We start from the raw sequence: 57,671 nt of genomic DNA, 5'->3' as shown, positions 1-57,671 counted from the left end.
CAACTCGGAATGTCATAGGAGTGGAGTGTAACAGAATGGAAGTGCTCTGCGGATTTCGGTGGGGCACTGGGCGGCGGAAAACGGCCCATCCCTTTTAAGGATTTGACGAGTGTCAAGCATCCCGGAATCTAGGGGCCGCTGGGCCTCAAACGGTTCTGTTCGACCGTGGACTGTAGTCTGCCATATCGCATCAGGGAGCAGCGCTCTCGAACCGTCTCCTCTGCGGGTGAGAACGCGCCATCCGGAAGCTGGAGAGCACTACGTCCGATCGGAGAAATGAGGATATCATTCTCTGCGAATGCCATTTCCCTCTCGTTTTTGAGCGGCACGCCATCAGCCGGAGTGCCTGAGCTTTCTTTTCACTCCGCATCTGATCGTTCGTTGTCAGCCCGGCTCCGAATGAGTATTGCGCCGTTCGCAATCCACTCGCTGTCCTGGGCGTCCTCAAGTCGAGTTCTGGGAAGTTGTGAATCACTCGTCAAGACCGAGGCCTTCCTAATAGGCCGTTCCGGCATTAGACCCGAAGGCAAGATCGCGCAGGTTTCGACGGCCATCTTGTTCTGATTCCGCCGTGCACCTACTGATGCAATGAGAATCCGGACGGCAGAGCTGCTTCGAGATTGATTTGCTCTCCGGTGATGGGGTGGTGGAATCTCAGATACTGGGCGTGCAGGAAATATCCTCCATCTCCGGGGAGGCCCGGGAGGTTTTCAAGAGGCTGGCCGGTCGAGCCGTACAGAGGATCACCAACCAGAGGATGGCCGATGGATGCCAGATGGATTCTGATCTGATGAGGACGACCCGAGCTGAGGCTTACCTCAAATGTTGTTGTGCTGCTGTTGCGTGAGATCACCTTTGCCAATGACTTTGACGGTTTGCCACTTGGGCTTGCGGCCCACACGGAGCCGATGCGCGGGTGCGGTACGAGGCCGATAGGTGTGAGGATCTCGTAGGCGTCGTGCTGCGCAACGTTTTGCGCTAGCGCCCGGTAGATTTTTTGCATTTTGGGTGTGTTCCAGTTTGCCGATAGATGAGAGGCCACCTGCGGCGTTTTGGCGAAGAGGACGATGCCAGTAGTGGCTCGGCCCAACCGATGGACAGGCTTTGCGTTGGGGCTTTGCTTTTGCACCATGCGCAGGAGAGTGTTTTCCAGGAAGCCCCCGCCGGGGAGGGTGGGCAGCCCGTTAGGCTTGTTAACGGCCAACAGATGGAGGTCTTCAAACAGAACCTCGAAGTGCTGAGGGGCGTCGGGTTCGATCCAGGGTGGACGGTTCCAGACAAGGGTTTGGCCTAAAGTGACCGATTCGCTTCCGGTGGCGGTGACGCCGTTGAGGGTGATTTCGCCGTTACTCAGTTTCTGTTGCCAGGCTTGTGGAGTGGAGTGGGGGTAAAGGCTGGCTAAGTGGGAAAGCAGGGTTTGCCCATGGAACTTGCTGCTGATGATTGTGGTGTAGGCATAGCCCCGGTTGAGCACGTAGTTTAGTGTAGGCTATGGCATCTGCGGCGCGGCAGCCAGAAGTTTTTTGCGATCCAATCGGCGGGAGGGCGCTCAGACTGGTAGAAGATGTGGCGGCGGCATTGCGCAGGAATCACCCGCTGTTGTCAATCCCGTCCCCCAGACTTACCATGCGCCAAGCGGGCGAGAAGCCGGCTTGTGGAAAGTTGTTCGTCAGCGCCCCGCCGGACGGTCGGCGCTGTACAAGCTGGCTGACCGATTTTCGACGGGCAGCCCTGAAACGAGAGCAGACTGTTAACCCTAAGATAGTTCGCGAGTTCGAGAACATCGGATGCGGAGCTGCCAAAACTCTCAATACATCCAGCGTGGAGATGTTGCTTCGGTTTCATTAACTACCTGCACTGGTTGCTGCGAATGTTCATCGTTGCCATAGGATTCGAGCCGACTCGAGCGGAACTGCGACCCCGGCACGCTGCGGGATCACTCGCGCCGTATAGTCGTTTGCTGCGCGTGTGAGGGGTGTGGTTGCGTGATACCGGCAGCCTGTGGATACGTGAGCTGCTGGTCTTTCGCATTTCATTTCGATACGAACGGGTTCGCCTCCGTTGATTCCGTCCGCATAAAGTTCCACGCGCACCCCATTGGGGTCGAGATCGTGCAGGAAGATTTCGACCTCGAACCTGTGCTGATCCGCAGTGGTTTCGACGTGCAAATCTCCGAAGCGTAACGAGCCCCAGCCCCAATCTAACGCCCGCTTCCAATCCACCACTTGCTTGGCGATCGCACCCTGATTCGCCGCGCGCTCCCGGTAGGCAGCCGCAGCAGGGAGATAGTGCTGCTCCGAATACTCGCGCACGGCACGGCCAGCGGAAAAACGCGGAGTCAAGTGCGCCATGCTCTCCCGCATCCGCTTGATCCATGCAGTGGGGACGCCGCTCGCGTCCCGGCGATAGAACTCTGGGATCACCTGATCCTCGAGCAATTCGTAGAGCCCGTTGGCCTCGATCGCGTCCCAGGCCGGATCGTCACCATGCTCCTGACCGTCCCCTAAGGCCCATCCAACTTCAGGTGCGTAAGCCTCTGCCCACCAGCCATCCAACTCGGACAGATTGAGCCCGCCGTTCACCAGCACTTTCATACCGCTTGTCCCACAAGCTTCCCAGGGCCGACTCGGTGTATTGATCCACACATCCACGCCTTGCACCAAATGCTCCGTCAGAAGCATGTCGTAATCGCTCAGAAAGATCACATGAGGACGCGGGACCGGCTGCCGGATGAAATGAATCCATTCCTGAATCAGGGCTTGCCCTGCTTGGTCTGCCGGATGTGCTTTTCCAGCAATGATGAGTTGTACTGGACGCTGTGGATTGGTCAACAAGCGAAGCAGCCGGGGCGGGTCGTGCAGCAATAGATTCGGTCGCTTGTAGGTCGCAAAGCGGCGTGCAAATCCGAGCGTGAGAGTGTTGGGATCAAAAAGATGCTTTGCTTTATCAACCGCCTCCGCCGATGCGCCCGAAGCGGCAAGTTGGCGGGAGAGTCGTTCGCGCGCGTATTCAACAAGCGACATTCTATTGGCGGTGCGAAGTTGCCATATCTTGGCGTCCGGGACGCAGCGAATGTCCTGGTCCAGGGCTTCTGTCGTCCCCAGCCAACGCGCCTTGCTACAGGCATCTGTCCATAGAGAGTCGGCTGGAGCAGAGTCCCAAGTGGGCATGTGGACTCCGTTGGTCACGTGGCCGACGGGGATCTCGTCCTCCGGCCAATGCGGGAAGAGTGGCAGAAAGATGTGCCGGCTCACCTTACCGTGCAGGCGGCTTACGCCATTGACCTGCCCGCTCCCTCGAATTGCCAGATACGCCATATTGAAGGGCTCCGACGAGTCGTCAGGATCTAGGCGGCCAAGAGCCAGCAAATCATGGGAGGTGATCTTGAGCTTTTGCTGGACATAGCCGCCGAGGTATTGCTCAATGAGAGACGGTGCGAAGCGGTCAAAGCCAGCCGCTACGGCAGTGTGCGTGGTGAAGAGATTGCCAACTCGAGTTGCAGCGAGTGCCACTTCGAAGGGTTGCCCAGTCTCTTCCATGAAATCTCGGGCGCGCTCCAACACGGCGAAGGCCGCGTGCCCTTCATTTAAGTGACAGACTTCCGGCTGGACTCCGAGTGCGTGGAGCAGGCGCCATCCGCCAATTCCCAACAGCATTTCTTGTTTGAGGCGCAGTTCCGGCCCGCCGCCATAGAGTTCGCTCGTAATCCCACGATGTACCGGGAAGTTTGCTGCGTCGTTACTGTCCAACAGGTAGAGCTTGACTCTGCCAACCTGCACCTGCCAGGCGCGCAACCAGACCGAGTAGCCAGGCAACGCGATCTCCAACCGCAGCCACTCTCCGTTCGGTTGGCGCAGCGGCGTGATTGGCAACTGTCCAGGATCGTTGTAAGGGAAGAGAGCTTGCTGCGCTCCATCTTTATCGATCACTTGGCGAAAGTAGCCCTGTTGGTAGAGCAACCCCACTCCGACGACCGGAACGCCCAGGTCACTAGCCGCTTTCAGTTGATCGCCGGCCACATTACCAAGCCCACCCGAATAGATCGGCAGCGCTTCACTGAGCATGAATTCCATGCTGAAGTAGGCCGCGCATGTCAGGGGAGAGCCCGCATGATTCTTTTGAAACCAAGCGGGCGTCTTCGCCGCTTGCCGGCTGGCTTCGACCAAGCCATCGACGTTCTTCCGGAAAACAGGATCTGCCAGCACGCGCTCGATCTGGTCGCGCGAAACCGTCTGTAGAACAACCCAGGGGTTATGTGTGATCCTCCACAGTTCAGGATCCAACTGCCGCCACACTTCGTCAGTCGCATGATTCCACGACCAGCGCATGTCCAAGGCGAGTTCCGCCAGGGAGTCGAGCCCCTCAATTTCGATGGGGAGTAGCTTGTAGATGGGGTGACTGGCACGGATTTTTTCGCTCATAATTTGCCATTCCGATCGGGCTTGACGCCCAAAGTTTCGTTAACGATTGCCTGCGCTTCCGTGAGGATGCGATGCAGATGATCGGTTCCCTGGAAGCTCTCCGCGTAAATCTTATAGATATCCTCGGTTCCTGAAGGGCGCGCCGCAAACCATCCGTTCTCTGCCATCACCTTCAATCCACCGATGGGAGCCTTGTTGCCCGGAGCGTGAGTGAGGATCATCTGGATCTTCTCCCCGGCCAGTTCCTTGGAATGGACCTGCTCCGGCGAGAGTTTGCCCAGCATTTCTTTTTGCGCACGAGTCGCTGGAGCCTCCACGCGGTCGTAAGCCGCCTCGCCGAACTCGTGCGTGAGGTCTCCGTAGATCTCACCAGGATCGCGACCCATCCGCGCAGTGATCTCCGCTGCGAGCAAAGCGGGGACAATGCCATCTTTGTCTGTCGTCCAAACGCTGCCATCCCTACGAAGAAAGGATGCGCCCGCGCTTTCCTCTCCACCGAAGCCAAGCGAGCCGTCGAGGAAACCATCCACAAACCACTTAAAACCCACCGGCACTTCATCGAGCTTCCGGCCAAGCTTCGCCGTGACGCGATCGATCATCTGGCTGCTCACCACCGTCTTGCCGATGGCTGCCTCACTACTCCACTGTGGCCGATGTTGGAAGAGGTAGTGGATTGCGACCGAAAGATAGTGATTGGGTGGCAGCAACCCGGAACTCCTGGCGACAATCCCGTGACGGTCGTGGTCCGTGTCGCAGGCAAAAGCAATCTCGAAGCGATCCTTGAGGCCGATGAGCCGCTGCATCGCATACGGTGAAGATGGGTCCATACGAATCTGGCCGTCCCAATCAACAGTCATAAAACGGAAGGTGGGATCGACGGCCTTGTTCACGACTGTGAGCTTCAACCCGTAGCGCTCTGCAATCGGTTCCCAGTAATGGACTCCTGCGCCGCCAAGCGGATCAACTCCCATGCTGATCTTCGCGCCACGAATCGCATCCATGTCGATCACATTGGCCAGATCGGCGACGTAGGCATTCAGATAGTCGTGCCTGTGTGTCGTGGCTGCGTGAAGGGCCTTTTCGAAAGGAACTCGCTGCACCCCACGCAGCCCGTCCTCCAGAAACGCGTTTGCCTTGGCTCCAATCCCGTCGGTAATGGCCGATTCGGCTGGCCCTCCATTCGGCGGATTGTATTTGAATCCTCCGTCATGAGGCGGGTTGTGCGACGGCGTGATGACAATGCCGTCGGCGAATCCGGTCTTGCGCCCGCGGTTGTAAGTGAGAATCGCGTGAGAAACAGCAGGCGTCGGAGTGTATTCATCTCCCTCCGCCAGCAGGACGTCAACTCCGTTGGCTGCCAGCACTTCAAGGGTGCTCGCAAGAGCCGGCACAGAGAGCGCATGCGTATCCATGCCAAGAAACAGAGGCCCCTCGATCTGCTCCCGCTTCCGGTACAGGCAAATGGCCTGACTGATGGCGAGGATATGCCTCTCGTTAAACGCCGTGTCGAATGAGGAACCACGATGACCCGAGGTGCCGAATGCCACGCGTTGCTCTGGCCGGGAAGCGTCGGGAACCTCCGTATAGTAAGCCGACACGAGTCTGGGTACGTTTACCAGCATCGATGCTTCGGCCGGCTTTCCCGCAAGTGGACCTAGGTTCACAACTCCCTCGTCATTTTGAGTCCCTGTGTTCCAGGCTTGCGACTTGACGCCGGTGACGCGGCAACGGCTGGGGCCAGCGGCACAACAAATTCGGGATCGTCGTCACCCTGCTTCCAGTGCGTGTCTCCAAAGGCGGCGGCTTCATCGAGATCTTGCTTCGATTCAAAGCCTTCCTGATTTTTTGGAGAATCAGGCATGGTTCTTTTCCAGCAAGGCCAAGGCTCGCTTGCAGACGTTGTCCACAGTAAAGCCGTATTCGCGCAGCAGCACCGGAGCGGGCGCGGAGGCGCCGAAATGATCAAGACCAATCACTTGACCCAGATCGCCGACGTAGCGATGCCATCCCTGTGTGGCTCCTGCTTCCACGGCCAAACGCGTGCGAATCAGGGGAGGCAATACGGAGCAACGATATTCCTCCGTCTGCGCATCAAACAATTCCCAACTGGGCATGGACACCACACGCGCCTGAACGTTTTGCTTTTCCAAGTCCCGTTGCGCCTCAATGGCCAGACTCACTTCTGAGCCGGTTGCGATCAAAATCATCTGAGGCTGACCGTTCGCTGCTTCGGACAGAATATAGGCTCCGCGTTGGAGGCCCTCGGCGGAAGCGTAGCGGTTACGGTCCAGAGTCGGCACATCCTGGCGCGTCAGGATCAGGGCGACCGGACGGCCTCGCGTCTCGATTGCATGGCGCCAGGCGTACGCGGTCTCGTTGGCATCGCAGGGCCGGATCACCACCAGGTGCGGAATTGCACGCAGATTCGCAAGTTGTTCCACGGGCTGATGCGTTGTCCCGTCTTCGCCGAGCGCAATGCTGTCGTGGGTGAAAACGTAGACCACCCGCTGCTCCATGATGGCCGCCAACCGGATGGCCGGGCGCATGTAATCGGAGAAGATCAGAAACGTCGCCCCGTACGGAATGAAGCCTCCATGTACGGCCATGCCATTCAGAATGACGCCCATCCCGTGTTCCCGAATGCCAAAGTGCAGGTTGCGTCCAGCGTAACTCCAGCCGCCACCGCTCGAACCTTGGGTGTCGCCCCAGGCTCTATCGGGAGATTCAAAATCACCCGCGCCTTCAAGGGCGGTGAACGTCGAAGGATCCAGATCGGCAGAACCGCCCATCAGCGCCGGAAGTTTGGGCGCGATCGCGTTCATCACCTTTCCGGATGCCACTCGGGTCTTCATCCCCTTTGGGTCTGCTGGGAAGACTGGAATATCCGCGTCCCAACCGGCGGGCAATTCACCGCGCATCCTCTGTTCAAATTCCCTAGCCAAGTCGGGGTACGCCGCAGCGTACTGGGAGAATCGTTCCTGCCACGCAGACTCCGCCTGCAGCCCTCGCGGCAGGGCTTCGCGAAAATGGGCGAGCGCTTCCGATGGAACATCGAAGAGAGGAGTGACCGGCCAACCCAGGTTCTCCTTGGTTCGCTTGACCTCTTCCGCCCCTAGCGGCGAACCGTGAGCCTCAAAACTGTCCTGCTTGTCCGGAGAACCAAAGCCCAGATGAGTGCGGACAAGGATCAACGACGGGCGCCGCGTCTCGCTCCGCGCCGCTTGTAGAGCCAGGTCGATCGCCTCCACGTCGTTACCATCCTCCACCGATTGCGTGTGCCAACCATAGGCCTCGAACCGCCGCGCGTGATCGTCATTGCAGGTCATGTTCGTGCCGGCCGAGAGCGTCACATGGTTGTTGTCGAAAAGGTAGATCAGCTTGCCAAGTTCCAATTGCCCTGCCAGGGAAGCGGATTCGGAGGCCACGCCTTCCATCAGGTCGCCGTCGCTGACTAACGCGTAGGTGAAATGATCAACGATCTCGAAACCTGGCCGGTTGTAGCGCGCCGCCAGATGCGCTTCCGCAATCGCCAAGCCAACGCCGTTGCCAAAACCCTGACCAAGCGGGCCAGTGGTAGTTTCGACACCAGGAGTGAGACCGCGCTCAGGATGACCCGGCGTAAGGCTGCGCCATTGGCGGAATTGCTTGATTTGATCGAGAGACAGATCATAGCCGGTGAGATACAAGAGGCTGTAGAGCAGCATTGAGCCGTGGCCGGCCGACAGGACGAAGCGGTCCCGATTTGACCATTGGGGATGAGTGGGATTGTGCCGGAGAAAGCGGGTCCACAATGCGTAGGCCATGGGTGCGGCACCCAACGGCAAGCCTGGGTGCCCGCTGTCAGCCTTTTGCACTGCGTCAACGGACAGGAAACGGATCGTGTTGATCGACAGTTGATCTAATTGCGCCGCATTCAGAGTAGCCATGGTCCCTGTTTTCTTCGAAGCCGCGAGGGCGCGACCTCGGCTCTTTCGTCTTGATCCGATCGCGGTGGCGTCTTTTCGAAAGTAGCGCCGCCTCACCACACAAAGAAAACCGCGCCACTGCCGGACACCTGTATGCGGCCGGCCTGCACCGGACGGTCTCGAATCGGAGTGATATTCTCGCGAACGATACCGGGCATCTGCGGTTCTGAGCCGATGTTTTCTTCTATCCCCACTGCGCCGTGCTGGTTCATGATCTTCGCCGCGGCATCCACCTGCTCGTCGCTCCCCGTCGCGAAAACCAAAGCTCCTCCCCGCCCCAGGCCGTCCAAGTAAACTTGTGATTCGGCGTTGGTCGCTCCAATCCTGGCGAGTGCCCGGCCCACCTCGACTTCGAACTCGATGCGAGGGAAGCTCATCACCCCTGTGACCTCGAAGGTCGCCGGCTCCGTCAGCGTGTGAACCTCTATCCGGGGAAAACCAAGGGCTTCGATCTCGCGGACGACGCCGTCAACCAGATCAGGTTTCTCAAACAATCCGACAACCGTTTTGGGCATATAGTTCTCTCCACTACACAGTGCTGAGCATCTACACGCACAAAGTGTTGCGAATCGGGACGCAGAAACCAACGCTGAGATTCATTTCCCAAGTGCGCTGGGCGCGCCATCTTTGCGTTCTGATTGATCCTCGCCTCAATCTGCATGGGGGCCATCCAGGCGGGCATCCTGAGGTGTCCAGCTTGCCGTTTCCTGGGAACGGCATCAGAATGTCGTGGGAGCTTGTCGCCAAGTGCAGCATCCAAGGCTTCAGATTGGGCATATTTCAAGTCCTGTATTCGAGTTCCAAGTGTCCAAGCTCACACAGCTTGCCAATGCACACCCAACCACTCTCACTCCCTCAATCTTGGTGGCATTGTGCGGGTGCGGCCGCAGGAGTGTGAGGAGGATGCGTCCGATTCCACAGCAATATGCGAATCCGCACAGGCGAGGATTTAACTTGATCGATCGCCGGCCGAACTTAGGGTCTCAGAGCGGCTACCTGAAACAGATGGTGCAGAAAACACTCAGACCTGACGGAAATCCAGAATTGGAAGTGGAGTCAAGCCGAATCCTAGAAGGGAAAACGGCTTGCAGAAATGAGCAGATCAGCGGAGTCCACATGGACAACAACTTGCGGTAAAAACGCCCACAAGGAGACCCAATGCCCATTCAACTGCATGAAGACAACGGCGGGAAGCTGCTCGCGGTTCACCTCAGCGGGAAGTTGGTAAAAGCAGATTACGATCACTTTGTGCCTGAGTTCGAGCGGCTCCTCCGGCAGCATGGAAAACTACGTGTGTTGTTCGATATGACCGGTTTCCATGGCTGGGACGCTGCCGCAATATGGGAAGACATCAAGTTCGACATTCGGCACTTCGCCGACATCGAACGGATCGCCATGGTCGGGGACGCGAAATGGCAACACGGCATGGCGATATTCTGCAAGCCGTTCACGAAAGCGACGATCCGATACTTCGATCACACCGACGCCGGTGAGGCGCGGAGGTGGCTGGAGGAATGGAGCGCCCCCAAATGAATGTAAAAGTACCGCGAGGTGGTTGGTCGCCGACGACAGCGCCTGCTGGCGATGGATGAAGACCCGGCGTGACTGACGGGCGTCAATGAGGGGCGAAATCCTCTACGACCGCGGGAGGGGATTGCCTAGGCCGAAGCCACCCCTTCATCCACCAAGGTTCTTCCCCAGCATCTTCGAGGATGTCGATGAAAAACGCCTTGAGAGGTCCGACGGCAACTGCGGTATTGAACTGGGATATCAATCACAATGACAGCAGGAGTCTCGAGAGCGGATACCTCTCCGATCCCTATGAAGGAGCACCGCCGAAGATGAACTGGTTCTATTTGGGCATCGCCATCGTCGCTGAGACGACCGCCACATCAGCGTTAAAAGCCTCAGAGGGGTTCACGCGACTGCTGCCCTCTATTGTTGTCGGCGTGGGCTACTTAGTATCCTTCTACTGTCTATCGCTCACCCTCCGAACAATTCCAGTGGGCATCGCCTATGCCATCTGGTCCGGCGTCGGGATTGTGCTCATCTCCCTGATCGGATGGTTTGCCTTTGGACAATCGCTTGACCGTCCCACCATCATCGGAATGGGGCTCATCGTTTCCGGAGTAGTAATCATGAACGCGTTTTCGAAGCCGGTTGCTCACTGAGCTTGCCAGCAAAGAGAAACAACCGCAGCCAATCTGCGGGAGGCAGTCTTTGTAGAATCCATGAAGGAAGATGAAGATGATCGATCACGGGCAGTACAGACTTGTCCCCACCAGCGGGGCAAAGCTGCGAAAGGAAGGTGCACCTCCCCTCCTCCCTCACCTCCATGGGCACGCGCCGACGGACCTGTTTCAGCGGTACGCTGCTGTGGGGAGTCTCTATGCCTGAGAAGAAAGCGACGAAGAAGGTCACTGGCGAGGCTGCGGTACTCGCAAAGATCACCGCGATGCCAGCGCCCTACGGCAAGATGGGCGAGTGTCTCCATGCGCTCATCTTACGCAGTGCGCCGGTACTCCAGCCAACCGTATGGTACGGCATGCCGGGATACGCGAAGGAGGGCAAGACCATCTGCTTCTTCCGCGCGGACAAGAAATACATGACGTTCGGATTCACTCAGGAGGCGAACCTCACCCGCGAGGAAGGCGCGTCACATCAGCTCATCGAATCCGCGTGGTACTTCACCGCACTGGATGATGCCACCGAGGCCAAGCTCTCCGCCATTGTGCGCAAGGTCGCGGGCTGAGGGAGTTCCGCCCCCGACGCCCCCGCTGGCGGTCCCCCGCCCTACGACTTCGTAAACACCGGGCTGGTCAGCGTGCTGGTGCTGTCGGAGAAGGACTCCTGCTCGATTCCCATTGACCGGAGAATGCTCAGGTACATGTTCGACATCCGCGCATTGTCCTGACGCCAATACATCCCGTGCTTGAGCCCCATATTGGCCCCACCGGCCAGCAGTGTCGGGAGATTGTGTGAGTTGTGCGTTGTGCTCGCGCCGCTGCCGAACAGCACGATTGTGTTGTCCAGAATCGGGCCGTTCTTATCCTTGTATTGATTCAGGCGATCGAGGAAATGAGCCACCTGCTTCGCCAGGAACAAGTCATACTTGGCGAAGTCGAGCTGCCCTTCCTTGTCCGTCGCGTGCGAGAGATTGTGGTGCGTCTTTGAGAGCCCAAGCTTGAGCGGGAAGGTATCGCTGATGCCCATGCCATCCTCGCGGTTCAGCATGAAGGCGATCGAACGGGTAATGTCCGCGTCAAAAGCTAACGCGATCAGATCGAACATGTTGCGGTAGTACTCCGCCGGATCGCCTGCGTTCGTAGCCTCAAGATTCAGATGCGAGTAATCCTGTTTCTTCAGCGGAATGTCGATCCAGCGCTCGGACGCCACCAGACGCGATTCCATCTCGTTGAGCGTGCTCAGATACTGGTCCATCCGCTCACGGTCCGTCTTGCCGAGACTGGCGTCGAGCGATTTTGCACTGGCCGATACGGCATCCACCAGCTTGATGCGACGCTGCAAATTTTCACGGGCGGACGCTTCGTTCGGATTGTCGCCGCGGAATACACGGTCAAAAATGCGGCGTGGATTGTTCTCTGCGGGGACAGGCCGTCCGTCAACATTGTAAGAGATCGTCCCGGTGCGCGAGAGGAAGCCCGTCCCCGCATCGATGGACAACACGAGTGAGGGTTGACGGCAGTACTGCTTGGTGTTCTGCGCGATCACCTGATCGAGACCAACGGCGTTAAAGGTGCCAGGCTTTGGATTGTGCAGCGGAGCGCCGGTGAGCCACATGTCCGAGCAAATATGCGGATCGGCCTTGGGACCATTCGCATGCTCCAGCCCTCCCATGAAACTCACCTGTTTGCGGAACGGATGAAATGGTTCTGTGGACTTTCCAAATTGGAAATCGGCACCGCTGCCATGGGCCGGAAACCAGCTCCACTCGTCGATGCCGTGCTCCGTTTTCGGCAGCGACATACCATTGGCCGTGTAAATCGCGCAGAAACGGCGAGGAATCCGATCGGCGACTTCCGCGCCCATCGCTTCCAGGACCGGAAGGGCAAGAGCTACCCCTCCAACCCCTCTCAGGAATGCTCGGCGATCCATTTGATTCAGGCGCTTCATCGTAAGACTCCGTCAGTTGATATCAGATTCAGTCCGTTGTTGCTACTTCTGCAGGAAGCTAGGGCTCTTGACAACATACCGGACCATGTCCTTCATCCGGTAGCCGTTTGCTTTCAGATCCTTGACTCCGTTCGTGCGGAGCTCGTGAAGTTCATTGTACGTGAGTGAGCGGCCGACTGCATAGGTCGCCAAGTGCTTCAGAACGCTGAAGGAGACCTGATCCAAGCGCTCTTCGGCAAGATAATGCTTGAGACCATCGACGCCGTCCACTTCGGTCTTGTCCGGCAGCGTGGATTTCGCGTCCACCTTCTCCTTCTTGCGGCGACCACCGGCGTCGTAATCCTCAAAGGGGACACCCCACGGATCGATCTTCAAATGGCACTGCATGCAGGCCGGAACGTTCCGATGCTGCTCCAGGCGCTGGCGCAAGGTCAGGCCAGCCGTGTCTTTCAAGACTGGAACATTCGGTGGCGGGTCCGCTGGCGGCTCCGCTACGATCTTCCGGGCCAGCCAGGCACCGCGCTTGACTGGGTTCGATTCGCGTCCATCAGAAAGACCAGCCAGAATCGCGGCCTGGCTCAGGACGCCTCCAAGATCAGGACGGCCGTGCGGAATCGTGACGTAGTTGAAGCCGCTCTCAGTCTTGTCCGCCAGGTCGTAATAGTTGGCGACAGCTTCGTTGGCGAGGATGAAGTCCGAGGAGATCAGGTTCTTCGCCGGGAGGTTGTTCCGGACTAAGTACTTCACGAACTCGACGGGTTCCTGCTCGAGCGCTTTGCGTGTGTCCCGGGTGAGCTTCGGGAAGCGCTTACGGTCGGCCTCCAGAACCTGAAACTTATCAAGAGTCAGCCACTGGGAGACAAACTCCGAGGCGAAGCGCGCAAAGCGCGCGTCCGCGATCATGCGGTCGATTTCAGTGTCGAGCTGCTTCTCCAGCAGGCCGCTCGCGGCCAACTGCCGGGTACGGGCATCTGGAGGACCGTTCCACAGGAAGTAAGAGAGCTTGGAGGAGAGCTCCCAATTGTCCAGTGGCTCGGCCGCCGGGCTCGCGCTGGTTTCGATCAGGAAGAGAAACTGTGGAGAGGTCAGGACCACTTGCAGGGTGTCCTTGATGGAGTCCTGGAAGTTGCGGCCACTCTGCTGGGCTTTTGTGTAGACGGCCAGCAAGGACTGCTCTTCTGCCGGAGTGATCGGCCGGCGGAAGGCTTTGGCCGCAAAGTTCGTGATCACTTGCTTTGCGTAAGCCTGGTCGCTTGTGCCGGTGCTTCGGCTGAGGAAGATGTCCTTATGCGATTTTGGGGGCCATTGTTCGAGATAGGGTCCTTCAAACTCAACGGAGCGGACCAGCAAACGTGGCATGTCGCGGCCATCGGTGTACTCACTGCGAATTCCGATTTCGTGGATGCCTGCGAGGTAGTTCACATTATCCTTCTCCACCACCGGAGCAGGATAGTTGTCAATCGTGCCTTCAAAGACATGCTTGGTCAGGTTCGTTCCGGGGACAGGCTGTGGCGAGCCGACTGGTGCGAGGGTGCTGCCGCAGTCGCGGCGCAGTCCGAGGTGAACACCCAATCGGGGCTGACGCTTTTCAAAAGTGACAAAGCGTTTGGCTAAAGGATCGCCGGGAGCCAGCGGACTGAGAACGATCCGGTCCAGTTCCTTCACGTTGTCATACTTCGCGCTGATTTTGAGCGTACCGGGTTGCAGACGGACCACCAGGAAGGCTGGCTGATCCAGCGTCCCAGTGAATTCACGCTCACCCAGGTTCAAAGTGAAATCTGGTGTACGGCGGCGGCGAACGGTAGTGCCATCTTCCGGCGCCCCAGCCTTGCGACCCGCAGAAAGAGGCTGCAGGAGACTCTTTCCAGGCTCGATGAGGGCGACGATCTCCGATTGTTCCAGCGGCCGGCGATACAAGCGGACAGCGCCCATCTCGCCCGCGAAAGATTGGGCGATTTTGAGATCGGACTGGTCGGCATCAAACTGGGCGCTGCCCATACTTGCTTTCGCAGCCAGGGAACCGTTGACGTACAGCAGAGTCTCGTTGTGCCCCCGGCGGACCACAACGGCGACGTGGCTCCACTGATTCGGACGGGCAGCGCCGGGACGAGTGGAGACTGTGGCCGTAGCGCCTGCCGCATCGCCTACCGTTTGGAAGCGCAGCGAGGCCTGGTTGTTCGGGATCTCGAGATACCAGCCGCGTGTATGGTCCGCATTGCCGAGGCTGACGAGGGACTGGCGGCCCGGCTGTTTGGGCTTAATCCAGGCAGAGATAGTGAAGTCCCCTTCTCCAACATGATGCTCGTCGTCTGTGGGAAGAGCGCTTCTTGGAATCACCAGCGGAGCGGTGATGGGTTGAGTCGCCGGGGAATCGAGGGCCTGTGTTGGCCACGCACCAGTAAGACTGTCTTTCAGACGAGTGGCATCTGGAGCAACAGGCTTCGGTTCCACCGGGAAGATGTCCACCTGATAGATCCCTGCCTTGGCAATCGTTACGGTCTTGTCGGCAGGCTTCATCACGAGTCCGGCGCCAGCAGCTTGGGCCTTGGTGTCTCCATCAAGGAGGAGACCGTCGTCATACTTCGCCGCCATCACAGTCACGCGGAAGCGGCCGCTATCGGGGAGCTCTCGAAGTGAGATCTTGAAGTTTGCCTTGGGACCGTAGGTTCCATCGTCGTCAAACATCTCTTCGGTCGGAATCGCGGGCCGGAGCAGAAGCCCCTCGGGAACGGTGCTCCAGGCTTCACCTTTTGGATAACCGCCACTACCGCGCATGTCGGCAAAGACGGAGTGGTAAATGCTGTCAAAGTCTCTCCAACCGCGCACCGTGTCATTGCCCCGGTAGCCTTCGATGAAGCGATACTTTGTGCGCATGAAGAACGGCTCAAACGGGAAGGGCTTCTTCGGAGTGAGTTGGGTCACCAGCACGTCCGAGGTTTCAAGCAACGCGCTCCCTGCGCCGAGGATCAGTTTTTCAGCAAGCGGGGTGGGGTTTACGCCGTCGCCGAGGTCCACACGGAAATTCTGGATCTCAGGCTTCTTGGCCGGGTCTACGATGGCGTGGTCGAGAGCTTTTTCAGCGATCTCGAAGTAGGTTTCCATGAGCAGCGGAGAGAGTTGCAGCGTACTCGCGTTATTGAGGAACCCGTCTTTGGATACCCCATCGGCCGGCAAGATAGACGCGAGGTCGTTCTCAATGCCGAGGAGTTCGCGGAGCGTATTGCGGTATTGGGCAACTGTCAAACGGCGGACGGTTCCGTTCTTCGGCGAGGGGCGTAGCTTCGCCACCTCAAGGTTTCTGGCAATCCAGTCCGCCATTGCCTTGCGATCCTCGGGGCTGGGCTGATGCACACCCTTGGGTGGCATTGTGCCGGCAGCGATGCGGTGGTGGACCGCTTCCCATTTCTTGACCGTTTCGTCGCTGAATTTCTCGTCAAGATTATCGACGCGAATGCCAGCGATGCTGTTGTCAGCATTGTGGCAACTGAGACAATTGGACTTCAGGAAGGCACGGTAGTCGGGGTCCGGCGGAGGGGCCTGAGCGGTCAGGAAGTGGGCAGTTGTGGCGATCATGGCCAGGGAAGCCAGCGGGAGCGTCCAAGCGTATGGCAGGCCGAAGCGGCGAACTCTCATCACTCTCAGTATGCTTGGTTTATCGGGCGCACGCAGGGCATGGATCCGCCCGCTCGCTCGCCGCCAACGCAGGCGCTCCTCCTCATGATGCTCGCTCACATACAAAGGAAGCGATTCACTTCGTAGTTTTTCAACACCATATTCTAGATTTAGAGGGAGATCCATAATCGTTCGCCTTTCCAGCCTGGACAGGAAATCTCGCTCGCACCACGTGCTCCTATCAAACAAACGAGCGGGTTGTGAGTGAAACGTGCTCTCCTGAGCCCGCGGTCCGCTTGAGGCTCCGTTCCAGAATTGTCCCCGTGCTCTTCGCGTTGGCGACCGGCATTCTGCTGCGCTTTGTCGTCGGTCTGGAGCCAGTACCGTACCTGGCCTGGGTGGTGCCGGCGCTGCTGCTTTGGGGTGTCCTCCAGGCAGAAGGAATCCCCTGGCGCCTGCTCGTGATCGCAACTTGCCTGATCGGCTACCAAGCAAATGCTGTCTACTACCTCCGCGTCATGCCGATGGCGATTGCCTGCACCGTGGTGGCCGGGCAATCTTTGTTGTGGCTGTTTGTCCTCGCCGAAACCCGGCGAGTCGTTCTGCGGGTACGCCGTCCCTGGACCATGCTGGCCTATCCCGTCTTCTGGGTAGCCGTAGATACGCTCCTGGCCAACTTCGCGCCTGACGGCAATTGGGCCAGCTTGGCCTATACACAGGCGGACTTCCTGCCTCTTATCCAAACGGCATCGCTCTTCGGCGTGTCCGGCGTCTTGTTTCTGCTTTGCCTCGCTTCTTCGGCAATCGCGGTTAGCCTGGTGCTGGGTCTGCGCGGCAGGGAGAATCGCATCATGCTGGCAGGCACGATGGTTCTGATTGCCGCTGCGCTGGTCTTCGGAACCATTCGTCTGCAAAGTCCGCCAGCGGCAAAGCGGATTCCAATCGGTATTGCGTCGATCGACGATGCGATCGGACTCCAGGCGCAGGCTCCCTACATTGCCAGGATTCAGGCGGCCTACGACGCGCAGCTTGCGGCCTTAGCCAGCGCCGGCGCGCGGCTTGTGCTGTTGCCCGAAAAGATTGCAGTCGTCAGCGCAGCGGACGCTCCAGCGTGGCGCGAGCGATTCGCCGCAAGCGCGTTGCGCCATCGCATCTCGATCCTGGTTGGGATCGGCGTGCAGCACAAAGACGGGATCGCAAACGACGCCTGGTTGTTTTCACCAGACGGCAGCCTGGACGCGGTCTATCAGAAGCAGATCCTCGCGCCGCCGGAGCGCGCCGGCTACCTCGCTGGTCACAAGTCCATCGCGCGCGACATCGAAGGCACTCGCTTTGGCATTGCAATCTGCAAAGACATGCACTTCGCTACGCTCGGCCGGACCTATGGCGAACTCCATCCTGCGGCCATGCTTGTGCCGGCCTGGGATTTCTCCCTCGACGGCTGGATGGGCGCCAGGATGACAGCGCTCCGCGGGATCGAGAATGGTTTCACTGTCGTGCGTGCCGCCCGGGAGGGCCTGCTCACGGTGACGGATGCCTATGGCCGCATCGTTGCGGAAGCAGACAGCAAAGCGCTGCCGGGGCAGCGCTTGTGGATGAGCGTTCCTGTGGACCCACAACTGCCGAAACTCTATACGAGGATCGGAAACTGTCTCGGTTGGCTTTGCGTAGCGATCGGGGCGTACCTGATGTGGTTCAGCCGAACGAAGCCAAAAGCGATGGCTGCCTAGCTCTTTTTCTTCTGTAGCTTTTGAGCGGCCTTGTCGATCTCGCCCCAAACGCGAAGCAGATTGCCACTCCACAGCTTGCCGATCTGTTCTTCGGTATAACCCCGGCGGGCGAGTTCCAGCGTGACGTTGAAGGATTCTGCGGCGCTGTTCCAGCCGTCAATGCCGCCACCCCCATCAAAGTCCGAAGAGATTCCAACATGCTCCAGACCGATGAGCTTGACGGCATAGTCGATGTGATTCACCAGGTCCTTCACGTTGGCCCGGCCCGCGGACGGAAACTTGGCATCGATCTCCGCCAGCCGCTTGTCATACTCGCCACGCCGTTCAGCGGAGAGAGTATCAAGACCGAAACTCGCCCGTCCCCGGCTCTGCGGAGCAACGCCGCTGGCACCCTCAACCGGACAGACACGAGCCGTATTTGCTATCGCGCCGCCGCGTCCACCGCCCGGCCGGGCCAGGCCGAACTCTTCACGCAGCTTGGCAAGAGCATCGAGGCGTTCCTTCGAATCGGTTCTGAGATACGAGGAGAAACCCACCACCTGAATGACGCCACCATTCTTCTTCAGCGCCAGCAACTGCTCGTCATCCATGTTCCGGCTGACGTTGGTGAGCGCACGCACTCCCGAATGCGACGCAATCACGGGAGCCTGCGAAATCCGCATCGCTTCCATGTTGGCGCCCTTCGAGGGATGCGACAGATCGACCATCATGCCCAGACGGTTCATCTCGGCAATGACTTGCCGGCCCAGCGGGGACAGTCCATTGTTGTAGAGATAGCCCTGGGTTTCGCCCGTATTCGAATCTGCCAGTTGGCTGTTGCCATTGTGGGCCAGCGACATGTACCGTCCGCCCCGGTCGTAGAACTCCTTCACCTTTTTGAGATCGGTTCCAATCGGATATCCGTTCTCGACACCGATGACGGCAATGCGCAGCTTCTTCTGATGCAATGCGAGAACGTCGGCTGGCGTCAAGGCCAGGCCGATCTTGTCGGGCGCGATCTTTTCCGTCAAGCGATGCACGGCATCGAACTTGTCGACGGCCTGCCGGTAGGCATTGGCGTAACCATCAGGCGTGAGCGGGCCCTGGCCGACATAGGCAATCATGAACGAGACATCCATGCCGCCTTCGATCATCTTCGGCAGATTCACCTGCGTGGTGAGGCGCATGGTGTAGTTGCAGTCCGGCGTGAAGTTCGCCGTGTCAATATCGTTGTGCGTATCGAGCTTCAGCACGCGGCTGTGAATGCCTTTGGCTTTGGTGAGCAGCGCCGCATCGCTTGCTTGCGCGGGACTGGTCCTGGCCGTGATTTGGAACAACAGCCCCATCGAGGAAGCCGTCAGACCGGCAACTATCAGCTTTCGCTTGATGTTTTTCATTGCATCTCCCTGTCCCGATGCCAGGACGAAAGCCCGCACGGAACCGCAAAACTAAAACGTGATTCGAGAAGAGTGAGTTCGTGCAGAAGGAGACCGACGGGGGCCGCGACGGACACACCATGCCCATCATAGCAATGGCAGAACGGACTACACTTGCGTCAGCACTGCGCCGGAGGGCGAGGAAACAGGATACATCCGCTCCATCCAATGATCGAAAGATCCAATCAGAATCGTCACCATACCCGTCATCTCTCCGGTCTCCTCGATGAGGACTTCCATCTTGTAAAGTGTCGATTCCGGGTGCAGGAAATTCGCAAAACCCTCCGGAACACAAGCGCTGAGAATCATCAGTGCAAGTCCACCAAAGAGGATGTTGGCAGCACGCCCCTTCCAAGGCCACCAGAAACGCCACACGAAGTAGAAGCCAATCAGCACCGGAATCGCCGCGAAAAAGAGCGGACCCGTCCAGTCAAATGGACTACCTGTTGCCGTCTGCATCTTCCGGGAGACCGCTTCGTGAATCGCCACGCCTTCATCCATCGAAAAGGCCACCAACATTCCCGTCATCCCCAACACAGCCAGGCGCTCCATCAGGCGATGTGCGAAATGCCACTGAACTGCCCAGCACAAGCCCGATGCCAGCAGCAGACTCGAAGAATACCAGGAGGGAATAGTGGACTCGCCGTCCAGATTGAAGATGCGGTGAGCGGTTTCACCGCCCACACCCAAAATTGCGGTCATCGCGTAGGTAAAAGCAAGGAATAAATTGAACGCGTACAAAAGATAGAACGCCCGACGATTGATCATCTTTTAACAATACGTCTCACTGAGCTTTTTTATACAGCCGTTTTTTATTGGAAATGCTACGTTAGAGCACGCCCCGAAGTTAGCGACGGGGTGGGATGCAATCGAGCTGCCAGCTCTCCTTGCAATTAACATCTCTATGACATTAAGATCTCCCGGCGGAGACAATCCCGGAGGTTTTAGCGTGCCATCTTTTAGGGCATTGGTTGAGAACTGTTCCGACGTGATCACGCTTGTCACCACGACCGGTGAGATCCTCTATTCGTCTGCCTCCACGGCCAAGGTGCTCGGCTATTCTCCTGAAGAACTCGTCGGAAGAAATGCATTCGATCTCATTCATTCTGAAGATCGGGAGCCACTCCGCAAGGTACTGGGCGATTCGCTTGCGAATCCTCCAGGTTCCCACCAGCTAGAAGCACGTGTACACCAGAAGGCCGGGAAATGGTGCTGGGCAGAAACGACGCTCTCCAACCTGCTGGCAGAACCCAAAGTTGCAGCGGTCGTCATCAACTTTCGAGAAATTGGCGCCCGGCGTGAGGCACGGGTGCAGAAACAGAACCAGAGTGACGATCTGGCGCGCTCGAATTCTGATCTCGAAGACTTTGCCTATGCCGTCGCCCATGACTTGCAGGAACCACTGCGATCGATCTCCATGTTCACCGAGTTACTCATGCAGGGATCGACATTAGACAGCTACAGTAAGATGCGCGCGAAATTTATCGTGGATGGGGTAGCACGCATGATTGCCTTACTCGAAGGACTGCACGCTTTTGCCCTCAGGGGCTTTGATGGAGTCCCCCGTCCGATGCATCTCGATTCTGTCCTTGCCGAAGTTCTCGAGAATCTGGCCTACGCCATCTCTACCAGCAACGCGACGATCACAATAGATGCCATGCCGCGGGTACAGGGAAACGAACGGCAGTTGCTGCGAGTCTTCCAGAATCTGATCAGCAATGCGATCAAATACCGGAGCACGGCTCCAGTCAGAATTCATATTTCGGCTCAGCGGCAGCAAACGGACTGGATCATCCGGATCCAGGACAACGGGATCGGAATCGCACCGGAGCACCATGAACAAATCTTCTCTCTCCTCAAACGCCTCCATGGAGAAGAGACCGCAGGCGCCGGGATTGGACTTGCCATTTGCAAGAAGATCATCGAAGCGTTGGGAGGCACGATCTGGGTGGAGTCTGAGTTCGGAAAGGGCTCAAGCTTCTGCTTCACAATCGCGGCAGAGAGTGAGCATAAGGAGTGCACTCTCCCATCGGGCAACGGGTAGAAACACTGTGCAGCAATTCGACAACATGAAACAAGAAAAACCGAAGAAACAAACGAAGTTCAGCGTGCTCAGATTCTTGAGTGAACCAGGAAAAGGCCGTAAGGTTGATGCGCTGGACATTCATACCGTTCTCTTTGCTCAAGGCGATCCTGCGAGTTCGCTTTATTACATTCAGAAGGGGAAGGTAAAGCTTACGGTTGTTTCCAAAAGCGGGAAAGAGGCGGTCATTGCCGTTCTTGGAGACGGCAACTTTTTTGGAGAAGGCTGTCTTGCCGCGCAGAAACAACGGATGTCGACAGCAACTTGCATGGCCGCCAGCATCATCACACGCATCGATAAGGCGACGGTGGTCGAGACCTTGCAGGCGGAGGCTTCTTTCTCAGAACTGCTACTCTCCTATATGTTGACGCGCACCATGCGGATTGAAGAAGATCTGGTGGACCAACTGTTCAACTCCAGCGAAAAACGTCTGGCGCGTGCGCTCCTGTTGTTGGCGAACTTCGGAAAGGAAGGCAAGCCGGAAACAGTCATCCCTAAGATCAGTCAGGAGACGCTGGCTGAGATGATCGGAACCACCCGCTCGCGGGTCAGTTTTTTTATGAATAAGTTTCGCCGTCTCGGCTTTATCGAGTACAACGGAACCTTGCAAATCCACAGTTCGTTGCTCAATGTCGTTTTGCACGACTAGAAGTCACATATTAAAAGCTTCCGCATCTCCGATGACTCGATGTCCCGCAACCTTGCAGTTTGGGAAGACGACGGAGGTGCGGCCGCTCCAGCCTTGCGTGGCACGCCCAACCAGGTGGCTCGTGCCGAGATCATTCTCCGGCTGGTAGACGCGGAGTTCATTCGGGTTGCGAATGCATTGCGCACACTTGCGGCGCAACAGGACCCTCGTAAACGTGCCACCACGGAAGCCATCCTCGCGATTCTCGAGGACAAGCGCACCGAAGTCTTAAGCCAGCAAGAGGCGTACTACTTCATCCACGACTGGCAGGAGATCAGCGATCAGGTCCGGAGCCTGCTCCTCGCCGACCCGCGCTACCAAAGCATCCAGCGCAACAGAAACGCCTCGCGCGCCGGAACATCCTAGGAACATATGAGTCATTCCACGATTCTCGGTGTCGGCACCAAGGCTCCCGACTTTACCCTCCACGCGACACCGGATCAGAGCATTTCCCTTTCCGATCTCAAAGGGCGTCCCGTCGTCCTGGCCTTCTATCCAGCCGACTGGAGTGCAGTCTGTTCTGATCAAATGGCCCTCTATAACGAAATCCTCCCTGAGTTTGAGAAGCATCACGCGGAACTCCTCGGCATCTCTGTCGATGGGGTATGGTGCCATTCGGCCTTCGCCAAGTCGCGGCAACTGCATTTTCCGCTCCTGGCGGATTTTGAACCGAAGGGAGCAGTGGCAAAGCTCTACGGCGCCTATCGTCCGGAAGGGGTCGCCGAGCGGGCGCTCTTTGTCATTGACAAGGACGGAATCATTCGCTGGAGCTACTGCTCCCCGGTGGCCGTCAATCCTGGCGCAGATGGCATTCTCACAGCGCTGGAAGCCTTGGAGCAATAGATTCATGCCACTCATCGAAGCAGTGACAGCGCAAGACCACACTCAGGGCGCCGACGATGCGCCTGTGACGCTGATCGAGTATGGGGATTTCGAGTGTCCGCACTGCGGTGCGGCCTACCCGGTGGTGAAACTGCTCCAGAAGCAGTTTGGCGGGATGCTGCGATTCGTCTTTCGGAACTTTCCGCTCACCCAGATTCACCCCCATGCCGAAACGGCGGCAGAAACCGCCGAATTTGCCGCCACGGTGGGCAAGTACTGGAAGATCCACGATGCGATCTTCGAGAACCAGTCGCGGCTCTCGCTCGATCTGCTTCTCAGCCTTGCGTCCAAGTATGAGATCAACACCGATGCTCTTTCTGAAGCGCTGCAAGACGGCAGCTTCCGGGCCCGGGTCAAACACGACTTCATGAGCGGGGTCCACAGCGGGGTCAACGGTACTCCGACATTTTTTATCAATGGTTCCAGATACACCGGCCCGATCAGCTTCGAAGGGCTTTCCGAGGCCATCGAAGCAGCATCACAAGCAGGCAGGCCATGACCCAACCAATCCAGAATCAACCAAACCGAAAGTCATCCAGTGACACCCATGTCCAACCTTAAGTCCACGTCCTCTTCTCACTGTCCCTATTGCAAGTCGATCGAGTTCCGCGGGGTCGGAGCCCGGAATGCTTGGGAACAAGCCTTTCTCTGGCTCCTCCAGCCCTATCGATGCGAACTTTGCGGCCATCATTTCTTCCTCTTTCGCTGGAGAGCGCCGCTGGCGGGAACGGCCTAAAACGACCGGTTCCGTCCCCTCCCCGCACGCAGCTTGAAGCGATAGACTAGACACAGACGATTTCCCCGTTTGTTGAAATCGCGTTACTACGCACGAGGTTCCATCGATGGCTCTGAAGCTGACGGTAAACGGGAAGGTCAACACGGTTGACGTCCCCTCCGACATGCCCTTGTTATGGGTATTGCGGGATGTATTGAATCTGAAAGGCGCCAAGTACGGCTGTGGCGCCGGACAATGCGGTGCTTGCACGGTACTGATGGGGAGCAATGCCGTTCGCTCTTGCATCACCCCAGTCTCTGTTGCCGCACGCCAACCCATCACCACCATCGAAGGCCTCTCCGCAACCGGCACCCATGCGTTGCAAGTGGCATGGCAGGCAATCGACGTTCCTCAGTGCGGCTATTGCCAGGCCGGACAGATCATGTCCGCCGCAGCCCTGCTGACCAAGACGCCCAAACCGACCGACGCAGACATCGATACCGCCATGAGCGGCAATGCCTGCCGTTGCGGCACCTACATCCGCATTCGCTCGGCGATCCATCAGGCCGCGGCTAGCCTCGCCAAGCCTGGTGCGGCCGGCAACACGTCCAGTGGGAACCAGGAATAGGAAAGGGAAACATCCATGAATCTCAGCCGACGTTCCTTTTTCCAAGTCAGCTCGATTGCCGGTGGCGGCATCCTGCTCGGACTCTACGATGCACCCAAGGCAGTGGCCCAAGGCCGCGGAGGCCCGGCGGCTCCTCCTCCGCTCGCGCCCAGCGCCTTTATCAGCATTGCCCAGAATGGCATTGTCACCCTTATGGCCAAGGCGCCAGAGATGGGCCAGGGTGCCAAAAACATGTTGCCCATGATGATCGCCGAGGAGCTCGACGTCGATTGGAAGTCCGTTCGCATTGAGCAGGCAGACTCCGATGAGAAGCGCTATGGCTCGCAGTTTGCGGGCGGCAGCTCGTCGACACCAATCGGCTGGGAACCGCTGCGCCGCGTTGGCGCCGCAGGCCGCCAGATGCTGGTGAGTGCGGCCGCACAAAGCTGGGGAGTTCCCGAATCGGAGTGCACGACGGCAAGCGGCCGCGTATTCCATAAGGCAACCAATAAATCGATTGGCTATGGCGAGATCGCCGGCAAAGCGGCCACCCTGCCGCTGCCCGATCAAAGCAAGCTGCAGATGAAAGACCCCAAGGATTACAAGATCATTGGGCAGAGCACTCCCGGCTGGGAGAACGCGAATATCGTCACCGGCAAGCCGATGTTCAGCATCGACTTTACGGTTCCCGGCATGCTTTGCGCGGTTCTCCACAAGTGCCCGGTCTTTGGAGGCAAGGTCAAAAGCGCCAATATCGACGAAATCAAAGCGCTCCCCGGCATCAAGCATGTCTTTGTGGTCGAGGGCTTTGCGCCTCCCGGGCCTGTGATGCAGGGGGATCCCGGTGTTGCTCCTGGCGTGGCCATCGTTGCCGACAACTGGTGGCAGGCCCAGTCTGCACGCAGCAAGCTGAAGATCGAATGGGATGAGGGCATTGCCGCGCAACAAAGCAGCGCTGGCTTTGCCAAACAAGCCGAAGAGCTCTTTGCGCAGCCCCCTGCGCGCACCTTGCGCAATGACGGAGAAGTGGAGAAAGCGCTCAGCAGCGCGGCGAAGGTGATTGAATCCTCCTACGTCTACCCCTTCATCTCGCACGCCCCGCTCGAACCTCCAGGGACTACCGCGCACTTCAAGGACGGCAAGGTGGAGCTTTGGACCAATAGCCAAACGCCCGCGGCCGGCCGGGCAATTGCCGCACGGACGCTCGGCATCACGGACGCCGATATCACGATGCACATGCTGCGCGCGGGTGGCGGCTTTGGACGCCGTCTCACCAATGACTACGTAGCCGAAGCCTGCTACATCTCCAAGCAAGTTGGAGCCCCGGTGAAGGTTCTGTGGTCTCGCGAAGACGATCTCACACAGGATTACTATCGCCCCGGCGGCTTCCAGAAGCTCAAGGCAGGCCTCGACGCTTCGGGCAAGATCGTTGCCTGGCAGGACCACTTCATCACCTACGGAGACGGAGAGCGCTTTGCGCCTTCAGCAGCTATGCAGCCCGGCGAGTTCCCTGCCCGCTTTGTTCCAAACTTCGCATTGCAGGTATCCACCATGCCATTGCGATTGAGGACAGGAGCGCTGCGTGCCCCCGGAAGCAATGTGTATGCCTTCGTCATCCAGAGCTTTCTCGATGAACTCGCTACAGCAGCCGGCAAGGACCCGATCGCCTTCCGCATGGAACTGCTGAATACAGCTCCGTTGCCACTGCCGGCCGGACCGCAGGCTGGTTTCGATGCCACTCGCATGAAGGGCGTACTTGCGCTTGCTGCGGAGAAGTCCGGCTGGGGCAAGCGCAAATTCCCGAAAGGCACGGCGATGGGCGTCGGCTTCCACTTTAGCCATCGCGGCTACTTCGCTCATGTGGCCGAAGTGAGCGTCAGCGAAGCAAACGCAGTCAAGGTGAAGAAGGTGTGGGTTGCCGGCGATATCGGCAGCCAGATCATCAATCCTCGCGCCGCAGAGAGCATGGTGCAAGGCTCCGTCGTCGACGGCCTGAGCGAACTGATGCACCAGGAGATCACACTCGAGAACGGTCGCGTCATGCAGAAGAATTACAACCAGCACGAGCTGGTTCGCATGAAGAACGCGCCGCTTGAGATTGAAGTCCACTGGAACAAGTCCAACAATCCCCCCACCGGCTTGGGCGAACCTGCGCTCCCGCCCATCCTCCCTGCTGTTTGCAATGCCATCTTTGCAGCAACAGGAAAGAGGCTCCGGACGCTTCCGCTTTCCAAGAGCGGTTTTAGCTGGGCCTAGTACTCGAAAAGAGGAGGAGCCCCGGCTCCTCCTCTTTCTCTTCTCAACGCGGAACCGAAAAGTAGAACGTCGCTCCGTGTCCCGCCGTTCCTTCCGCCCACATACATCCCCGATGCCGTTCCACAATCCGTTGGCAGATTGCTAAGCCCAATCCCGTACCCGGATATTCATTCTTGTGCAGCCGCTTGAATAATCCGAAGATCCGCTCAGCATATTGTTGATCGAAGCCAATTCCGTTATCCTCCACCGACACCACCCATTCACTCCCACGTTCCCGAACCCGCACCTTGATCTGCGGTGGCACATCAGCCCGCCTGTACTTCAGCGCATTCGAGAGCAGGTTCTGGAATACATGCGACATCTGGGTCGTGTCGCCAAGAATAATGGGCAACGAATCGGTCTCGATGATGGCCCGGGTCTCCTCGATGCGATTCTTCAATACAACCATCGCCTCGTGAAAGGCCGTGGCCAGATTCGCCGAATCCACAATCGTCAAGTCGCTATGGACTGTGCTTGAGAACGTGAGCAGATCGCGAATTAAGGCCTCCATCCGTTCCACACCCTGCTGGACATAAGCAGCATATTGATCCAAGGCTCTATCTTTCGGTCCGTTCTTCAGCAGCAGTTCGGTGAAGATACTCACCATCCTGAGCGGCTCCTGCAGATCGTGACTCGCCACATAGGCAAACTCTTCCAGCTCCCGGTTGGCACGTGTGAGTTCCGACTCCGTCAACTTCTGATTCTCGATATCAGTGCAGGTTCCAAACCACTGCAAGACATCTCCCGCCTCTCCGAGCAACGGCAGCGCACGCGCCAGATGCCAGCGCCAACTTCCATCGATTCCGCGGAGTAGCCGGAACTCCGTCTCATACGCGTCCCCGGTCGCAATCGACCTCGTCCATCGCTCGACGGTCGCAGCCCGGTCGTCCGGATGCACCAGGCTGAGCCAGCCAACGCCATGCAACGCAGATTCCACCGCATCAAAATAGGCGCATCCCTGGCGGCTCACGTAGTCGATCATTCCATCCGAGTTCGCAGTCCAAACCATCTGTGGAATCGACTCGGCCAGAAAGCGGAAGCGTGCGCCACTCTCCTGCAGCGCCTCCTCCGTTTTCTTGCGCTCGGTGATGTCAACCACAACTCCTGGAAAGCGAGTCGGCTTGCCCTCATGATCGAGGCGGCAACGGCCTCGCGCAAAGATCCACCGGACCGAACCATCCTTCTTCAGCACCCGGTACTCTTCCGCAAAATCCTGCCCCGTCGCCAGGATCTGGCGAATCGATTCCCGTACGTGCGCGCGGTCTTCTGGATGAACGCCACCCAGGAAGTCAGTAACAGAGATCCCGCCGACGCACTTCTCCGGATCCACCGAGAACAACTCTGCAAATCTCGAATCGCAGTACACCTGATCAGCGGCGATCTCCCAGTCCCAGGTCCCTACGCCACTGCCCGCTTCGAGCGCAAAGCTGAGCCGCTCCTCATTTCTCTTTCTTTCAGTGATATCCCGCGCGGAGCCTGCAACGCCTTCCACGTGCCCGTCTTCCGCAATCACCGGAACAAAGGTGTACTCATACTCCTGCGCTGTACCGCTCGCACTGCTCGCAAACACCTGATCGCGTAGCGGCTTCTTCGTTGCCACCACTTCTTGGAACTGTTGCTTCAGCCGCTCTGCGAGAGGCCCGGGATAACAATCGAAGAACCCCCTCCCAATCACCTCTTGGAGCGTTGTCTGCCAATATGCCAGCAAGGCGCGATTTGCATAGCGGACGCCTCCCTCAACATCAAGGACATATGTGAAATCAGGAAGCTGCGAGAGAGCCAGATCGAAGGTGTCCCACTGTTGCCGTAACTCTGCCACCACCCGCGCGCGCTCAATCGATTCCCAACAGCGGCTCGCCACCCGCTGCACCAACTCCACTTCGTCAGGCCGCCACAACCTGGGCGACCGATGGTGCACCGCAAAGGTGCCCACCAATTTGCCTGCCTTGCGAACGGGCGCGGCAATGACGGCACGAATCCCCGTCTCCCGATAGGTATCCAGCACCTCCGCAGTCTGGGGATCCGCTTCGGAATCATACACAACACAGGGTTGGCCCTGGCGCATTCGCTCTCGAATCCCAGCCCCGAACTGACTCATCTGGTAGCGCACAACCCGATGGATGTCCCGATGGTAAACGCCTATGACGTAGAACCGTTCCTCATCCTCATCGATATCCACATAGACACAACGATTCACCTGAAGGTGCTCGCCCACAAGCTTCACGACGGTCTGCGTGATTTCTTTCGCATCCACCAAAGGCCGGATGGCGTCATCCAGCCGAACGAGAAACGAATCCGGGCCCAGGTCAGTACAGTTCTGCACGGTGTGCAGGAGATAAACAACCTCACCATTCGCGCCGAGCACCGGTCTGGTCACAGCGCTCCAAGTCTGCTTTTGGAATTCCTCGCTGGGCATCCGGTCGTGGAGGTCGAGGAGAACTTGATCTTCCGCGCTGTGCGCCATCACACGCCGTAAGGAAGCAAGGACCGATTGCTCATTCAGGCTGTGACCATTCGGCGAACGATAAGGAGAGCACTCGAAAAGGCTGCGGCCAAGCAGCTCTGTTTGCGCAAGGCCCAGGAGCCGCTCATACGCCTTGCTCACAGCCAGGATCGTGAAGCCAAGGTCTGCCGCCAGCACCAAAACTGCGTTGGGATTGCAATCAAAAACTGCGCGGAAATCAACCCACGGTATTTCTGATGTCCCGCTGGCTATAGCCCGTGACACATCCACCATCATACAGATCTGAACTCCTCAGAGTAGCCTGCCTCGCAGAATTACACTGGCAACGGAGAAGTAAATAACAAGTCCGGTCACATCTACCAAAGTGGCGACAAAAGGCGCGGAAGCACTGGCCGGATCCAGCCCAGCCCGGCGGAGAAGAAACGGCAGCATGGAGCCAGCAATGGTGCCAAATAACACAACGCCCACCAGACTTACGGCCACAGTAAATGCAACGGCAACCGAATGTTCTCCGTAGGAATGCCAGATCGCCTGCCAAACCAGAATTCGGACTAAGCCGATGAGGGCGAGCGTAGTCCCCAGAGCGAGCCCGGCGCCAATCTCCCGGCGGATGACACGCCACCAATCCCGCAACCGGACTTCCTGTACTGCCATCGCGCGAATGACCAGCGTCGTTGCTTGCGAACCGGAGTTGCCGCCACTACTGATGATCAGAGGAACAAACAGCGCGAGCACCACGGCCCGCGCAATCTCCTCTTCAAAATGTCCCATCGCGGTTGCGGTGAGCATCTCCCCAAGAAACAGCACCGCGAGCCAGCCCGCGCGCTTCTTCAACATGCTCCAGAACCGGATCTCCAGATAGGGGCCGTCCAACGCCTCCAGACCACCAATCTTCTGGATGTCCTCGCCCGCTTCCTCCACCACAACATCGACGATGTCGTCGACCGTCACGATTCCCTTCATGCGGCCTTCCGCATCCACCACTGGAATCGCTAGCAGATGGTTCTGGGAAACCAGTTTCGCCACCGCCTCTTGATCAAGATCCTCGGTCGCCACCACATACTTGGTCCGCATCACATCGCGTACCGTCTTTGAGGAATCGGCCGAGAACAAGGCCCGGAAGCTCACCACGCCCAGCAATCGTTGGTACTCATCGAGCACGTAGGCATAGTAGATCGTCTCCACCTGGCCCGCCTGGCGGCGCAAGTAGCTGATCGCCTCGTCCGTGGTCATCCCTGGCCGCAATCGAATGAAGCGCGGACTCATCAAGCCGCCCGCAACATCGTCCTGATAGGCCAACAGCGCATTCACTTCACGCCGCGCCACATCATCCAGTTGCCCAAGCAACTCTGGCTGTTCCTCTTTCGAGGCAATCTGCATCAAATCGGCGGTGTCGTCCGGCGCCAGCAGGCGCAGCCAGATCCGCCGCTCTCCCGGAGGCAGCAGGCGAATGATGTCTAATTGATTGCGGGCCCCAAGAGCCAGGAAAAAATCGTCGGCTTGATCACGAGGCAAGCTCCGAAATCCATCGAGCCGCTCCGCCGGATCGAGGTCCGGCCAAAGTTCCAGTAACTCGTCCGCTTCGGTTAACAATTTTGCCATTTGGGTTCTCCCAGGAACCAGCAGAAGCCTGGATTGCGCGCACCACCAGGGCAATCAGGAAAGAGCCGCTGTTCTGGAGTGTGATCGCCATGGCGACCCATCTCAGGTTACGGCCTCACCCCATAAAGGTCAATCCTGTCGAGAGGGGATGTAGAGAGTAACCCGAAATCACTCGCTACGGCACCGGCTCCAGGATCTGTAGCATCAGGAAGGCGCTCCTAGTCGCCCGGTTGATACTTCCGCTCGGTGTGCCCCGCTAATTGTTCGCGATAAAAGTAAACCTCGCGGAGAGCCCCGATACTATAGCGCTTCGCCTGATCCTTAAAATGCGGGGACCCCGGCGAGCCACTCTCACCCCCAGCCGAAACCGCAAAGGCGCGCACTCGGGGCCCAAACTCGACCACCGCGACAAAACTATTGCCACTGGTTCCGTACCACTTCTTCGTTCCTGGATAGGGGCGCGCCCCAAAGGAGGCCAGAGATCCCCAGACCGCCGAAGGGAAGCCCACCGGCAGGCTCGCGGCCGCATCGTCGAAATGCGCTTCAATGTCTCCCGTCAGCCGCTGGAAACGATTGATCTCCCCCCAAGGCTTTTTCCAGGTGCCGAAGTCCGTCGTCAGCCGTTGGATGGCCATCGCGAACCCCTCCAGCAACACGGGCGCCGGCGCCGCCTTCACCAAATACTCTTCCAAGGGGACTCCCGCTTCCCGCGCCGCGCCCCGGAATCGCTTCGTCATCTCGTCCGCCCAGAACACACCCACGGAAGTGGGGATTGAGGCGGCATCCCAGCGGAAATCCCAACCGCGCAGTATGCCCATGGGCTCGGACAACTTCGCCTTCGCTGGATCGGCAGCAGGCAAGGATTCCCAGGCCTGCACCAACGCCGGGATGGGTTTCTCAAACCAAGGCATATAGCTGTCATAAGCCGCGTCCATCAGCCCTTGCAGCGTAAAATCCTTCCGGTTGGCAAGAAGCCGGATGGCGTGCAAGCCGCGCGCCGATTCGGTTCCGCTCTCGACATAGGCCGGAAACATCTCCCGCTTTGGACTACTCGTGCCCGCCGCAGACCAGGGCCAGTTGTTCGCGTTGTACAGCCAACCGCTCGCTGGATTCAAGAGCTGCGGCGTCTCCGCAACGGCATGCAAACCTTGCCATTCTGTTGCCGGATCGCTCCCATCCACTGGCTTCGTCCAATCAAATCGCCTGTCCCGCTTCGGAATATAGTTGCCATGGAAATAGGCGATGGTCCCGTCAGCGTCGGCATAAATCGTGTTGTTCGACGAGTTTGCTTGCAACTCCATCGTCTTGCGAAACCCGGCATAGTCCCGGGTTTTTGTTCGCAAATAGGATTGCATCAGAGCCTTCACTGGCTCCTGCATCAGACGAATGGTCACCCACTTGCCGCCGGCCTCCCGGATGACCGGACCATGATGCGTCCGATACACGGTGAACTTCCGCTCCGCCATTCCCTGCCCGCTGCGATAGGGGATGGTGATCTCGGTTGCGACCACCGGCCGCAAAGTTTTTCCATACTGATAAAAGTATTTGCCGTTCTTTTTCTCGATCGTCTCCAGATACTCATCCACAGCATCCACGCCACTCGAGGTGTGCATCCAGCCATTGCGTTCGTTGAAACCCTGATAGAGAAAGAACTGCCCCCAGGTTGCCGCACCATAGGCGTTGAGTCCTTCGCTGCTCACCATCTGCAACTCCGACCGGAAGAAAAATGAGGTGTGAGGATTGATCAATAACAGAGCTTTGCCGTCCACCGTGTTTGCAGGTGCAATTGCGATCCCATTGGAGCCGCGGGGCTCCGGATCGATCGGCTCGAAGGCAGCCTGCAGCTTCGGCCCTTTCTCATAGAAGGCCTGCAGTTGCTCGAGTTTGATCACCCGTTCAATATCGCCGCCGATACTCCCTTCGCTGAAGCTGAGAGCCATCCAAGGCTCAAAGCGCCGGATCACGCGCGGATGCACTTCGGGATGCTTCAGTAAGTAATAGTTCAGCCCGTCGGCAAACGCATCCATCAGCGTCTTCAACCACACAGGACTTGCCGCATATTGCTTCTTCAGTTCCGCGGGCCGGATAAAAAGCTTCATCCGCAGATCCTGATAGATCTTCCCTTCGCCTTCCGTTTCCGCCAGACGGCCCAATGCGTTCAGGTAGTTTGTCTCCATGCGATTGAAGTCATCCTCGGCCTGTGCATAGATCATTCCAAACACAGCATCGGCATCCGTTTTGCCATAGACATGCGCAATGCCCCAGTCATCGCGCAGGATGGTGACCGCCGCCGCCCGCCTTGCGTAGCGCTCCGCCTCCTCAACTGCAGCACAACAGAGCCCAGCGGCAAACAGGAGCAAACAGAATCGGAGTTTCATGTTTGGCTATTTTACCCATCCGGAAATAAAAATGAGGAGTCCGGACGCCTTGCGTCCAAACTCCTCACTCCAATCCTGGCGAACCAACTACTGCGCGATATTCGTCAGCATCGGCTGCTGCACGACAAGTTGCGGCACCTGTAACTCCGGCATCTTCCTGCCCTTGAATAGTTTCAAACAAACCGCAGCCGTCAGACGAGCCCAGCGATTTGCACTCTTGCGCCGCGCGCTGTCTGTCGCGATTCCGGTATTTGCATACATCTGACGATACAGTTTCGAGATAAAGACAAAAGCGAGCTTTGCCTTCAGGCTCTTCACACAATCTGCACGCTTCCAGATCTCCGGCAGTGTGTAGTAGTTATCCCAGACACCTTGTGTGCGCTCGCGAATCTCACTGGCGCTCATGCTCGGATGCGGCATATAAAGCTTGGGGCGCTTATGTACCGGAATCAGCCAATAGCGCGTGATCGGAATGCCGTCCACCTTCTCTGGATTCTGATTGGTCTTCTCCCAGCGGTCGAAGTCAACAGTGCCTGGGAAAGGCGTCATCATGACAAACTGCGCAAAGCTCAGATCGGCTTTCTTCGCCAGTTCTGCGGTTGCGGCAAAAGTCTCGGCGCGATCCGTCTGCAAGCCGAAAATAAAGCTTCCTAAGACATGAACGCCATGATGCTTGAATAACTTCAAACGCGCTGCCAGATTGTCGCCAGACAGATTGAAGTCTTTGAATACACTCTTCAATCCTTCAGGAGTCACGGCTTCAATTCCGACAAGTGCTCCCTTAATTCTCGCCCGGCTCATCGCTTTGAGAAATGCCGGATCCTCAGCCGCTTCCATCGTGATTTGTGTAAATAACACAGTATCTGACGGCAGAGCAGCCAAGCGATCCATGAACTCAAATCGTTCGGCGCGCAAGTTCTTCAGCTCAGCAACCCGCTCTACATTGCCTTGCTTCTCCGCCAGGCGAATGTCTTCTAAGGTAACAGGATAAAAATTGTCATCGGCCAGAGTAATAAAGCGATACCCCAGGCGGCGCAACTCGACAATCTCTTCGATCACCACATCGCTCGAACGTTGGCGCGGCTGCTGTCCATCCGTTCTCCAGACCGAACAAAAGGAACAATGCTTCGGACATCCACGCACCGTCTGCACGGATGCGAACATATATTTCTCAGCGGGCAGTAAGTCCCAGCGTGCCGGCTTAAAACGTTCCGCGCTCACGCGTCCGCCGTCATAAAGCTCTTTCAGATTTCCCGCAACGGCATCTGCAATCACTTGTCCCCAGACAACGTCTCCGTCGCCCTTCACCACTGCATGCGCGCCACCAAGCTCTTGTGCTTCTTTGGGATATAAGGTTGCATGAATTCCTCCAAATACAACCGTGGCGCCACGTTCCCTGGCAATTCGTCCGACTTCAAATCCACGCAGCGTATTTGCCGTATGAATCCCAATGCCAACGATGTCGCCTTTCCGAATGCCGTCCGTGTCCAGCGCTTCCAGCGTCTCGTCGACGATCACAGGATCGCCATATTCCCTCGGGGTTGCGGCAGCCAGGACATAGAGCCAACGGGGTGTAATCACACCGACACCAAAGGCAATGTCACTCGGGTTCACCAGGTAAATACGCATGAAAATCCTCTTTCGAACATGGACGCGTTCAGTTCACGGCCCGGAAATGCAAAGGGTCTCTCAAATTTTGCAGCTCTCGGTAATAATACAGTGGCGTGGGTCTCCTGCCGCGGAAACGGAGCGAGCGCAGGAACTCAACTTCTTCTTTTGTCACATCCCCGCTCAGGGAAGTATCGCGCAAGAACTGCTCAAGCGCTTCTTCGAAAGGCGCATCTGTCCTGGCAGACGATTCGACATATGCAAATCGCAACACTCCACGGGGGGACAGACGCGGACTTAAGATGACTTCCATCGCAAACGTTTTCAACACGATATCCCATGTCTCCAGGATCGGGTCAAGAAAAAGAGCACAATGTTCTGCCGACACCTGAAAAATATCGGCATCCAGAAACTCAAGGATCGCCACCCGCATTTGCTCAAAGCTCCGGCCACTCTGCTGCGCAAGCCGTCGCAACCACTCTTCGTTCCGCAACTCTTCCCGCGCTACGTTCTGCACCACTTCGACAATCGTCTGGGCCACCAGACGCTCGAGTTCCCCAAAAGAATCTTTTTCAATGATCCGTTGCACCGCTGCCCTGCGTCCCCCATTGCATTTGCGCAGAATCAGGAGACGGCAATCCTGTAACAATGCGGTGGGGCAATCGCCGACCTTTTTCTTCAGGTCCGTACGGCGCTGCAACTCGGCCAGCATCGAGAGTTCCTCACTAGGAACATTCAGAAATAATCCAATTTTTTCGTAGATATCCGTCCGCGCTGGCGCAGGAGGCGCCTTCTTGCGCGCTAGCAATTGCGAGATGTAGGACTCCGTGACTTGCGCCGCCGAGGCCAGATCTTTTTGATCAAGTCCCAACTCGTTCAACCGTTGCCGTATCAATAGAGAAACATCCACACTTAACTCGAAGCGGTAAACAGACCGACCAATTGTGACATGCTTTTAATTGACAAGCAAGAAAAGTTAACCCATACTAGTTAACGTCTGGACATTTCGGTCCACTCGCGGAAGATTTGCGCTAAGGCTAAGCTTCCGTCCCCTCCTCTTAGTCACCCAGACCCTCCGCTCCCAAAGGCTCCCATGCCATTTGAACAATGTATTCCTCGTAATTTCACCGTTGGCGAAATACAGAGCTACGCCCCGAAACTCGCTGGTGTCTACGGCATTTCCAATCCACACGAATGGATCTACATAGGGGTCTCTGAAAATATTCAAAGTGCCTTGCTGGTCCATTTGCAGGACGCCAATACCTCTGTCACCAATCCGCGTGCCACTGGATTCGTTTATGAAGTCTGTGACGGAGCCCGTCGGCTCACCCGTCAGGATCGTCTTGTTTTTGAATATGAGCCGTCAGAAAACCGGCGGACGTCCCGGTAACCTTTATGACCCAAACACAACAATCTCTCGCAGAAACCAAGCCCTCCAAACTCCAGTACATGCTTGCGGGCTTCACTCAGGTTGCCGGCTTCCGTGTCTTTGCTTTCGAGCGAATGGGCGAGGACCGAATCCGTACGAAATGTGCCGTGCGCGCCAACCTGGAGCAGGCGCGCCGCTATGGCATCCAGGTCCAGGACCTTCCGTTGCTGTGCCGCAGCCTGCTGGAGCAGCATGAGAATGGCGTTCAGACGCCCCTCCTCACCTACGGGGAAGAGGAAATGAGCCGCTACGCAAAGAACTGCACCGAGAATCGCGAAGCTGCTGCCCTCAAGAAGAAGGCCTTTCGCAAGCCAGTCGCTGCCGTTGCAGAAACGCCCTGGCGCGCTCCACATTAATCTCTCCGATATGATGTGTGCGTGATCCAGCGCACCCTCTCTTCCCTCGTCCTCCTGCCCACACTTGCTTTCGCCGCTGACTACTTCCCGAAGCCCGATGACCAGGGTGGATGGCGCAGTCTAAGCGATGCGGCAAAGATCCGTCAGACCACCGGTCTTGATGTTGCAAAGTTAGACGAAGCCTTTCGTTATGTAGAGCAAACCAGCCAGCACGGCGGCCTCCTGGTTGTTCGGCATGGCTACCTCGTCTACGAGAAGTACTTCGGCCGCGGCAATCGCGAAGCACTGCCCGAACTCGCCAGTTGCGGCAAGGCCTTCACCAGCGTCGCAGTGGGAATGATGATGCAGGACCGGCCCAAGCTTTTCCCCCAAGGTCTCGATCAAAAAATTTATACGCCTGCCTTCCTGCCGCCCAGTGCTTTCCCGATTGACGATCCGAGAAAAGCGGACATCACACTGGGGCAAGTTCTTTCGATGTCTGCGGGCTATCGCGGAACGAACCCGGTGTACATCAAAGGGGTCAAGCAGGAATGGCCCAACCCGACCATCGACAACGGTCCCTGGTCTACCACCGACGACTTTGCACTGAAGCAGACCCTCTGGTGCGCCCCGGGCGATTGCTACTCCTACACCACCTCCTCCAGCCACATCGCCGCCATTACCGTCCGCCACGTCATGGGAATCGAGATGGAAGACTACATGCGCAAACGTCTCACCGGCCCGCTTGGCTTCGGCACTTGGGGTTACGCGATGTACCGTCCGAAGCTGAAAGGTGGCATTGATGAGAATGGCCGCATGTTCCATACTCCTGGCGGCGGAAGTATCGCAGTCCGTTCTACCGATATGCTGCGCTTTGGGTATCTGATGCTCAAGGAAGGCCGCTGGAACAAGCAACAGATTCTCCCCGCCAGTTTTGTCCAGGAATGCGGCCGCAGCACAAAGTACAACCCTCACTACACCCATAGCTTCAACTTCAATGTGAACGATGACGGCCATCTCGCTGGTGTTCCCAAGGACGCGTATTGGAAGGGCGGCTCCGGCGGCTATGCCATCTACGTCGTCCCTTCCCTCGATCTGGTCATCTACAAGATGGGCGGCACGGAAGGCCAGTATGATCCGGCGCTCACGCGCTTGCCTGTCAAGTACAGCTACGATGGCTCCCGTGCGGATTGGAAAGCTACTCCGGTTGGTGATGCAACCGGCAAAACCCTGCAGATGGTGATCGGGGCGATCGCGGCGAAATAGCTCTTATTTTAAATTCTGGGTCGAATGACAGCTTTTGTGGCGCACCCGCGCACGTACAGCAAAACGCTTATGAAGACCCAGAAAACCTACCTACTTCCCCTGATCGTCATGCTCGCGTCTCTCCCTGGCGCGGGCGCAACCCTTTTCGACAACGGAACCCCGTCAATGAGCCTTCCAAACGGCGGAAACTTTCTCGATTGCTCGCTCTGCCGCTCCCCCGCGGGTCTTCACATCTACGACAACTTCACTATCGTGGGTGAATCCTGGAATGTGAATGAACTATTCGCTTCCTGGCTGTACATCTTCAGCACCGAGCTACCTACGACTGCGGACTGGGAGATTCGGACAGGCATCGGATCGGGAATCGATGGAACGCTGGTGGCGTCTGGAACGGCTGCACTCGTCGCCGACATGGTGGTTGTCGATGATGCCAGCACAACATTCCGCGGCAGCGTGACGATCCCTACCCTCCTGCTCGGTCCCGGCGAATACTGGATCAACATCTCACCCGTCACCCCGGGCCAGGGAGAAACCTATCTCTTCGGCACGAATGGGGAAAACGGCATTCAGGCACTCACCGACGGCCTGTCCTTTGTGAAGGGAATTAACTTCCCACAGATGCAGAACATCGGCGACTACATCGCAAGCTATAGCGAGGAGCAGTCCAAAGCGGACTACGCCTACGGGGTGAGAGGCCAAATCGCAAGCTCGAATCCTTCCGAAGTGCCGGAGCCGGGCTCTTGGCTGCTGGCCGGAACCGCGTTACTCGGTGTCCTGATCCGGCGCCGCTTCGTGCCTTTGTGCCCCCTAAAACTGACCTGAGCTCCCCAGCCGCGCTATTTTAGAGTTTGGCCTTACTCCTTTCGGTGCAATTGCTGTCCAAGCAATTCGGCGCCACCACCCTGTTTCAGAACGTCTCTCTCACCATCGAGGACAACCAGCGCCTTGGGCTCATTGGGCCCAACGGCGCGGGCAAGTCCACGATGCTCAAGATCCTGTCCGGCCAGGAGTCTGCGGACTCCGGCATCGTTGCCCCACGCAAGGGTCTCAAGATCGCCACAGTCCCCCAGGACCCCGTTTTTCCTGAAGACGCCCGCGTGGCGGACTACCTCACCACAGACAACATCTGGTTCGGCCTCGCCGGCTTTACCGATGCCGAAGTCCTCACCAAATCACTCTCCGGCGGCTGGAAAAAGCGGCTGGCTATCGCTCACGCGGCCTCGCAATCACCCGATCTTCTCTTCCTCGACGAACCGACCAATCATCTCGACCTCGAAGGCATTCTGTGGCTAGAGCGTTCCCTCCGCCAAGCCCCGTTTTCGAGTGTCATCATCTCCCACGACCGTCAGTTTCTCGAGAACACCGCGACCCATGTTGCCGAGCTGAACTCGGTCTATCCGGACGGGCTCTTCCGCGTCGAAGGAAACTACTCCAAGTTCCTCGAACGCCGCGAGCAATATTTTGAAGCCGAGCGCCAACGCAAGGCCGGACTCGAAGCCGTCGTGCGCCGCGAATTGGTCTGGCTCAGCCGGAAGGCCAAGGCACGTACCCGCAAATCGCAGGCCCGCATCGACTCTGCGCACGCACTGATCGGCGAGTTGAAAGAGATGGAGAACCGCGAAAAGGTTTCCACCACGACGATGGATTTCACCTCGTCCTATCGCCAGACCAAGCGCCTCGTCGAGACAACCGGACTCTCCAAGTCCCTGGGAGGTAAGCTCCTCTTTCAGGATCTCGACATCGTCCTCGTCCCTGGAATCAAACTGGGCATTGCTGGCGCCAACGGCAGCGGCAAATCGACCCTGCTCAAGCTGCTCCTGGGCAGCCTGCCTGCCGATACGGGCGAGATCCGGCGGGCAGAGAACCTCAAGCTAGTCTACTTCGATCAGCAGCGCGAGCAACTCGATCCCCAGGCAACCCTGAAGGTCGCGCTGGCGCCACACGGCGATTCGGTGATCTTCCAGGGCCGCGTGATTCACGTGAACGCCTGGGCCAAGAAATTCCTCTTCGATCCCGATCAACTCCAGCAGCCGGTCCACCGTCTCTCGGGGGGCGAGCGCGCTCGTGTCCTCCTCGCTCAACTCATGCTCAAAGAGGCGGACGTACTTTTCCTCGACGAACCCACGAATGACCTCGACATTCCCACTCTCGGCGTGCTCGAGGAATCGCTCGAGGAATTCGCCGGCGCCCTCGTGTTGGTCACACATGACCGCTATCTGATGGACCGCATTTCCACCCACGTCCTCGGTCTCGACGGCAAAGGCGGCGCCACCTTATTTGCCGACTATGAACAGTATGAGCAGGATCTGAGCGCCAAGCGTGCTCCTGCCGCCAAGCAAAAGGTCACCACCAACACGCAATCCAATGCCAGCCGTAAGAAGCTGAGCTATACAGAGCAGCGTGAATTTGATCAGATTGAAGAGAAAATCGCCGACGCCGAAATGCGCCTGACAGCCAAGCGTGAGGAGGCGGACTCGCCTACTGTAGTAAGCGATCATATCAGACTACAAGAAGTCTATGCGGAACTTCACTTACTCGAATCTGAGGTGGACTCCTTATATGTTCGGTGGGCAGAATTAACTGAAAAGACAAGCTGAAACTTTTTTAAACTTTCAAGCGTCAGCTTTGCATGCAACTCCTCCGAGTCTTGGGTTTGTCTTGCTTTGCATTCACTTTCTTAGCCTTTTCCCAATCAGACAGTGACCCCATATTTGCCCCCAACGTTCTCCACACTGTTCGAATTACCATAGATCCGAATGATTATCTTGCCCTTCGAAATGCGAATGTAGACGACAAGACTTACTACCAAGCGGACTTAGTATTTGACGGCATTGTGATGAAGTCCGTAGGCGTCAGGCAAAAGGGACACGGAAGCCGCGACCCTCGGAAGCCGAGCATCAAGGTCAAATTCGATAAATTTACAGATGGTCAAACCCTGCTCTCGCTCAAAGGTTTCGGTCTCAAAGCAAATACTCAGGATGCCTCCCAGCTCCGGCAGCGCGTCGCCATGGATATCTTCAAGCGGGTGGGCATCTACGCACCCCGTCAGTCCTCTGCCGAGCTCTTCCTGAATGGAGAATTTTTCGGAGTCTTTGAAGTGGACGAAGATGTCGACAAGGTCTTCCTCAAGCGCACCCTCGGAGAGAGTAATGGGAATCTATACGAAGCCGAAGGCCTTCCCTCCTATTTTTTTGAGTATCTTGGCGAGGATCCCGGCCTTTATGTGCCCATTCACTTTTCCCCGGAGAGTCCGGATTCTCCCGACACCACGGCCTTGGTTTCATTCATTCGAGCCATCAATCAATCCAGCGACGAGGATTTTGCATCGGCAGTGGGCGCCTTTCTGGACTGGAAGCAGATGCTCACAGAACTCGCCGTTGAAAACTATATCGCTGACTTCGACGGCATTGCCGGCGTAGGCGGCATCAATAACTTCTACCTCTACCAGTACAAGGGCACCAACAAGTTTCTCTTTATCCCGAAAGACAAAGACATGACCTTTGGGTACGCCGACCAATCCGTCTTCGAGCGCTACGACCAGAACGTTCTGCTCCGCCGGGCCATGAACAATCCCGCACTCCGTAAAATTTATCTCGACGCCCTGATGGAGGTCGCTGCCACGACAGGCTATGAAGACGGCTGGGCCATCCGCAAGATCGACGAATATGCCGATCAGATTCGCGCCGCCGTCTATGCCGACCCTAACAAAATCTGTTTCCAGAGTGAATGCACCAATGAGGCGTTCGAATACGATGTGTTTGGCGGAAAATGGTTCGTCGCCACGCGGCTGGACTCGATTCTCGATCAGATCAAAGATCAACAGCCCAGTACGGCCCTAATGTATGAAGGTGGGATTGGAGACGCGCTCACCGGCTCCCCCGTACTCACTCCGAACGGCTACTTCTCCATCTACGGCACCAACCTGCCCACCGAGAACCTTACGGTTCTCATTAATGGTTATTCTGCGGCGCTGTTGTACACTTCTGCTGTGCAGATCAATGGGTTCGTCCCCGGGGAATTGGCCACTGGAAAAGTTCCGGTGATTATCCGGTTTCCGGACGGAACAACCAACATGATCTTCGGCAACGTCAACAACAATAATCCGTAGGACTTCGGTGCAGTTAGCAGAACCCTTTCGAAGCAGCAGACGCGCATTTCTCGCACTCACGACAGCCGCCCTCAGCGGACTCAGGGCGGCATCCAGTGCAAGCTTCAAGCGGCTCCCTTATTTGCAGAAGGTAGCGCGAGATCAGGCCTCCATTCTCTGGACCATGCCCAATAGCTGCGAGGCTTCAATCGGCGTCATCGATCCAGCGGGAAGCGAAACCATCGTTCGCGCCAAGCAAACGGCAATGGAGGGGTACTTCCAATATGAAGCGCCACTCCTGAACCTCAAATCAAACACGAAGTATCAGTACCGCGTCCTGGCGGATGGAGCAACGCTCCCGGTGCCCGCGACGGTAGGCGATCTGCAGTTCAAGACAGCAGGCAGCGGCTCCTTCAGCTTCGTGCACTTTGGAGATTCCGGGACGGGGGATGCCGTACAGTCTGCGGTGGCCAAGCAAATGGCCAGCGAAGAGGTAGACTTCCTCCTCGCCAACGGCGATCTCGCCTATCCCACTGGCAACATCGACGCGCTCGAACAGCTTTACTTCGGCCGCTACGCCGGGCACATGGCCCGCGTTCCCTTCTTCTCTGCGATTGGGAATCACGAGTATTACGCAGCGTCCGGCAAAGACTTCCTTGCTGCCCACTCCACTCCAACAGCAGGCATTCCTCCCGAGGACGCAGGCCGTTATTACTCCTTTGATTGGGGCTACGCGCATATCGTCTGCCTGGACTCGAACCAGATCTCGCCGGACGCCGCCATGCTGAAGTGGCTTGAAGCCGACCTCGCCGCCACCCGCCGCTTCTGGCGCATCGCCTTCTTCCATCACCCGGCCTTCGCGGTAGGCGCCCACGAGGATGAACCGGAAGCGATCTTCCTGCGCGAGCATGTCGTACCGCTCTTAGAGCGTTATGGGGTCCATCTGGTGCTGAATGGACACGAACACAGCTACCAACGCACGCATCCCATTCTCGAAGCTTCCCGCGTTGATCCTGACACCGGGGGCGTGGTCCACATTACTTCTGGCGGAGGGGGTGCGCCTTGCTATCCGATCCCCGCCCGCCCCCTGATTGCCAAGGCCGCTTCGACCAATCATTACCTGCGGGTCGATGTGGATGCCGCAACGTTGCTGGTGCGCGCGCTGGAGGTTCGCACGGGACGTGAAATCGATCGACTCCGCCTGGCTCCAGCCCCCCTGCTCACAGCACCCTTAGTTGACGCGGCATCCTATAGCACCACGGTCGCCAAAGGCGGCTTGGTTTCGATCTTTGGACGCAACCTTTGCACGGCCATCCTCGATCCCAGCAATGCCGCCCCACCCACGAGCCTGGCAGAGACATCTGTCACCCTGGGAACTCGCTTGCTCTCGATTCTCTATGCCAGCTCGACGCAGCTCAACGTGTTGCTGCCCCTGGACATTGAGGGCAAGGCGGCGCTGACATTGCACACCCCCAATGGCGCAGCAAACCTGGATATCGAGATCGTGCGCGTCGCGCCCGCCCTCTTCGTCAGAAGCCGGCCCGGCCTTGCAGTGGCCACATACGCCGATGGCACACCGGTCACCTCGCAGAATCCGGCGAAGCCCGACGACCAGATCACTCTCTGGCTCACAGGCCTGGGTGCAGTCAAAGGCTCGCCTGCCGAAAACGGCGTAGCCGCTACGAATCTCCCAGTCCTGGCAAAGATTCAAGTGGACCTCAATGGCGTCCTCATCGAGCCGAGCGCAGCGGTGCTCGCCGCATCCTTGGCTGGCATCTACCAAATCACCTTCCGGCTACCGAGCCTGACCGGCCCACGTGCGGATCTTCATGTAGTGGCCAATGGAGTTCTCAGCAACTCGGCACAGTTGCCGCTGGCCTAACCCAAACACTGACGGCGTTTTCGCGTTGCAGATTCGAGGCGAATCTCAGCGGCTTGACCTGCCCCCCGGCCAAGCCGAGGGGTCCCCTACGGTGGGCTAGAGTCCTTTGGTGTCGATACGCCAAACATTCTGCTGGCGCAGATTCGAGAGCCAGACACTCCCGTGTCCGACGCGAATGGCATCGCCGCCAGGGCCTGTCCACTGCTTGGTCACTGTGTTCGTCTTCGCGTCGATGAAGGTAATCGGCAAATCGAATACAGTCACCCAGACACCCCCTTCCCCGAAGGCAACCTCACCGCCCCCACCCGGAATCCCAGCTTCGATCTTGGCAATCACAGCATCGGTCTTCGCATCCACTCGCGTAACCGTACCATCCCCCTGATTCACCGTCCAAACACTGCCCCCACCTGCGGTGAGGAAGCGCGGTTGCGGTCCCACTTCGATCTCCTTCAGAACCGTGTTCTTCTTCGCGTCCACCTTCACCAGCTTGCCGCTCTTGTTTGCCGTCACCCAGACAGCGCCTTCGCTGTAGTAGGCGGCCACGCTGCCTGCCGGCACCGTGACTTCGGCCTTCATCTTGTTTGTCTTCGGATCAATGCGAGTGAGCACGCCCTTCGCATCACTGACAATCCAAACCGCATCTTTGCTGACCGTCACGCCGCCTTCACTGTCCGCCGGACCGATCGGAATGGTCGCAATCACTTTGTTCGTCTTCAGATCGACACGTGCAAGGCCCTTTCCTTCTCCGGTGCCACGCGCACCACAGAGCGGCACCCAGAGACTGCCAAATCCAACAGCGAGGCCGGAACAGGGCCGCGTCCCCACCTCCACGGCGATGGCCGCATTCGTCTTTGCATCAATGCGATGCACTGTGTTCTTGGGGCCATTGGACACCCACAACGCATCAGGGGTCACCGCCTGCCAGTCCGGCACGCCAGGAATACTGACCTCAGCCACCGGCTTGATCGTATCCATGCCTCGCTTGACGCCAGGCGTGTTGACACCGGGCCGAACGATGCGCGGACCGCCGGGACCTTTCTTCTTAGGAGGAGCAGGAGTCTCCTGCGCGAACAAGGTCGCGCCAGCCAGACTCATCACAATCAAGGAACGAAGCTTCAAGTTAATCTCCATGTGCGACTACGGCCTGCGGCAATTCTTTCGGCGCGGCCAGTTTCACTACAGTGACAAAGGCAATCAAGCTCAATACCGGCGGAAGCAGCGTATCGAGCCCCGCCCATTCCGGCGGGGTTGCAAAATGAGCGATCAGGCGAGAGACAGTGCCGGTGACAATTGCGGTAACCGCAGCCTCAGCAGTTGCCTTTTTCGAGTGAACGCCAAAAATGAGAGGCACCACACATCCGGCAAACACAATGTCGAATGCGATCACCAGCAAGATTCCCGGCTCAGGCTTGAAGTAAGCGGTCAGGCCAGCCAGAATCGCGGTCGGAATCGCCATCAAGCGCGACCACATCAGCATCTGGCTGTCGGTCACCGGCACCGCGCGGTAGCGTTCAAACAGGTTGCGGGCGGCCACAACGCTCATCACAATCATGCCGCCGTTCGAGGACGACATCGACGCGCCCAGCACGCCGATGAACACCATCACACCCAGGCCAAAGGGCAAAATGCCGTTGGCAAGAGTGGGCAACACCATGCGCGGATTCTCGGCATTCGGAACCAGCGAGACAGCGTAGAGGCCCATGAGCGTAGCGCAGCCACCAACGATCAAGGTCAAGATCGCGGCATAGTAGCAAGCGTTCTTCGCCGTGCGTCCCGACTTTGCGCTGAAGACGCGCTCCATAAAATCAAGCGCCATCGTATTCCCAATAGCCAGCGAAATAAAGTTCGCCCAGTTTGGAAGCGCCCCACCCGAAAGCTGGCTCAGCGGCTTGAGGTCAAGCTTGCCGGCAGCGATCGCGGCATCGAGTGGCGCGGTTCCGTAGTGATACACCAGCCAGGCGGCGCCGGCGATGAATCCGATCAAGGCCACATGAACCTGAAAGATGTCGGTCCAGATGGCAGAAAAAAGGCCACCGGCCATGGTGTAAGTGACGATCACCGTAGTGGCGATCAAGAGAGAAGTGCCGTAGCTCATGCCACTCACAACACTCAGAATCCAGGCCACAGCACTCAGATTTCCGGCAATCAGAATCGTGAAACAGGTCAGTGTGATGATGCTGACCAACAGTTCGGTCTTCTTGCCATAGCGGCGGTAGAAGAATTCCGGCAAGGTCATCAGATCCATCTCGTTCAGTGGGGCGGCGAGAAAGCGGCCCACAACAATCAAGCTGGTGGCAAGGCCCAAGGGAATTAAGATGCCACCCCAGATATTTGTCGACCAAACCAGTGAAACATTGCCAAGCGTGGCGTTGCCATCCACAGACTGCGCGATCAGCGCCGTGCCGACAATGAAGAAAGGCATCGACTTGCCGCAAACGGTAAACCGCTCACTGGAACCACGGACCTGAGTATAGGTGTAGAGACCAATACAGAGAGATATGGCCATAAAAATGACCACAGGCCAGAACATTGCTGCCATTTGGGTTGCGCTCCTCAGGGGATCCGGACTGGGGAAAGAGCGCTCAGACGGTGAGACGAGGTTCGCGGAGCAGACAAGACTGCCGCGTTCTTTTAAGGTAGCAGCGCAGGTCGTCTGGCCACACCTGCAATGTGAGGGGAGGCTAACGAGAAATTCAAATGGAAGCGATCAATTTGTTCGATGACAAAACCTGCCGCCCGAATGCTTTGCTCGATGTCGCGATTCGGCTGGCAACCACCGGCACAACAAGACCAGAGAGGCTGCCAGCGATCTTGGCTACGCCGTTGCGGCGTTGCAGCGGCAGCCGCAACATGCTCGAGAAAAATAAAAGTTCCACCAGGACGCAGGCTCGCAAAGAGTTGACGCAGCGTCGCATCGAGATCCGCGACACTGCAAAGGACAAGCGTCGAGATCGCGCCATCGAATCGCTCCTCTCCGCCACAGAACTCCTGCGCCCACAGTTTGCCGCCGGGTGGCACCGCAATCTCCGCAGCCAGAATGGCGTTGGGCTCAAAGCCCGTCCAGGCGACGCCCGCCGGCAAATACTGCAAATTGACACCATTGCCAGGGCCAATCTCAATAACCTGACCGGAAAGCTGCCCGAGCAGCACGCGCTTGCGATCCGCAACCAGCGGCTCATGATACTTGCTGGCGAGGCGCATCAGCCAGGCAAAAAAGCGCTCCCGCACCCTACTTCAGCTCGACGGTAATCGTGCGATACGGTTGATTGCCGACATTGGTCAGTTGCGGCGCGTCTTCGCCCTTGTCATGCCAGATGGTTTCGCCCGCTTTTCGCTTTCTGACGGTGATCTCACCTGTCACCGGATCTTTGCGTTCATAGGTACAATCTTCAACAAAAACGATCACTTGATCCGTTTCCCGAACGCCCTTTTCACGAGGAACACCCGGCAAATATGTCGTTTCTACGACGCGAGCCCGTGGTTTTTCGAGGACAGTTTTCACCGGAAGCGCGGCGTGAACGGCCCATCCACCCAGGAAGGCCGCCAGGAGAGTCAGGGTACGCTTTTCCATAACGATTGCGTTTATGCTAACCTGAATGTCGAACAAAAGGTTGATTAAGGAACGAAGAGGAGTACCCCCCTTAAAATGGCATTGGCAGTAGAAGCGAAAAAAGAAATTGTGGCCGCACACGCGCTCCACAAAAAAGATGTTGGTTCGACGGAAGTCCAAATTGCGCTATTGAGCGCTCGTATTACGCAGCTGACCCTGCACTTCCAGACTCATAAGAAAGATCACAGCTCCCGCCGTGGTCTGTTGCTACTCGTCGCGCAGCGACGCAAGCTGCTTGATTACTTGAAGGGGAGAACACCTCAGAAGTATCAAGCGCTGATCGCAAAGCTCGGGATTCGTAAGTAGACATTACAAAACTGAAGTAGCAGCCGGAAATCGCTTCTCCGGCTGTTGCCCTTTTTGGGGTATTGCCTGATCTCTGTCCCGGAGGACAGAGGCAATGTGTACAGTATTCAAATCGTCTCCTTGATCTGCATTCAAACAGATCAACGCGCTCCATGACTGGATGCGCTCAGGAGGAATCACAAGATGATTCATACGGTCGAAATCGACCTCCATGGACTGAAGATCACCATGGAAACCGGACTCATGGCCAAGCAGGCCGCCGGTTCAGTAGTCATTCGTTGCGGGGATAACGTTGTGTTATCAACAGCCTGCTCGAATCTCAAGGCGAAGGAAAATCAATCCTTCTTCCCTCTCACTTGCGACTATCGCGAGTACACCTACGCCGCCGGAAAATTCCCGGGCGGTTATATCAAGCGCGAAGGCCGCATGAGCGAGAAAGAAACGCTCAATGCCCGCCTGATGGATCGTCCGATCCGTCCGCTCTTCCCCGAAGGTTATTTGAACGACACCCAGGTGGTCGGCTACGTGATTTCGGCTGACCCCGAACGCGACCCCGGCGTCCTGGCTCTTTCTGGTGCGGGTGCAGCTCTCGCCATTTCTGACATTCCTTTCCATCACTTCATCGCCGGCGTTCGCGTCGCGGTGCTCGATGGCAAGCTCATCGCTATGCCCACCTACGATCAGGCCAAGAAGGCCGAGATCTCCATCGTCGTTGCTGGCACCGAAACCGGTGTCGTGATGGTGGAAGCCGGTGGCCTCGGCGCAAGCGAAGAAGAAGTCGTCCGCTGCGTTGAGTTTGGTCTCGATTGCTGCAAGACAATCATCGCGGGCATCAAGGAACTGGTCGCCAAGGCTGGCAAGCCGAAGCGCGAGTTCAAGTCCCCTGAAATCGACAAGAGCATCTACGACACCATCGCTGCTGCGATCACCGTGGAACTCACCGATGCAATGGACACCAAGAAGTACTCGAAGCTCGAGTCCTACGCAAAGGTCGACGAGTGCAAGGCCAAGGCCAAGGCGCTCTTTGAAGGCACCACCGACGAAGACAAGGCCAAGCAGGCCCTCGCCGGCAAGTACTTCGACACGCTGAAGGAAAGCATCTTCCGCGAGGAAATGCTGACCAAGCGCCGTCGTCCCGATGGTCGTGCGTTTGACGAGATCCGTAACCTTGAAATGTCGGTCGGCTTGCTGCCCCGCACTCACGGTTCGTGCCTCTTCACCCGCGGTGAGACTCAGGCTCTGGTCACCACCACCCTCGGCACCAGCGACGACGAACAGAAGATCGAAATGCTCGACTTCGCCGAGACCTCCAAGCGCTGGATGCTGCACTACAACTTCCCGCCCTTCTCGGTCGGCGAAGTGGGCTTCATGCGTGGCGCAGGCCGTCGCGAAATCGGTCACGGCAACCTGGCAGAGCGCGCAATCGCCGCCGTGCTGCCCTCCCCCGAAGAATTTGGCTACACCATTCGTTGCGTCTCGGACATTCTCGAGTCCAACGGATCCTCCTCGATGGCCAGTGTTTGCGGCGGCATCCTGTCGCTGATGGACGCCGGTGTGCCGATCAAGGAACCAGTGGCCGGTATCGCCATGGGTCTCGTGAAGGAAGGCGACAAGTACGCCATCCTCACCGACATCGCTGGCGCCGAAGATCACTACGGCGACATGGACTTTAAGGTGACTGGTAGCCGTACTGCCGTCACTGCCCTGCAGATGGACCTCAAGGTTGCCAACGTCAGCGCTGACCTGCTGACCGAAGCTCTCGAACAGGCCCGCAAGGCACGTCTGTTCCTGCTGGATGCGATGGACAAGTGCCTCAGCGCTCCCCGCAAGGAAATGTCGCAGCACGCTCCTCGCATGTACATGGTGACGATCTCCACGGACAAGATCCGCGAACTGATCGGACCCGGTGGCAAGGTCATTCGTGGCATCGTCGAACAGACGGGCGCGAAGATCGATGTCGAGGACGATGGTTCGGTCAAGGTATTTGCTTCCGACAACATTGCTGCGCAGAAGGCGTTGACGATGATCAACAACATCTGTGCGGTGGCCGAGCCGGGCAAGACCTATCTGGGTACGGTCACGCGCATCGCCGACTTCGGCGCGTTCGTTGAGATTATCCCCGGCACCGATGGTTTGCTGCATATCAGCGAAATCAGCGAGAACCGCGTCCGTCAGGTACGCGACGAACTGAACGAGGGTGACCAGATCATGGTGAAGGTCCTTGCCGTCGAAGGCAACAAGATCAAGCTGAGCCGCAAAGCTCTCTTGAAGGAACAGCGCGATAAGCTGAAGGGCGCTATCTAAGCACCTTCCGCAAATTGGAAAACGAAGGCCCGCCACGCTGAGTGGTGGGCCTTTTGCTTTTCCCTACTCCATCCGCAGCGCCTCCATCGGATCGACAGACGCCGCCCGTCTCGCCGGCAAGTATCCGGCAACTCCAGCAGCAACTAGGAACAGAGCACTCACCGCCAGCAGAAGCGCAGGATCGAAGGGCTTCACGCCATAGATCAGGCGCTTCAAACTCATCACCAGACCCAGGCTGGCAATCAGCCCGCACCCCAGTCCAACGAAGACCGGCGTGAACACCTCGCCCAGCGTATCCCGATAAATCTGACGGCGATCCGCACCGAGCGCCATCCGAATCCCAATCTCCTGCCGATGCGACGCCACCGAGTAACTCAAAATTCCATAAATCCCCAACATCGCCAGCAGCAGCGCACAGCCACCAAAACTCATCAGAACAAAGGTCTGAAAGCGCTCGGTCGCAAGCGACTCCCGCACTTGCTCCTCCAAGGTCATCGACCGGACAATCGTTAAATCAGGCGAGTGACGCCAGATGGCCGCACGCATTTCTGGAACCAGTGCACTCGGCTGCTGGACTCCTCTCGCGACAAAGTATAAAGTCGCCCCACTGCGGTCCCGATAGTGGAGATAAGCGGTTCTAGTGGGCGGAGCCTTCAAGGAAGAGATCCGCGAATCCGCCACCACACCGATTACAGTGAACTGCCGTCCCTGCGTTGTCAGCAGCCCGCCGATCGGGCTCGAGTCTGGCCACAGCGAACGCGCCTGCGCTTCCGACAGGATCACACTGTGCGCGTCCCGATCCCGCTCCTCGAAGAAGCGTCCGGCGACCAGCTTGTGACGCATGGTCTCAAAATAGCCCGGCCCCACCCAGCGCAAATTCATCAGCGGTTGCTGCACCGTCGGTCGATCGTCACGGCGCACCGATTCAATCCAGGACTCCCCCTCGAGCGGCATTGCCGAAACAAAGCTGGCCACCTGAACTCCAGGAACCTCGCGGAGATTCGCCACAATCGAATCGATCAGCGCAACACGGCTCTTCGGGCTCCCATAAGTCTGGGCCGAAATATTGATCTGCGCAACGGCCACTTGCTCAGTTTCAAACCCCTTTTCCTGCGTCATCACCTGCATCAAGCTTTTCGTAAAGAATCCCGTCACTAGGAGCAACACCGTGCAACCGAAAACCTGGGCGCCAATCAACCACCGATGAAGACCTGCAGTCTGCCGGCTCCCCGTAGCTCGAGCACTCACTTGGAGATCTCCACGCAAGACTCGCAACGCAGGCAGGACGCTGAACAAGACAGCAGCGCCCATCATCAAACCCGCCGACACCAGGAGCACCGTGCCATTCAGTGAAACCTCTGCGAGACGAGGTAGATCGACAGGCGAGGACAAGCGCAACAACGCCAAAGCTTCCTGTGCGAACCAAACTCCGAGAAGTCCTCCCGCACTCGCCAGGATCAGATTCTCGAGCAAGACACTTCTCACCAAGCTCCAGCGAGTCGCTCCAAGTGCAGCGCGGACACTGGCTTCGCGCGATCGTGTCAAACTTCTTGCCATCTGCGCGTTGGCCAGATTCACGCAGCCAATTCCCAACAAACCAAGAACAGCAGCTAGCAACAACCACAGTCCCATACTCACCTCGCCAACGACGGCATGCTGTAAAGGTTGCAGGAAAGCCCGTAGGGCCCCCGGGCGGCTATCCCTCTCGTTCGTCGGGATCGAGGCAACCAACTGTGCCTCGATCGCATCCAGTTCCGATTGTGCGGTCTGCATCCGGACTCCCGTCCGCAGCCGGGCCAGCGCCACCCAGTTCCCATATTCGCCGTTCCAGCTGAATCCCTTCCAATCAAAAGCAACGGGGACGAAAATGGACGGCTCCGGCACGTGGCTGGCTGTTTGCTTCGATTGGAAGGCGCGGAGTGCATTCCGGTTTGGGAAGTGAAACTGAGGGGGAAGCACGCCCACCACCTGCCTCGAAACCTCGCCAAGCCTGACGGTCTTCCCGATGATCTGAGGATCACCACCAAAAGAGTTCTGCCAAAGAGAGTAGCTCAACACCGCCACAGAATCCCGGGCCTCCAATCCCTGCTCGGGCAGAAAGCCATGTCCGAGCAGGGGCTTCACCTGCAGGGTATTGAAGAGTTCGGCAGAAGCACTCACCACGCCGACCAACTGCGGATGATCCGCTCCGGGAATGGAGAGACCGATGGAAGCCTGCTGCACCAAGGCAAAGGATTCGATCGTTTTCGAACGCTTCGTCCAGAAATCCACATGGCGCGGATTCGGACCAATGGGACCCAAGGCTAGTGTCTGAACCTGTTCCCAGACTGCGACCAACCGTCCGCTATCCCGATAGCGCAGCGGCTGCAGGAGTACGGAATCAACGATCATGAACATGGCCGTACTGGTCCCAATACCAATGGCAAGGGTCAGTACGGCAGTCAAAGCAAACCCAAAACTACGCTGGAGTGCTCGGAGAGAATGGCGAAATTCTTGGGCAAACATTGTGGTTGCTTGCACATGCACCTTCGTCACCAAGCTAAGTCACTGAAAGGAGGAGAGAGGCAATCAAAAGTGTTGTCCGTTTCTGGGATCGCAACAGCGAAATCGAACGCAATGGAGATTCGCTGGCCGAAGTCCAAACACTTCGCTATATTAAATCTACGTGCACCTGTAGCTCAGTTGGATAGAGCATTTGGCTTCGAACCAAAGGGTCGGGAGTTCGAATCTCTCCGGGTGCACCATTCAACCCCTTCCCCTTCAGTTGATTAGCTCCCCATCCCTCTCAGCCCCAAACTCCTCCGACTTGGCACTGTGCCCGGATTTGTGCCTAGTCTGCACCTCTTCGGCCTTTCTCATCGCTTCCCGTACCGTTTCTTCCCTCGGATGCACATAGCGCCGCGTTGTACTGAAGTCTGAATGCCCCGCCAAGTGCGCCAGCGTGTAGGGGTCCATCACTTCAGCCCACCTCGTAAGTCGGGTGTGCCGGAAGGTGTACAAGACAAACGGAACGACCTTCGCGGCCTTGCAAGCCTTGGCGTGTTGCTTCTTTACGGTTGACTGTTCGACGTGGCCGGATTTCGTCGGCGCGGCAAACACCCATTCACTAGTCTCTGAACGAGTGCGCATGTCGAGTACTGCTTTCACTCGCTCCGTCACAGGAATGACGCGACGTGCATTTGCAGTCTTTCCATGAGCAACATATAGGGAGCCATCGCGGTATTCCGACCATCTCAATCGATACGCTTCCTCAGGCCTCAGTGCGCAATCTGCGAGAACGACAGCCAAGTGATGGAGTAGGTATGGATCTCGCGGCTTGATCGGCTCCAGCCCTCTCTGCGTCGCGCGAATTCCTTTGCAAGCTCTTTCGTGCGCGGAAATCATGCCGTCGCCAAGATCTGCGGCCGCTTTCAGGTAGGACTGTTCCTCTTCCAAAGAGAGAACGCGTTCCCGGCGCTTCTCACCAGGCAGCATCCTCACGATCGGAAGAGCCCGAGCAGAGCGTTCCCACTCTCGTGCAAGCTTGAACACACGTCGGAGCACCTGCAGCTTTCGGTTCATTGTCGACACCTCAAAATTCAAGCCCTTAAGGTGCTGCACAAACTTGTTCACGGTTTCAGCGCTGACCTCGTCTAAGCGAAGTCCTGCAAGCGGCTTGAAGCCTATCAGCATCTTCACGCCAGCTTCGTAGTATTGGATCGTGGCAGGCTTCTCCCCAAAGTGGGAACGGATATGGGCGAGGAACTCGCCTTCTGCGAACTCACGCAGAACGGGCGATTTTTTGGCGGTACGGAGACCGACTTCACCCTTTGCAAGACTCGTACGGTGCGCAGCCTCCATCTGCTCCGCAATGCGCTTATTCCCCTGCTTCGTGGAGAGCCGGATTTCCCGGCCCTCCCAAACGAAGCGGTACCACTGGGTGTTGCCTCGCTTATAGACACTCATCAAACGGTCACCGCATCGACCTCGGCAAGCGCCTGACGCAAGATTTGGGGGCAGGTCTTCGCGAGTGTTTGGAGGGTTTCCTGTTGTAGCCTCGCATTAGAACGGTACTCCTTGAATGCCCATTCAATGCGCCTTGTATCAAGCCGACCATCAGAATAAAAGGAAAGCAGGTTACTGATGAGCTCCTCCATCGGCGTTAAGCATCCGCGGTCGGAGCATACCGCATCTAATGCAGCGCGCAGATGTCCCATGACCTCAGCACTCGCCAACTGAACAATTCCGCTGCGCGAAATCAAGAATCCCCAGTCGCTCTTGTCACCCTCGTCACTCAACTCCGCTGAACCCTCGGTACGCAATGTATCAAGCACATTTCTGAGAACTACAAGTTCAGCAGTACTCAATTGCTCACAGCGTCCAGAGCTTTCTTTCAACTGTCCAGCCCCGGAGCCGACCGTCGCGGCAAAGAGATTTGAGATATCACTGCTGGATAGCGCACCGGTGGCGCGCTGAGAATCCTCCGGAACTAGGAAGAGAGGGATTGGATCTTGTGTTTCATCTCTCAGGTTGCACCGATTGACGTACTGACCGTAGAGCGAGGCGACCATGTTCGGGTCAAGCCGTCGTGCTTCAAAAGTAGTCAGCATATCGAGGATGAAGTGTTCCTCAGCACTCGCTTCGTTGGTGCATCTAAGATAAGCCCAATTTGAGGCGAAGCAAAGCTGCAATACCTTGTCGTTCAGGTCCCACCGTCTTCCCCCGACTTCCCACAGTACGCCGCCTCGCCCTGCACTCTCGCGTGCTGGCTGATGGGTCTCTGATTCGTGTTCGACCGCGATCTTCTCAAGCTGGCAGAACTCGGCAAAGTTCCTTCTGATAAATGTTGCGTTCAATTCGCCCGATTGAAAGGCTTCGACAAGGGAGACGATAAGGTTCTCATGCCGGTCTGTTGCGCGGTCCTCCTTGCATAGGCCATAGGTTTGGTAGGCAGCCATGAGGAAATCGGCCTCCCGTTTGGATAGGTGGTTAGTCGCCCAGTCTTCACACTCGGGATTGAAATGAAGGAAAAGTCCGCCCTTTTGCTGTTGGCTCATTAGTCTCTCTCTGGATTTGTTGGTCTTTAATTTGGATGTGAATATTTGCCGGTGTAGGCAATGCACTCCCGGCAGGACTGAAAACTTGAGTAGGGTGCATTTCGTCGTTCAGTTGAAGGCACGCATCAGGCGGCCATCGCCGCAACGAAGGTATGCTGCCAGGCCGTACCCTTGCGAGTGCGGAATCCTTGCGAGTTAAGCTCAGCGGCGATCGCGCGAAGTGATAGCCCTGCGGCCTTCAGGTTCCTGATCCGCTGGAGCATTGCCTGCTCGCGTTCATCCTCTTCGAGGTGTTTGCCATCTGCCGCCAGGCGCGAGCCAAACGGAATCGCGCCAATTCTCTCGCCTTTCAACTTCTTGTGACGCATCGCATCACGGGTTCGCTCTCCAATCACTTCCCGTTCCCACTGGCTGACAGAAACCATGATGTTGAGCACGAGTCGACCAGCCGCGCTCTTCGTATCCAGGCTCTCGGATACGCTTACAAGCCCGACGTTTCGCTTTTGAAAACGTTCGAGAAGCGTGGCCAGATCCTTTACGGAACGCGTTAGCCGATCGAGCTTTGCAATGATCACGCAATCAACCTCTCCGCGATCCACGATTGAAAGCAATCGGTCCATCCCTGGACGGCTGAGACTCTTAGCCGATTCACCGCCGTCGACGATGATCTCTGAGACTTCCAAATCCTGCACGGCAGCCATTGCGCGGATCTTGGCTTCTTGTGCCTCTAGCGACACGCCCTTGTCAGCCTGCTTGTCTGTACTCACCCGGATATAGCCGATCACTTTCATGCTTAGATTCTATCTAAAGCGCTTTAGATGTCAATGGCAAAAATTGTATTCAAATCAAAAGCGCTTTAGACTGGGGTCATGGACGAGAAGACAATCTCCGCAGTGATGCGAGAGATGGGCTCCAGAGGCGGCAAGATTGGCGGAAAGCGCTCGCTGGAGACGATGACCCCAGAGCAGCGAAGCGAGCGCGCGAAACGCGCCGTGGCCGCCCGTGAAGCGAAACGTCCTGCAACGCCAAAAAAGAAAGCTACTGGAGAGGTCCGCGCCCGAAAGAAGCCCTCGAAGGCAACGAGCGATGCGACCGGCAACTCTTAGGAGCACGCGACTGTACGGTCACCGCACCATGACAGAACAGCCTGAATCAGACTGGAGCCACCAGTGTTAGGCAAACTCGTCGTGCTTTTTCTACTTGTAGCGTCAATGGTTCTGGGATGGCATGGATTCGGAAGCGCGCCAGATATCGGAAGGGCTGGACCAATGGCCAAATCCGAAGGCCCATTCTACGACCAGTGGATGAATCTACCCGCCGATACCGGAGGGAGCTACTATGCCTGGTTGGCGAAGCAGAAGAACTGGCGTGAACCCTGGCGTTCCTGGGCAGAGTTGGAGCGGCGCTTCGACATCTGACGTGACCCGCATTGCAAGCACTCATCACTGAAGCAGTTTTTGTAGGTGCGCCCACTCAGAAAGTAGCCGCCGAACCATTCCCCGCTGCCGAAGCGATTCTTTCGTCCGTAGGCCGTGCGTTGTCACCGCTCGGCGGATCCGCTGTTTGCCATCTTCAGTCCGCGCGCCCGTGCTAAGTCCTCCATGTATCCGGCAACGCCATTGAGCATTGCAGGAGAACGGCATGACCGACCAGCCCGAGTCCGCGCGCCGCATCGCGGGGATAGATTTGGCTGACCGGGTCGATTTCCGTTCTTGAGCCAGCCATTCCGGGTTTCGTAGGGTGTTTCGTTCATTTCTCCTTGTCACCCCTCCCCCGCCCCCGATAGGCTGCTCAAAATTGCCTACCATTGCCTGACCGCCCTCATGGATGTGAACGTGCTCGACGGTGACTCGCTGCTGAGTGCCTTGGCCCTTCAACTTCTGATAGACCTCGACTTGCTCCGCGAAGAGCTTCATCAACTTAGCTCCGTTGGTCAATCCTGACTCCTGCCTGTGAATCCCGCCATCCCTGTGGGGAACTGCCTGCATCATCGCCATCGCCGCATCATGGGTCGCAATCATTTGATGCAGAGCATCGCCTCCAGCACGCCTTCGGGTTTCATCTCCACTAACAGTCGAACCGACAATGCGACCTTATCGAGCTCTTCGATGTCTGCCGGATCACTTCGCCCCACGGTTGCAAGCGCACTGAATGTTTGTCCATAGAGATACTGAGCCACGTCCAGATTTCGAATTCCAAATGATTCCGGGATGTCGAGGAGCAACTTTTCCGCCGTCTGGCACCGGTTCTTGAGTCTACAGTTATCGTCCAGCTTGGACTACTTCAGGATGAGACGGCTCCGCTTTTGGCGGTGCCATTATCGATCGTCGACTCATTTGTCTTGTCCTTCCGTCCTCAAGTTGGCTCCATCCGACTTCGCGCCAGCAACGGCAGTAGCTCGCGCGCCACTCCCGATCCGACGAAGGTAGTAATCAATCTGGGCCGAACTGCCACTCCCAAGAGCCTTTGCCAATCTGTCTTTCAGGACTGCGCTGGCTGTTGCCCACCCTGGGCTACTTACGGTTGCCTCAAAGAGTTGGCCAACTTTGCCGCCAAGAATCGCGCCCTTCGGTCCAGCCTTCGCGCCACCTACAATTGCGCCAGCGCCAGCAGCAAGTTTCTGCCCAAGTGGTTTCGCCTGCCCCTCGCGCCGCAGTAATGTATCCCCAACGACGCGATCAACATTCTTCCAGAAGGAATACTCCTTGTTAATGACGGCAATGTCCGGGAACTGCTTTGCAAGCTCTTCACGAATCGCGTCTGCTGCCAATCCGTGGCCTCTTGAGTACTTGCATCTGCCAGGGCCCGGCCTTCATA

General features: G+C 57.4%; 49 protein-coding genes and 1 tRNA gene (1 of these 50 running past the window's edge). 23 read left to right on the top strand and 27 right to left on the bottom strand.

The annotated features are described in order from the left end of the window. From M017_RS0119885 to M017_RS0119850, 7 genes are all read right to left on the bottom strand, one after another. On the bottom strand, nt 1-16 hold the start of the coding sequence (locus M017_RS0119885; protein ID WP_031499914.1) for a hypothetical protein. It extends 839 nt beyond the left edge of the window; only the first 16 of its 855 coding nucleotides appear in the window; the start codon lies at nt 14-16; its stop codon lies off the left edge, out of view. Nucleotides 17-577: 561 nt separating this feature from the next. After that, nucleotides 578-1,474, bottom strand: coding sequence for an RluA family pseudouridine synthase (locus M017_RS0119875; RefSeq protein WP_031499912.1), 897 nt, complete (start codon nt 1,472-1,474; stop codon nt 578-580). Nucleotides 1,475-1,874: 400 nt separating this feature from the next. Beyond that, nucleotides 1,875-4,421 carry an alpha-glucan family phosphorylase gene (gene glgP, locus M017_RS0119870; protein ID WP_031499911.1) on the bottom strand — a complete coding sequence of 849 codons (2,547 nt, stop codon included), beginning with the start codon at nt 4,419-4,421 and terminating at the stop codon, nt 1,875-1,877. Beyond that, complete coding sequence (pgm, locus tag M017_RS0119865; protein WP_035958707.1) at nt 4,418-6,085, bottom strand: phosphoglucomutase (alpha-D-glucose-1,6-bisphosphate-dependent); 1,668 nt, start codon at nt 6,083-6,085, stop codon at nt 4,418-4,420. Before pgm ends, glgP begins: the two co-directional genes overlap by 4 nt. Next, a complete protein-coding gene (locus M017_RS0119860; RefSeq protein ID WP_031499909.1) occupies nt 6,082-6,282 on the bottom strand; it encodes a hypothetical protein in 201 nt (66 codons plus the stop codon). Before M017_RS0119860 ends, pgm begins: the two co-directional genes overlap by 4 nt. Further along, a complete protein-coding gene (gene tkt / locus M017_RS0119855; RefSeq protein WP_031499908.1) occupies nt 6,275-8,347 on the bottom strand; it encodes a transketolase in 2,073 nt (690 codons plus the stop codon). The genes M017_RS0119860 and tkt overlap by 8 nt, the downstream gene beginning before the upstream one ends. A 92-nt stretch (nt 8,348-8,439) precedes the next feature. Next, the gene (locus M017_RS0119850) at nt 8,440-8,901 is read right to left on the bottom strand and encodes a hypothetical protein (RefSeq protein ID WP_031499907.1); all 462 of its coding nucleotides are present in this window, start codon (nt 8,899-8,901) and stop codon (nt 8,440-8,442) included. 643 nt (nt 8,902-9,544) lie between these two features. On the opposite strand from M017_RS0119850, the gene M017_RS0119845 reads away from it, so the two are divergent. The 3 genes from M017_RS0119845 to M017_RS0119830 all read left to right on the top strand — a co-directional run bounded on the left by M017_RS0119845 (nt 9,545) and on the right by M017_RS0119830 (nt 11,138). Continuing rightward, nucleotides 9,545-9,919, top strand: a complete 375-nt coding sequence (locus tag M017_RS0119845) for a SpoIIAA family protein (protein ID WP_031499906.1) — start codon at nt 9,545-9,547, stop codon at nt 9,917-9,919. Nucleotides 9,920-10,227: 308 nt separating this feature from the next. Continuing rightward, nucleotides 10,228-10,557 carry a DMT family transporter gene (locus M017_RS0119840; protein ID WP_031499905.1) on the top strand — a complete coding sequence of 110 codons (330 nt, stop codon included), beginning with the start codon at nt 10,228-10,230 and terminating at the stop codon, nt 10,555-10,557. A gap of 218 nt (nt 10,558-10,775) precedes the next feature. Further along, nucleotides 10,776-11,138 carry a DUF1801 domain-containing protein gene (locus tag M017_RS0119830; RefSeq protein ID WP_031499904.1) on the top strand — a complete coding sequence of 121 codons (363 nt, stop codon included), beginning with the start codon at nt 10,776-10,778 and terminating at the stop codon, nt 11,136-11,138. 41 nt (nt 11,139-11,179) lie between these two features. Here the strand turns inward: M017_RS0119830 and M017_RS0119825 are convergent, their stop codons facing one another. Beyond that, nucleotides 11,180-12,502: a DUF1552 domain-containing protein gene (locus tag M017_RS0119825; protein ID WP_238325983.1), complete on the bottom strand. Its 1,323-nt coding sequence runs from the start codon at nt 12,500-12,502 to the stop codon at nt 11,180-11,182. Between the two features lie 60 nt (nt 12,503-12,562). Further along, entirely contained in the window at nt 12,563-16,153 is a 3,591-nt protein-coding gene (locus tag M017_RS28010; protein ID WP_080508190.1) for a DUF1592 domain-containing protein, read from the bottom strand. 302 nt (nt 16,154-16,455) lie between these two features. On the opposite strand from M017_RS28010, the gene M017_RS0119815 reads away from it, so the two are divergent. Continuing rightward, complete coding sequence (locus tag M017_RS0119815; RefSeq protein WP_031499901.1) at nt 16,456-17,862, top strand: nitrilase-related carbon-nitrogen hydrolase; 1,407 nt, start codon at nt 16,456-16,458, stop codon at nt 17,860-17,862. On the opposite strand, the gene M017_RS0119810 is transcribed toward M017_RS0119815, so the two are convergent. After that, nucleotides 17,859-19,238 (bottom strand): dipeptidase, encoded by a 1,380-nt coding sequence (locus M017_RS0119810; RefSeq protein WP_051670645.1) that lies wholly within the window; start codon nt 19,236-19,238, stop codon nt 17,859-17,861. The two genes, M017_RS0119815 and M017_RS0119810, sit on opposite strands and share 4 nt — an antisense overlap. A gap of 147 nt (nt 19,239-19,385) precedes the next feature. Beyond that, nucleotides 19,386-20,045, bottom strand: coding sequence for a hypothetical protein (locus M017_RS0119805; protein ID WP_031499899.1), 660 nt, complete (start codon nt 20,043-20,045; stop codon nt 19,386-19,388). 181 nt (nt 20,046-20,226) lie between these two features. On the opposite strand from M017_RS0119805, the gene M017_RS0119800 reads away from it, so the two are divergent. The 7 genes from M017_RS0119800 (at nt 20,227) to M017_RS0119770 (ending at nt 26,508) form a co-directional block, all read left to right on the top strand. Further along, nucleotides 20,227-21,321, top strand: a complete 1,095-nt coding sequence (locus M017_RS0119800; protein ID WP_162179992.1) for a PAS domain-containing sensor histidine kinase — start codon at nt 20,227-20,229, stop codon at nt 21,319-21,321. A gap of 25 nt (nt 21,322-21,346) precedes the next feature. After that, nucleotides 21,347-22,009 (top strand): Crp/Fnr family transcriptional regulator, encoded by a 663-nt coding sequence (locus M017_RS0119795; protein ID WP_031499897.1) that lies wholly within the window; start codon nt 21,347-21,349, stop codon nt 22,007-22,009. A gap of 39 nt (nt 22,010-22,048) precedes the next feature. Next, a complete protein-coding gene (locus M017_RS0119790; RefSeq protein ID WP_031499896.1) occupies nt 22,049-22,414 on the top strand; it encodes a hypothetical protein in 366 nt (121 codons plus the stop codon). Nucleotides 22,415-22,420: 6 nt separating this feature from the next. Then, nucleotides 22,421-22,891, top strand: coding sequence for a redoxin domain-containing protein (locus tag M017_RS0119785; protein ID WP_031499895.1), 471 nt, complete (start codon nt 22,421-22,423; stop codon nt 22,889-22,891). A 4-nt stretch (nt 22,892-22,895) separates the two neighbouring features. Next, a complete protein-coding gene (locus tag M017_RS0119780) occupies nt 22,896-23,429 on the top strand; it encodes a DsbA family protein (protein ID WP_031499894.1) in 534 nt (177 codons plus the stop codon). A 343-nt stretch (nt 23,430-23,772) separates the two neighbouring features. After that, on the top strand, nt 23,773-24,273 hold the full coding sequence (locus tag M017_RS0119775; RefSeq protein WP_031499893.1) for a (2Fe-2S)-binding protein: 501 nt from the start codon (nt 23,773-23,775) through the stop codon (nt 24,271-24,273). Nucleotides 24,274-24,288: 15 nt separating this feature from the next. Next, nucleotides 24,289-26,508, top strand: a complete 2,220-nt coding sequence (locus M017_RS0119770; RefSeq protein WP_031499892.1) for a xanthine dehydrogenase family protein molybdopterin-binding subunit — start codon at nt 24,289-24,291, stop codon at nt 26,506-26,508. 43 nt (nt 26,509-26,551) lie between these two features. Here M017_RS0119770 and M017_RS0119765 read toward each other — a convergent pair whose 3' ends face one another. From M017_RS0119765 to M017_RS0119745, 5 genes are all read right to left on the bottom strand, one after another. Next, complete coding sequence (locus M017_RS0119765; RefSeq protein WP_272945416.1) at nt 26,552-29,284, bottom strand: PAS domain-containing protein; 2,733 nt, start codon at nt 29,282-29,284, stop codon at nt 26,552-26,554. Nucleotides 29,285-29,302: 18 nt separating this feature from the next. After that, nucleotides 29,303-30,613 (bottom strand): magnesium transporter, encoded by a 1,311-nt coding sequence (mgtE, locus tag M017_RS0119760; protein WP_031499890.1) that lies wholly within the window; start codon nt 30,611-30,613, stop codon nt 29,303-29,305. A gap of 218 nt (nt 30,614-30,831) precedes the next feature. Continuing rightward, a complete protein-coding gene (locus M017_RS0119755) occupies nt 30,832-32,991 on the bottom strand; it encodes an acylase (protein WP_031499889.1) in 2,160 nt (719 codons plus the stop codon). A gap of 87 nt (nt 32,992-33,078) precedes the next feature. Beyond that, on the bottom strand, nt 33,079-34,620 hold the full coding sequence (locus M017_RS0119750) for a B12-binding domain-containing radical SAM protein (protein WP_051670643.1): 1,542 nt from the start codon (nt 34,618-34,620) through the stop codon (nt 33,079-33,081). 28 nt (nt 34,621-34,648) lie between these two features. After that, entirely contained in the window at nt 34,649-35,479 is an 831-nt protein-coding gene (locus M017_RS0119745; RefSeq protein WP_238325982.1) for a helix-turn-helix domain-containing protein, read from the bottom strand. Nucleotides 35,480-35,692: 213 nt separating this feature from the next. Here M017_RS0119745 and M017_RS29475 point away from each other — a divergent pair, with 213 nt between their 5' ends. The 7 genes from M017_RS29475 to M017_RS26940 all read left to right on the top strand — a co-directional run bounded on the left by M017_RS29475 (nt 35,693) and on the right by M017_RS26940 (nt 43,598). Then, complete coding sequence (locus M017_RS29475) at nt 35,693-35,989, top strand: hypothetical protein (protein ID WP_155121531.1); 297 nt, start codon at nt 35,693-35,695, stop codon at nt 35,987-35,989. Between the two features lie 5 nt (nt 35,990-35,994). Then, nucleotides 35,995-36,384, top strand: coding sequence for a Rossmann-fold NAD(P)-binding domain-containing protein (locus M017_RS0119735; RefSeq protein WP_031499885.1), 390 nt, complete (start codon nt 35,995-35,997; stop codon nt 36,382-36,384). 21 nt (nt 36,385-36,405) lie between these two features. Beyond that, nucleotides 36,406-37,629: a serine hydrolase domain-containing protein gene (locus tag M017_RS0119730; protein ID WP_051670642.1), complete on the top strand. Its 1,224-nt coding sequence runs from the start codon at nt 36,406-36,408 to the stop codon at nt 37,627-37,629. Between the two features lie 69 nt (nt 37,630-37,698). Continuing rightward, complete coding sequence (locus M017_RS0119725; protein WP_162179991.1) at nt 37,699-38,451, top strand: PEP-CTERM sorting domain-containing protein; 753 nt, start codon at nt 37,699-37,701, stop codon at nt 38,449-38,451. A gap of 26 nt (nt 38,452-38,477) precedes the next feature. Continuing rightward, nucleotides 38,478-40,226: an ABC-F family ATP-binding cassette domain-containing protein gene (locus tag M017_RS0119720; RefSeq protein WP_031499882.1), complete on the top strand. Its 1,749-nt coding sequence runs from the start codon at nt 38,478-38,480 to the stop codon at nt 40,224-40,226. Between the two features lie 239 nt (nt 40,227-40,465). Then, nucleotides 40,466-41,737, top strand: a complete 1,272-nt coding sequence (locus M017_RS0119715; protein WP_162179990.1) for a CotH kinase family protein — start codon at nt 40,466-40,468, stop codon at nt 41,735-41,737. Nucleotides 41,738-41,900: 163 nt separating this feature from the next. Beyond that, entirely contained in the window at nt 41,901-43,598 is a 1,698-nt protein-coding gene (locus M017_RS26940; RefSeq protein ID WP_155121530.1) for a metallophosphoesterase, read from the top strand. Between the two features lie 96 nt (nt 43,599-43,694). Here M017_RS26940 and M017_RS0119705 read toward each other — a convergent pair whose 3' ends face one another. The 4 genes from M017_RS0119705 to M017_RS0119690 form a co-directional block, all read right to left on the bottom strand. Beyond that, the gene (locus M017_RS0119705; RefSeq protein WP_238325981.1) at nt 43,695-44,717 is read right to left on the bottom strand and encodes a Vgb family protein; all 1,023 of its coding nucleotides are present in this window, start codon (nt 44,715-44,717) and stop codon (nt 43,695-43,697) included. Between the two features lies 1 nt (nt 44,718). Further along, complete coding sequence (locus M017_RS0119700) at nt 44,719-46,137, bottom strand: sodium:solute symporter family transporter (RefSeq protein ID WP_035958701.1); 1,419 nt, start codon at nt 46,135-46,137, stop codon at nt 44,719-44,721. Nucleotides 46,138-46,229: 92 nt separating this feature from the next. Beyond that, the gene (locus M017_RS0119695; protein ID WP_051670641.1) at nt 46,230-46,826 is read right to left on the bottom strand and encodes a class I SAM-dependent methyltransferase; all 597 of its coding nucleotides are present in this window, start codon (nt 46,824-46,826) and stop codon (nt 46,230-46,232) included. A 1-nt stretch (nt 46,827) separates the two neighbouring features. Beyond that, nucleotides 46,828-47,169 carry a hypothetical protein gene (locus M017_RS0119690; RefSeq protein ID WP_031499877.1) on the bottom strand — a complete coding sequence of 114 codons (342 nt, stop codon included), beginning with the start codon at nt 47,167-47,169 and terminating at the stop codon, nt 46,828-46,830. A gap of 75 nt (nt 47,170-47,244) precedes the next feature. Between M017_RS0119690 and rpsO the strand changes: the two genes are divergently transcribed. Beyond that, the gene (gene rpsO, locus M017_RS0119685; protein ID WP_031499876.1) at nt 47,245-47,514 is read left to right on the top strand and encodes a 30S ribosomal protein S15; all 270 of its coding nucleotides are present in this window, start codon (nt 47,245-47,247) and stop codon (nt 47,512-47,514) included. A 183-nt stretch (nt 47,515-47,697) separates the two neighbouring features. Beyond that, nucleotides 47,698-49,818 (top strand): polyribonucleotide nucleotidyltransferase, encoded by a 2,121-nt coding sequence (gene pnp / locus M017_RS0119680; RefSeq protein WP_031499875.1) that lies wholly within the window; start codon nt 47,698-47,700, stop codon nt 49,816-49,818. 63 nt (nt 49,819-49,881) lie between these two features. Here the strand turns inward: pnp and M017_RS0119675 are convergent, their stop codons facing one another. Continuing rightward, nucleotides 49,882-52,323 (bottom strand): ABC transporter permease, encoded by a 2,442-nt coding sequence (locus M017_RS0119675; RefSeq protein WP_155121529.1) that lies wholly within the window; start codon nt 52,321-52,323, stop codon nt 49,882-49,884. Between the two features lie 162 nt (nt 52,324-52,485). Here M017_RS0119675 and M017_RS0119670 point away from each other — a divergent pair. Next, nucleotides 52,486-52,562: transfer RNA gene (locus tag M017_RS0119670), tRNA-Arg, on the top strand. A 16-nt stretch (nt 52,563-52,578) separates the two neighbouring features. On the opposite strand, the gene M017_RS0119665 is transcribed toward M017_RS0119670, so the two are convergent. The 3 genes from M017_RS0119665 to M017_RS0119655 all read right to left on the bottom strand — a co-directional run bounded on the left by M017_RS0119665 (nt 52,579) and on the right by M017_RS0119655 (nt 55,645). Continuing rightward, entirely contained in the window at nt 52,579-53,763 is a 1,185-nt protein-coding gene (locus M017_RS0119665; protein WP_031494896.1) for a tyrosine-type recombinase/integrase, read from the bottom strand. Then, a complete protein-coding gene (locus M017_RS0119660) occupies nt 53,763-54,854 on the bottom strand; it encodes a hypothetical protein (RefSeq protein ID WP_031494897.1) in 1,092 nt (363 codons plus the stop codon). The genes M017_RS0119665 and M017_RS0119660 overlap by 1 nt, the downstream gene beginning before the upstream one ends. A gap of 125 nt (nt 54,855-54,979) precedes the next feature. Next, nucleotides 54,980-55,645 (bottom strand): recombinase family protein, encoded by a 666-nt coding sequence (locus M017_RS0119655; protein WP_031494898.1) that lies wholly within the window; start codon nt 55,643-55,645, stop codon nt 54,980-54,982. Nucleotides 55,646-55,723: 78 nt separating this feature from the next. Here M017_RS0119655 and M017_RS0119650 point away from each other — a divergent pair, with 78 nt between their 5' ends. Together M017_RS0119650 and M017_RS29470 are read left to right on the top strand one after the other, a co-directional pair. Further along, nucleotides 55,724-55,960: a hypothetical protein gene (locus M017_RS0119650; RefSeq protein WP_031494899.1), complete on the top strand. Its 237-nt coding sequence runs from the start codon at nt 55,724-55,726 to the stop codon at nt 55,958-55,960. A 162-nt stretch (nt 55,961-56,122) separates the two neighbouring features. Continuing rightward, nucleotides 56,123-56,272: a hypothetical protein gene (locus M017_RS29470; protein ID WP_155121528.1), complete on the top strand. Its 150-nt coding sequence runs from the start codon at nt 56,123-56,125 to the stop codon at nt 56,270-56,272. Nucleotides 56,273-56,296: 24 nt separating this feature from the next. On the opposite strand, the gene M017_RS30800 is transcribed toward M017_RS29470, so the two are convergent. The 3 genes from M017_RS30800 to M017_RS0119630 form a co-directional block, all read right to left on the bottom strand. Beyond that, a complete protein-coding gene (locus tag M017_RS30800; RefSeq protein WP_420313871.1) occupies nt 56,297-56,497 on the bottom strand; it encodes an HGGxSTG domain-containing protein in 201 nt (66 codons plus the stop codon). 374 nt (nt 56,498-56,871) lie between these two features. Then, nucleotides 56,872-57,033 carry a hypothetical protein gene (locus M017_RS0119635; protein ID WP_155121527.1) on the bottom strand — a complete coding sequence of 54 codons (162 nt, stop codon included), beginning with the start codon at nt 57,031-57,033 and terminating at the stop codon, nt 56,872-56,874. Between the two features lie 153 nt (nt 57,034-57,186). Then, entirely contained in the window at nt 57,187-57,624 is a 438-nt protein-coding gene (locus M017_RS0119630; protein ID WP_031499870.1) for a hypothetical protein, read from the bottom strand. Between the last annotated feature and the right edge of the window lie 47 nt (nt 57,625-57,671).

Origin of the sequence: Bryobacter aggregatus MPL3 (genome assembly GCF_000702445.1) — a bacterium.
Lineage (GTDB): Bacteria > Acidobacteriota > Terriglobia > Bryobacterales > Bryobacteraceae > Bryobacter > Bryobacter aggregatus.
This window is presented reverse-complemented; position numbering and strand designations above follow the sequence as displayed.

Coding starts and splice junctions, on each gene's coding strand:
- glgP (WP_031499911.1), bottom strand. CDS start 4,421: ATGAGCGAAAAAATCCGTGCCAGTCACCCCATCTACAAGCTACTCCCC.
- M017_RS0119860 (WP_031499909.1), bottom strand. CDS start 6,282: ATGCCTGATTCTCCAAAAAATCAGGAAGGCTTTGAATCGAAGCAAGAT.
- tkt (WP_031499908.1), bottom strand. CDS start 8,347: ATGGCTACTCTGAATGCGGCGCAATTAGATCAACTGTCGATCAACACG.
- M017_RS0119850 (WP_031499907.1), bottom strand. CDS start 8,901: ATGCCCAAAACGGTTGTCGGATTGTTTGAGAAACCTGATCTGGTTGAC.
- M017_RS0119845 (WP_031499906.1), top strand. CDS start 9,545: ATGCCCATTCAACTGCATGAAGACAACGGCGGGAAGCTGCTCGCGGTT.
- M017_RS0119840 (WP_031499905.1), top strand. CDS start 10,228: ATGAACTGGTTCTATTTGGGCATCGCCATCGTCGCTGAGACGACCGCC.
- M017_RS0119830 (WP_031499904.1), top strand. CDS start 10,776: ATGCCTGAGAAGAAAGCGACGAAGAAGGTCACTGGCGAGGCTGCGGTA.
- M017_RS0119825 (WP_238325983.1), bottom strand. CDS start 12,502: ATGGATCGCCGAGCATTCCTGAGAGGGGTTGGAGGGGTAGCTCTTGCC.
- M017_RS28010 (WP_080508190.1), bottom strand. CDS start 16,153: ATGAGAGTTCGCCGCTTCGGCCTGCCATACGCTTGGACGCTCCCGCTG.
- M017_RS0119810 (WP_051670645.1), bottom strand. CDS start 19,238: ATGAAAAACATCAAGCGAAAGCTGATAGTTGCCGGTCTGACGGCTTCC.
- M017_RS0119805 (WP_031499899.1), bottom strand. CDS start 20,045: ATGATCAATCGTCGGGCGTTCTATCTTTTGTACGCGTTCAATTTATTC.
- M017_RS0119795 (WP_031499897.1), top strand. CDS start 21,347: ATGAAACAAGAAAAACCGAAGAAACAAACGAAGTTCAGCGTGCTCAGA.
- M017_RS0119790 (WP_031499896.1), top strand. CDS start 22,049: ATGTCCCGCAACCTTGCAGTTTGGGAAGACGACGGAGGTGCGGCCGCT.
- M017_RS0119785 (WP_031499895.1), top strand. CDS start 22,421: ATGAGTCATTCCACGATTCTCGGTGTCGGCACCAAGGCTCCCGACTTT.
- M017_RS0119780 (WP_031499894.1), top strand. CDS start 22,896: ATGCCACTCATCGAAGCAGTGACAGCGCAAGACCACACTCAGGGCGCC.
- M017_RS0119775 (WP_031499893.1), top strand. CDS start 23,773: ATGGCTCTGAAGCTGACGGTAAACGGGAAGGTCAACACGGTTGACGTC.
- M017_RS0119770 (WP_031499892.1), top strand. CDS start 24,289: ATGAATCTCAGCCGACGTTCCTTTTTCCAAGTCAGCTCGATTGCCGGT.
- M017_RS0119765 (WP_272945416.1), bottom strand. CDS start 29,284: ATGGTGGATGTGTCACGGGCTATAGCCAGCGGGACATCAGAAATACCG.
- mgtE (WP_031499890.1), bottom strand. CDS start 30,613: ATGGCAAAATTGTTAACCGAAGCGGACGAGTTACTGGAACTTTGGCCG.
- M017_RS0119755 (WP_031499889.1), bottom strand. CDS start 32,991: ATGAAACTCCGATTCTGTTTGCTCCTGTTTGCCGCTGGGCTCTGTTGT.
- M017_RS0119750 (WP_051670643.1), bottom strand. CDS start 34,620: ATGCGTATTTACCTGGTGAACCCGAGTGACATTGCCTTTGGTGTCGGT.
- M017_RS29475 (WP_155121531.1), top strand. CDS start 35,693: ATGCCATTTGAACAATGTATTCCTCGTAATTTCACCGTTGGCGAAATA.
- M017_RS0119735 (WP_031499885.1), top strand. CDS start 35,995: ATGACCCAAACACAACAATCTCTCGCAGAAACCAAGCCCTCCAAACTC.
- M017_RS0119725 (WP_162179991.1), top strand. CDS start 37,699: ATGAAGACCCAGAAAACCTACCTACTTCCCCTGATCGTCATGCTCGCG.
- M017_RS0119715 (WP_162179990.1), top strand. CDS start 40,466: ATGAAGTCCGTAGGCGTCAGGCAAAAGGGACACGGAAGCCGCGACCCT.
- M017_RS26940 (WP_155121530.1), top strand. CDS start 41,901: ATGCCCAATAGCTGCGAGGCTTCAATCGGCGTCATCGATCCAGCGGGA.
- M017_RS0119700 (WP_035958701.1), bottom strand. CDS start 46,137: ATGGCAGCAATGTTCTGGCCTGTGGTCATTTTTATGGCCATATCTCTC.
- M017_RS0119690 (WP_031499877.1), bottom strand. CDS start 47,169: ATGGAAAAGCGTACCCTGACTCTCCTGGCGGCCTTCCTGGGTGGATGG.
- rpsO (WP_031499876.1), top strand. CDS start 47,245: ATGGCATTGGCAGTAGAAGCGAAAAAAGAAATTGTGGCCGCACACGCG.
- pnp (WP_031499875.1), top strand. CDS start 47,698: ATGATTCATACGGTCGAAATCGACCTCCATGGACTGAAGATCACCATG.
- M017_RS0119675 (WP_155121529.1), bottom strand. CDS start 52,323: ATGTTTGCCCAAGAATTTCGCCATTCTCTCCGAGCACTCCAGCGTAGT.
- M017_RS0119665 (WP_031494896.1), bottom strand. CDS start 53,763: ATGAGTGTCTATAAGCGAGGCAACACCCAGTGGTACCGCTTCGTTTGG.
- M017_RS0119660 (WP_031494897.1), bottom strand. CDS start 54,854: ATGAGCCAACAGCAAAAGGGCGGACTTTTCCTTCATTTCAATCCCGAG.
- M017_RS0119655 (WP_031494898.1), bottom strand. CDS start 55,645: ATGAAAGTGATCGGCTATATCCGGGTGAGTACAGACAAGCAGGCTGAC.
- M017_RS0119650 (WP_031494899.1), top strand. CDS start 55,724: ATGGACGAGAAGACAATCTCCGCAGTGATGCGAGAGATGGGCTCCAGA.
- M017_RS29470 (WP_155121528.1), top strand. CDS start 56,123: ATGGCCAAATCCGAAGGCCCATTCTACGACCAGTGGATGAATCTACCC.
- M017_RS30800 (WP_420313871.1), bottom strand. CDS start 56,497: ATGCCGTTCTCCTGCAATGCTCAATGGCGTTGCCGGATACATGGAGGA.